The following is a 51,152-nucleotide window of genomic DNA, read 5'->3' as shown; positions in this document are numbered from 1 at the left end:
CCGTGGGTTATACCCTAAGAGCAAACCACCCTTTTTAAGGGTGGTTCTGATTTGGAGCGCCTCCGCATACGGAAACTACGTCCCGGATTTGGCGCTCAGAACGGGATGTGCTTTCCTTTTTGGGCCTCTAGCGGAAAGCGTGTCCCGGAATTTGGCTCCAGAGTGGGATGCACTTTCCGGTTGGAGCTTCAAACGGAAAGTGCATCCCGGAATCCGCGCCTGGAATGGGACGCACTTTCCGGAACAGCCCTCAACCGGAAACTGCGTCCCAGAATTTCGCTTCAGAGTGGGATGCCGTTTCCGGCTGAACCCTCTGGCGGAAAGTTCATCCCAGAATTGACGCTCGGAGTGGGACACAGTTTCCGGATGGAACCTCAGCGGAAATTGCGTCCCAGTTTGAGCGTCTATTCCGGGATGCAGTTTCCGCTGGGCGCTTCAGCCGGAAAGCGTGTCCCGTTCTGGGCCTTGATTCCGGGACACGGTTTCCGCTAGGTATGCCATATGGAAGGCGCATCCCATTCTGAGCACTCAATCTGAGATATGGTTTCCGCGGTGCCGCCAACTGGAAAGTGTGCCCCAGTTTGATGGGCAGGCGGGCATAAGCTCAACAGCTCCTACAGGTCCACCTCGTTGAGCCATGTCGGCAGCGCGGTCTGCCGGATGCCTGCCGTCTGCAGCTTTTTGGCGAGCATTCCTGCCGAGCGGACCTCGTTCATGGTAAAGCGCAACAGAGGATGACCGTAGAGTGATAGGTGCGCCTCGCGCTGTCGTTCGGCAACGAGCGCCTCGGCGGCGGTGCGTCCGGCCAGCATGGTCTGGTCGGTATATTTGATGAGCCCGTCGAGCTCGCCCAGCGTGAGTTCCCGCGCCTGGCGCTCCCAGGCAAAGTCCGTTCGTATGGGCTTGGCCGAATCGAAGGGGTCCGTCAGCTCGTATTGAAGCCAGTCGGGCGCAAAGCCCGTCTCGATCATGATGGCTCGGGCGACCGATTCCCCGCCGCTCTCGGCGCGGGCGTCGGCATATCGAAGCGTTGTGAGGGCGGTGCGAATCGCGCGACCATTGCGGGCAGTCGCTCGTTGCTCAACGGCCTCCATCAGCTGTTCCGGCGCAAGGCCGAGCTTTGAGATCGCCGAATCGGCAATGGGCATGCCGTCGGTAAAACCAGTTTGCAGCAGGCAATCTGTGGCCGTTTGGATGGGCGGCGTTACCGATATGCCGGCTCTGCGTATTGCTCCGGCCGGCTCAATCTGGTGTCGCTGAATATGTGCGCCCGGACGAGCCGACGGCTTTGTCGAGCTGCAAACATGCACGACGTTCAGGTGTCGCCACGAGATCTCGAGCCCCAGCAGGCAAGCTGCCGAAAACGAGCAGAACGTCCAATCGGGATGGATGATCGCAAGGGCGCGGATAATCTCGCAATGGCGTTGCGCTCGGTTGAGTTCATCCCAGCGCGTTTTTCGCGCAAACAACCCCGGCATGGGCGAGACAACCGTGCCGCCGGCGCGCCGAAGGAGCGCTTTTCGGATCGCCGTGCTCGGGGGAATCAGGCAGCGCCCCTCTTGTCCGGCTTGAGTGAGCAGTTGGTCGATGAGCTGGTCATTGCAATGGGTCATGAGCTACCGCCTCCTTTTGGGTAGCAAAAACGTATCAGCTGGAACTTGCCGCTCAGCTGACCAAAAGCTGACCAAAATCTAACCATGCAGGTAGATGACCTGCTTTTGGCGACATATTTCTTGTTTGAATCGGTGGGCGGTAATCGGCGACCGTGAACGGTAACTGGATATGAAGTCTTGGTAAGTTTCGGGACGTGTACTTTTTGAAAAAGAGCATTCTATCTGCTGTTTTGTGTTTCTGGATCGCATATTTGAAGGCATGTGATAAGGCCGGCGGACTGTCGCCTTGTATCTGCGGAAACTGTGACCCGGAATTGCCACTCGGAATGGGACGTGCTTTCCGGATCGCCCTTCAAGCGGAAACTACATCCCAGATTTCGGCCTCAGAGTGGGATGCCGTTTCCAGATCGGGCCTCAAACGGAAATTGCATCCCGGAACGAGCCTTCAGAGCGGGATGAACTTTCCCAACGGGCCGCATGCGGAAACTGTGTCCCGGAATTGCCACTCAGAACGGGACACGCTTTCCGGATGGGATGCTTGGCGGAAACTATGGCCCAGTTTTTGGCTCCAGAACGGGATGCATTTTCCGGAACGGTCCACGTGCGGTGGTGTACCGCCCCTTTCGTGTGCGCCGCTTGTCGAATTACGTTATAGCTAGCTATATTATAGGAAGGTATAATATAGCTAGCTATAACGTAAAGGAAGGATGGTCTATGTTTGTCGGAAGAACAGCGGAAATGTCCGAGCTCAATCGACTGTATGGCACGGACTCCTTTGAGATGCCTGTGATTTACGGCCGCCGTCGTGTGGGTAAAACGCGCCTTATCACAGAGTTCATCCAAGGCAAGAAGGCTATTTACTTTCAAGCTCGTCGTACCAATGCGGAGGCAAACCTGCACGGCTTTAGCCAGGCGATACTTGCAGGCTCGGTTGGTGCTGCAGGCGTGTCGTTTCGTAGTTTTGACGAAGCGTTCGATGCATTGGCCACCATGGCTCGCACGGAACGTTTGGTTGTCGTGATTGACGAGTATCCCTATCTCGCCCAATCGAATCCCGAAATCAGCTCGTTGCTGCAAGACAAGATCGACCACTTATACAAAGAGACCAGGCTAATGCTGATCCTGTGCGGGTCGTCGCTTTCGTTTATGGAAGAGCAGGTGTTGGGCTACGAGAGCCCACTATACGGTAGGCGTACGGCCCAGTTTAAGATCATGCCGCTAGATTTTACGACGACCCTCGGCCTGTGGCAGAGCATGGGTCGCGAAGACGCAGCGGTTTGCTATGGCATGACGGGCGGCATTCCTGCATATATCGAGAAAGTCGATCCTACCGTATCGCTCAAGGGCAACATCAAGCGTCTTTTTCTTACCCCTACGGGTTATCTCTTTGAAGAGCCGAGTAACCTGCTATTGCAAGAGTGCCGCAATCCCGAGCAATATGATGCGATCGTGCAAGCAATTGCTCAGGGGCGCTCGAAGATCTCGGAGATTGCGAGCTCTACGGGAATCCCTGCGAGCAACGTAAAGAGCTATGTGGATAAGCTGGCGTCGCTTGGGATTGTCGAGCGCGAGCTGCCCCTAAACGAGACGAGCAATAAGCGAGCCGTGTATCTGCTGAGCGACCAGATGTTTAGGTTCTGGTACAAGTTTGTTCCGCAGAACATCGGGCTGATTCAAAACGATATGGCCGAGATGGCGTATAAGCGCATTGAGCCGCACGTATCGGATTACATGGGTACGGTCTTTGAGCTCATATGCAGACAATATGTGTACGAACTCGCGCGCGCGGGCCAGCTCGATGTGGTTCCGGCGAGCGTCGGGCGCTGGTGGGGGACGGATAATCGCACGCATACGCAGGAAGAAATCGACTTGATTGTTGACGATGGCGAGGGCACTGCTCTGTTTGCGGAGTGCAAATGGCGCAATGAACCGGTGGGCGAAGACGTGCTGCAAAAGCTCGTGCACCGAAGCGAGCTCTTTAGACGGCAAAATAAAAGCTATGCGCTTTTCTCAAAAAGCGGCTTTACGCAGGGATGTCGGGATGCAGCGGAGAGTAGGGGAGATACCAAGCTGATTTCGTTTGCCGAGATGTGAGGGCGGGGATAATGAAGCGCGTTCTGATTTGATGCTGGGAATGGGATGTGCTTTCCGGATCGCCCTTCAAGCGGAAGCTCATATGTTCAAGAAATGGGAGGCAGCTCATCGCGAGCCGGGGCCTTTTGTTTGGAGCGGAGGCAGCATCCCGGAATTCAGGCAATCCGGTGGTCAGGGGTTGAGCGAGCGTTGCGCTAAGGATGCCAAGCGTAAAACCTTCAATGAAAATAGCGTAAAAACTGCATCTGTCATGGCGTAAAAACTACATTGAATGTAGCGTAAAATCAGCATTGAGAATGGCGTAATTTCGCATATCGCGTGATAGAGAGGGACGGCCGTCTGTGGATGCACCAAAGAGATTGACCCAAAAGGGATATAGACCCCGGCTCATAGAGGAGCGCCTCGACACTCTTATGCGGGCGTTTGGCTGTGTGGAGATCAACGGCCCCAAATGGTGCGGCAAGACCTGGACGGCGCTCTCTCGCTCGGCGAGCGTCTCCAGGCTCGATGAGCCTGCGCAGCGCGCGGCGGCAGAGGTCGACCCAAGCCTGGCGCTCATCGGCGATGCGCCACACCTGGTCGATGAATGGCAGGAGGTGCCCGAGGTTTGGGATGCCGCCCGGCGCTTCGTGGACGCGAGCGGCAACGAACGCGGGACACTTTTGCTCACGGGATCGACCGCGCTCAAAAGCGAGGAGCGCAGCCATGTTCGTCATTCCGGCACGGGTAGGATCGCCCGTCTGTCAATGCGCCCCATGGCCCTGTGTGAGTCGGGCGACGGCGAGCCGCTCGTGTCACTGGCAAGCCTCTTTAAGGGCGAGGGTTTTGCCCCTCAGCGTTGCGAGAGTACGGTGGATGACGTCGCACGCTGGTGCTGCAGGGGCGGTTGGCCTGCAAACCTTGGGCTTTCGGAAGAGCTTGCGCGAGAGACGGCAAGCCAGTACGTGCACTCGGTGCTCGACGTCAACGTGCTGGATGAGGGCATGTCGCCCGAGCTTGCACACGGCCTTTTGCGAGCTCTTGCCATGAACGAGAGCCAGGCTGTCACGTACAAGACGCTCGTAAAGGACGCCTCGTACGGTGAGGCGGGCCCCGACGAGAGGACCATCGCTGCGTACTTGGACCTCTTCAACAGGCTCAAGCTGACCGAGGACCTGTGCGGATGGGAGCCGCCCATGCGCTCGAAGGCCCGCGTTCGCGTGCGCCCCAAGCGCTACTTCTGTGACCCGTCACTTGCGGCGGCGTTGCTGGGGGCTACCCCCGAGCGGCTGCTTGGCGATATGCAAACGCTGGGGATGCTCTTTGAGAACCTCGTTCTGCGCGACGTGCGCGTGTTCCTTTCCACCTACGGCGGTGTTGACAACAGTGTCCATTATTTCCGAGATGAGAAGGGCCTTGAGGTTGATCTGATCGTTGAGCACGACGGGCGCTGGGGAGCCATCGAGGTCAAGCTGAGTGATGCGAAAGCAGACGATGGAGCGAGAAATCTCAAGGCGCTGGAGAGGAAAGTGCTCTCCAATCCTGCCGCCCAGAATGCCGCGCCGGCGTTTTTGGCGGTCGTGGTTGGAAAGGGGAGCATTGCCTACACACGCGACGACGGCGTGGCGGTGATCCCCGTGGCGGCACTTGGGGCGTAGTGGTTTTGCGGGGCGTGCCGTGCTTCCTTTACCGAAAATCCATTTGGTAAACCAGATGCTCGCGGATAGAATAAAGTCGACGGCAGCCCAAGTAGTGAAGAGCTGGGCAGCGCCGTTGCTTGGTCAAGAGGTCAGTGCCTTAATGGCAGCGACTTGTTATGCTTCGAATGCTGCTTGAGTGCCTCGGAAAGTTCGATAAGCGCCGTGAAGAGCAAGACCAAAGCAACCAAGAGCTCTACGAGCTCTGATGGGCCCGGGATGACCTCTGATTCAAGTCACCGGGCCTCAATCTTTTTCATTCATTTGAATAGAGTGGGCGGCGCTCTCGGGGCCGTCTGCATGGCGTGTGCCTGGCGCATGGTATTGCGCCCCGCTTTCATGTCCGCACGGGCGCCTATCCTTACGGCAATGTAGCCGCCTATGTAGCAAGCGGCAGGCAACGGAGAAAGGCCCTAACCGTGTCAGCTGAAAAGACGCCGTGCATCTCGGCTATCGATACGACGAACTTTGCGCGCCAGATTGTGCTGGACTTTGAGTTTGCGCCGGTGCCAAAGCAGCGCCAGCGCCGTGGACTGCGCAACGAGATTATCGAGGTCGGCGCCGTCAAGCTCGATTACCACGGCAACGTTATGGGCGAGTTCTCGCAGTTTGTGCAGACGGAATTTACCGAAGGCGTTGCGTTCCCCGTCCGCGAGCTTACGGGGATATCGGCCATGGACGCCGCGATGGCCGATCCGCTCTACATGGTGATCAAAAGGCTCAGCGATTGGATCGGTCGCTACTCCGCCCAGGTGGTCTGCTGGAGCGGGGCGGACCGTCGACAGCTTTTGGCCGAGTGCCAGGCGAAGCACATCGATCTTTCCGCATTTCCTGCGGACTGGGCCGACCTGCAGGCGTTTTATACCTCGATCATGGACGTGGGCAGCCACGGGTGCGTCTCTTTGGGTGACGCGGCAACGTGGTTTGGCATCGAATTTGACGAGTCGACGGGCCACGCTCACAGCGCCTTAGCCGATGCGCGCGTGACCGCCAAGCTGCTCAAGCAGGTGATGGACGGGGACTACCGCGTTAGTCCGCGCGCCCAGGAAGTCCGCCAGCGGTGGGGGATGGGCGAGCGAGCTCAGACGCGCCTTTCCAGCAAGTGCCCCGAGCTGGGTGACCTGCTGCTGAAGCTGAAGGCGGAGGGAAGGTAGGGGTGCTTATTTAGCGACAAGCAGAAGGAACGGTTACGCGAGGGATTCCGGAATCAGCATCAGAGGGCTGTGCTTGAGATGCTATTCAAGGACACACTGACATCCGCTGAGACTAAGCAGGTCAAGAGCGTGGACATCGAGAAGGCATCTATTATCGAAGAACGACATGCAAACATGATTTGCTGGATGGACAGGCATAGACCCGTGACGCTGCACGCGTTATCGTGCACAATGAGGCATACGGGCTGCCAGGGGTGAGCTATCCCGACGAGGTTATGGGCAACTGTATCAGCGAGATTATCGAGTACTTCTACGAGAGGGATTTGGCGGCGTAGAGCAATCTGATTTTACGCGTTTGAAGGAGGAAGTCGGTATGGCAGACGAACTTGTTTTTAGTGGCGGCGAGATAGTTTACACCATGTCTCAACTGCCCAAAGTTACATCTGTGCCGCTGAACGGTAGCGCTGTGCTGGTTGGTTTTAAGGACGTTCCCGATGGGGAGGAGGTCCTCTTTGATTTTGACCCTCGGGCTGAAAAGGCTACGAAGCTCGACTATGAACTTGCAGCCGTTAGCGGACTCCTCACGGGCGCGTTGAATATCCTGTGGCAGAAAGACTTCAACCTAGAGGGTGCCAAAGCCTGGGGCGATGAGAAAGTTGGCAATTTCGTTCTTACGGTTGCCAAGTCTGCGGGGATGACAAAGGCGGATGCAACCCTGGAAGATGCTATTCGCTTTTTGGAGAAAGAGTTTCCTTTTGCAGCGGACAAGCTGACCGTCGAGTTTGGCGGCGGGCTCCAACATCATCTGCGGGATTTTTCGCACCACCCGAGTTTGGTTGGCCTTGCGTGTTCGATCCTCTCGCAATTCACGGGCAAAGGCTATGGTACCGATACTGCCGGCCGGTTTGTCGCCTTTGACCTGCCTGCCGCCGCCTTCGATCCCGACTGCCCTCTTATAGGCAGGAACGTTCCAGAGAAGATTGCGTTCGGTACTTTGCTCTGGGCGATGCATCTCATGAGCGACATGGCGGGGTCTAGTTCAAACCCCGGTAAGGGGACGGGTATTCCCGGCGTCGTGTTATCCCTGCTAAAGGAGCTCTCCTCCCTGCCTGTTTTTCAAGACATGCAGATTGCCTATAAGGGCGAGGATATTCGCATTCAGCAATGGATCTCAAAGCTGTTTAACGGAACGGCGTTCAAAACCGAGGACGGTAAGCCCATTCGCTTCGACCTTCGGACGGAAGTCGGTCTTCTCGATCAGGCTTTAAGCCAGGTGCCAGCAGTCGTGGCCAACGAGGTTATCGTTCGTTGTCTCTACATGCTTTCAAGGCTCAAGGCCGAGCTAGAGCGTTGTGAAGTGAGCAAGGTCTCCGACTTGAACAAACTCAAGGCTTCGCATTTTATGCCCTATAACAGTAGGGCCCTCACTCGCATGGTCACGGTTTCGAGCACTTCGTTTGTTTTGGCGAATCTGGCGACGGTGGCGGTCAGGGCGGGTATCGAATGCGAGGGGAACAAAGTCGTTTTCGCCCAGAAGTTCTTCTTGCGTATAAACTACGTCGGAGTTGGACGCCTTGCGTTTGCACTCCATGCCGACTGGGACTATATGGCAGAGGAAATGTCCGAGGCTTGGGCTGAGCGCGCCAGGCACCGCCAGGATATTTTCGATGGATTCCACTTTTATAGCCTAGATAGAGAAACGACGAGGATTGCCTTCTCGCTGAAGCTTGCCGCCATCAACTACGACTGCGAGAACGAGAAGAACGAAGTGCGCAAAGGGCAAAAGAGGAGCTGGGCCCGCGCGTGGCAGGATTCGGTCGCGGATGGCCTAGGCATTGATGCAGACGGCTACTTTTTGAGCGAGGAAGATGCATACGGAGCCCTTGAGGCTATTTCGCGGCAGCGAGGCGGTAAGGTGCGCGCCCTGCTGGTTGCACAGGAGCTGGTTGAGTTTTGCCCCTATTCGCAGTTAGGAGATGAAGAGAAGAAGGAATACAAAGGTTTGAAGGAGAATGGGTCTTGGGTTAGAGATGAATTTCCCAAGAGACAAGACGCGGCTGATTTGGACGCCATACGTTCCCTCGAGAAGCGATGTAAGGCGCGCATTCGCGGGCTTTCAGGCGCGTTGCCAAAGTTTTTGGTGGGCGGAGCCATCACCGCGGTGGTGGCCGTGGGCACTGGAGGAGCTGCCGCGGTGGTCGCTCCAAATATCGCTGTCGGTATCTTTGGAGGCTCGTTTGTTGGCCTCCACGGAGCTGCGCTTGTCAATGCGAGTCTTGCCGCTGCTGGCGGCGGCGCCTTGGCCGCCGGCGGCATGGGCATGGCTGGCGGCACCGCTTTAATTGCTGGCGGCGGCGCTGCGCTTGGCCTTTTGGGTTCTGGCGGCGTTGCCCTGGCGGCGTCGATGGGGGAGGACTATGCTCAGTTCGTGCTCGTTGAATGCTCAAGGCTTCTCGCATTTCTTGATGTGGCAACTGACCGCTGCCCGCATGAGGGGGCCATTTTGGTGCGGAAAGCAGCCGAGGCCGTGCAGCGCGGCATCGCTGGCATTGAAGAAGATGTCGAGAAGGAGAACGGAAAGGGAAATCGCAAGGATGGCAAGTTACTTAAGCAACTGAAGAAGGGTCTTGGGTATTTGACTTCGACCCTTAAGCAGATCGAGAAGATGCAGAGGCGCCTTGGCACCGACGGTGAGAGCGAGCCGCTCAACAGCTTGCCGGCATCAGATGATGAATAAGTACACTGCATATTGATGACCCGGGATGACCACTGATTCAAGTCACCGGGGCTCATTTTGTTTTAACGCAGACTCTATGCCGGTAAGCCTGCGTACGATGCCGCTTGTCGAGGCCAAGTATGGGGCGCTTGATATCACACGAATAATTACACTTGTTTAGTTGAGCTCTACACCAACTTTTTTGACACTACCCTCCTTGCGGGCACAATGGACTCTATCAGCGCACGCGGACAGAAATTAAGCGCCGCCTGCGAAATGACGTGCAAGCGACGCTTGATTACGCGGCAATTATTCGGCCTAAATCCGGAAAAGTGTCGAAATCGGCACCTCAAAAGTACGGAAAAGTGTCGAATCTGACGGTCTCAACATCCGGAAAAGTGTAATCGGATGACAAAACAGCACGTAAAAGCTGGTGCTACATGCGGACGCTTCAGCTGCCCCCAGCCCTCGCTACTCGTCGTCCTCGTCGTTGGGGTCGCCCTTGAGGGTGTTGATGTCCAGGTACTCGTCATCGTTCTCTTTTTGCTGGGTCTCCGACTCCGCTTGGGTGGGGCCGGAGAACAGCCGGAATCCCTCAAACGCAATGACGCCGAGCAGGGCAATGACAATGGCGATAAAGGCAACCTTGACTGCTTGCGGAAATTCCGAGAAACGCAGCGCCTTTTCCTCGGCGTAATAATCGGCGAAGCGCTCTTCGCCCGTGCTTTTGGTATACGCCGGCGCGGACGCGGCCTCCGGGTCATATTCCGGTGCAGGTGTGGCAGCGTACGGATCGTTGAGATAATCGCTCGATGCGGTGCCATAATCCTCGGTCTCGATGCGACCGGTGCCATCATAGCCATCGGAATATGCCGCACCGCCCTCATAGTCCGCGGCGCTCGTGTTGGCGGCAAAAAGCGGGTTAACTGGAACGTCGAGCGCCGGCATGCCGGTAGAGGTCTCATCCAGATCGGTTGCAGCCCACGAATCGTAGGCAACCTGACGGGCAACGGGCTCATCGAGCCTTGCGACCGGAGGCTTGCGTGCCGCAGGAACAGGCAACTGCTGGGCGCTGTACATAACAGTGCTGTCGGCCGATTTACCCTGCGTCGCTGCAGCGAGAAATGCCGCCGTCTCGGACGGGTCGCTTGCGGGGCGGGGAGCGGGCGTAGGCGCCGAAGTGGGTGCGGGCGTAGGCGCGGGCGTCGAAACAGGCGACTGCGCAGGAGTCGGCGCAGGTGCGGACTTAGACGCAAGTGCGGGATTGGGGCTTGACGGGCGAGCCCCGCCGCCCATGAGTTCGTCGGCGGTCCACGGGCGATCATCCATCACATCGTCAAGGCTCAGCGAAAACAGGTCGTCTTCACCCTCATCGAACATGCGGTGCACATGTCCACCAATTGCCGGAATCAATCCGCGACCGGTGCATGATGCCTTGCTCAACGCCATTCTGTTCCATCCTTTCGAAATACTAATGACATCGATTATATGGAACTTCCCAAGCGGCTCGGTCTTGGATTCGTGCTTTCCAGAACTCGCGCCCAAAAGGGGAGGGCAATCCAGGCGAGTGCCTACTTGTCGCCGGCCGCCGCCTTGGCCTCATTGAGGTAGCTATAGAAGCTGTATTTGGAGATGCCAAAGAACTCACAGGCGCGCTCGCTCGACTTGGAAATGAGGAAGGCGCCACGACGGTCGAGGTAGCCAATGGCACGAATGCGCTCGTCTTTGGTCATGAGCGCCGCGGGCTTGCCCACAAACTGCTCGCACTCGTGCAGCAGGTCCTCGAGCAGGTCGCCGATGTTCTTGGTAATGGGCTCGGGCTCGGTATAGCCCGTGCCGCCGGTGCCGGTAAAGGCGTCGAGCGAACGCTCAAAAGCCTTCATGAGCGTAATGTCAAAGTTGATGCCCAGAATGCCGACGGGCTTGCCCTCGTCGTTGCGGATAAAGATCGTCGACGATTTGAGCAGCTTACCGTCGGTGGTTTTAGTGAGGTACGGCTCGCGGTCGTGTACATCGGTGGCGCCCTCGTGCATGGACTCAAACACGATATGGCTGGGACCGTCACCCAGTTTGCGCCCGCTGACGTGGCCGTTTTCGATCACCACGATGGAGTGGTCCACGTCCTCGGTCTCCAGGTCGTGGACGACGACTTCGCAGTTGGGGCCAAATTGGAGCGCCAGGCCGTGTGCAAGGCGCTTATAAAACTCAATCTGTGACGGGGTCATGGGTGCCTTCCTAAAAATTAGTTTGGGCTCACTGTGCCATAAACCACACTTGACCGCAAACAAATCCATCAACAAGGCAATTCATGACCGTTCGGGGGCGAAAAAGTACCGATTACGGCAACAAACAATTCGTTAGGTATGCCAATCAAAAAGTGTGATAGAACATTACTAACAAACTTTTTGTTTGGCATCCACATAAAAGTTCAGCCGTGTGAATGGGATCGGGCTGAAACGCGTATGCGGGGGCCGGCAAGAGAGGACTTAAGGAGTTCACCGTATGGCCGATAAGATCCAGTGGGCGGGCAACACGATGCCCAAGAGCGATGACAAGCACTTGGGAATCATGAGCCTCGACCACGTGAAGAAGGCCCGCGCCTTCCACCAGTCGTTCCCCCAGTACACCGTCACTCCGCTTGCCCGCCTGGACGGCCAGGCTGCGCGCCTGGGCCTGTCCAACCTGTGCGTTAAGGACGAGAGCTATCGCTTTGGCCTCAACGCCTTTAAGGTCCTGGGCGGTTCGTTTGCCATGGCCAACTACATTGCCGACGAGACCGGCAAGGACGTTGCCGACTGCACCTTCGACTACCTGACCTCCGATCAGCTTGCCAAGGACTTTGGCCAGGCAACCTTCTTTACCGCCACCGACGGCAACCATGGCCGCGGCGTGGCATGGGCTGCCAACAAGCTGGGCCAGAAGGCTGTCGTGCACATGCCTAAGGGTTCCACCAAGCCCCGCTTTGATAACATCGCCGCCGAGGGCGCCACGGTGACCATCGAAGAGGTCAACTACGACGAGTGCGTGCGCATGGCCGCCGCCGAGGCCGACGCTTGCGAGCGCGGCGTTATCGTTCAGGACACCGCCTGGGAGGGCTACGAGAAGATCCCGTCCTGGATCATGGAGGGCTACGGCACCATGGCTTCCGAGGCTGCCGAGCAGCTGCGCGAGATGGCCATCAACCGCCCGACGCACGTCTTTGTCCAGGCTGGCGTGGGCTCGCTCGCCGGCGCCGTGGTGGGCTACTTCACCAACCTGTATCCCGATAACCCGCCTACCTTCGTTGTGGTCGAGTGCGCGCCTGCTGCCTGCCTGTACAAGGGCGCTGCCGCCGGCGATGGCGATCCGCGCATCGTGGACGGCGACATGCCCTCCATCATGGCCGGCCTGTGCTGCGGCGAGCCCAACATCCTGGGCTGGGATATCCTGCGCAACCACACCACCGCCTTCGTGTCCTGCCCCGACTGGGTCACCGCTCGCGGCATGCGCACCCTGGGCGCTCCCGAGAAGGGCGACCCGCGCGTCATCTCCGGCGAGTCCGGCGCTGTGACCACCGGCCTGGTCGAGACCCTCATGCTCGATCCCGAGTACGCCGAGCTCAAGGAACTCATCGGCCTGGACAAGACGAGCTCTGTGCTCTGCTTCTCCACCGAGGGCGATACGGATCCCGACCAGTATCGCCGCATTGTTTGGGAAGGCGAATATCCCACTTGCTAATCGTTGGGGCGGAGTAAATAGGTATCGCTCCGCCACCTCACAGGTAGATTCCTTCGTTTGAAAGGTTATGAACAATGGCTAAAGAACTCGATTTCGACGCTATCAAGGCTGCTGCTGAGTCTCATCGTGCTGATATGACTCGCTTCCTGCGCGCTATGATCTCCCATCCCTCTGAGTCCTGCGAGGAGGGTGAGGTTGTTGCCTGCATCAAGGCCGAGATGGAGAACCTTGGCTATGACGAGGTCAAGGTCGACGGCCTGGGCAACGTCATGGGCTTTATGGGAGAGGGCGACAAGATCATCGCCATCGACTCTCACATCGACACCGTCGGCATCGGCAACATCGAGAACTGGGACGCCGATCCCTATGAGGGCTACGAGACCGACGAGATCATCTACGGCCGCGGCGGCTCCGACCAGGAGGGTGGCATGGCTTCTGCTACCTACGCTGCCAAGATGATGAAGGACATGGGCCTCATCCCCGAGGGCTACAAGATCATGGTCGTCGGCACCGTCCAGGAAGAGGACTGCGACGGCATGTGCTGGCAGTACATCTACAACAAGGACGGCATTAAGCCCGAGTTCGTCATTTCCACCGAGCCCACCGACGGCGGCATCTATCGCGGTCACCGCGGCCGCATGGAGATCCGCGTCGACGTTCACGGCACCTCCTGCCACGGCTCCGCGCCCGACCGCGGCGACAACGCCATCTACAAGATGGCCGACATCATCGCCGACGTCCGCGCCCTCAACAACAACGGCTGCGACGAGTCGACCGACATCAAGGGTCTCGTCAAGATGCTCGACCCCAAGTACAATCCCGAGCACTTCGAGGATGCCCGCTTCCTGGGCCGCGGCACCTGCACCGTCAGCCAGATCTTCTACACCAGCCCCAGCCGCTGCGCTGTCGCTGACTCCTGCGCCATCTCCATTGACCGTCGCATGACCGCCGGCGAGACCTGGGAGTCCTGCCTGGACGAGATCCGTAACCTGCCGGCCGCCAAGAAGTACGGCGACGACGTGAAGGTCTCCATGTACATGTACGACCGTCCGTCCTGGACCGGCGAGGTCTACGAGACCGAGGCTTACTTCCCCACGTGGATCAACAAGGAGACCGCTCCGCACGTCAAGGCCCTCGTCGACGCCCACAAGGCCATGTTCGGTGACGAGCGCATCGGCTGCGAACCCAGCATGGACAAGCGCACCGGTCGTCCGCTGTGCGACAAGTGGACCTTCTCCACGAACTGCGTTTCCATCCAGGGCCGCTATGGCATCCCCTGCGTGGGCTTTGGCCCGGGTGCCGAGTCTCAGGCTCACGCTCCCAACGAGGTCACCTACAAGGACGACCTGGTCACCGCTGCCGCCATGTACGTGGCTGCCCTGAACCTCTACGATCCGAGCCAGGCCGATGGCGACGCCACCGTGTTCCGCGCCGGTCTGACCAACAACAAGATCGATTAGTCCCATTCCTCGATTTTGTTGAGCCGGGGGCCGCTCGTGTCCCCGGCACCCCCTGTTGACTCGGGGCCCGCGGTCGTTATCTCCCATGCTTCCTCAACGGTGGCGGGTCCTCGTCATAGTGCTCTGCATGTTCTAGCCACACGCGCATGCCGGAGCACGTCTACTCATTGCGATCGTTTCATCTTTTGAAAGGACATTTCCATGGACGCCAAGTTTACCGAGCTCGTCGAGCAGCTGAACGGCCTCGATTTTAAGGGTATGTACGGCAGCGACTTCCTGCACACCTGGGACAAGACCACCGATGAGCTCAAGGCGCTCTACATCGTCGCCGACGCCCTGCGCGAGCTGCGCGAGAACAACGTTTCGTCCAAGATTTTCGACTCGGGCTTGGCCGTCTCCCTGTTCCGCGACAACTCTACCCGTACGCGTTTCTCCTTCTCTAAGGCCGCCAACCTGCTCGGCCTTGAGCTGCAGGACCTGGACGAGAAGAAGTCCCAGATCGCTCACGGCGAGACCGTCCGCGAGACCGCTACCATGATCTCCTTCATGGCCGACGTCATCGGCATCCGCGACGACATGTACATCGGCAAGGGCGACGCCTACATGGCCGAGGTCTCCGAGTCCGTGCAGCAGGCCTACGAGGACGGCGTTCTTGATCACCGTCCCACGCTCATCTCCCTGCAGTCCGATTCCGACCACCCCACGCAGTCCTCTGCCGACATGCTCTACCTCATCAACGAGTTTGGTGGTCTTGAGAACCTCAAGGGCAAGAAGGTTGCTGTCACCTGGGCCTATTCGCCCTCTTACGGCAAGCCGCTGTCCTGCCCGCAGTCGCTGATCAGCCTGCTGCCCCGCTTTGGCATGGACGTCACCCTGGCTCACCCCGAGGGCTACGACCTCATGCCCGAGGTCGTCGAGCGCGCCAAGGGCTATGCCGCCGAGTCCGGCACCACCTTTAAGCAGGTCAACACCATGGCCGAGGCCTTCGAGAGCGCCGACATCGTGATCCCCAAGAGCTGGGCTCCGTTTGCCGCCATGGAGAAGCGCACCAACCTGTACGCCGAGGGCGACGATGCCGGCATCGCCGCGCTCGAGAAGGAGCTGCTCGCCCAGAACGCTACGCATCAGGACTGGTGCTCCACGACCGAGCTCATGGAGAAGACTGCCAACGGCCAGGACACCATCTTTATGCATCCGCTGCCCGCCGACATCTCCGGTGTCTCCTGCGAGCACGGCGAGGTCAACGCCGACGTCTTCGACATGCACCGCGTGGGCATGTACAAGGAGGCCAGCTACAAGCCGTACGCCATCGCAGCCATGATGTTCCTGCAGAAGGTTGCCGATCCCGCCGCTACCCTCAAGGCCCTCGACGAGCGCAACACCGCCCGTTGGTTCCAGGCCTAAAGCTGGGTTGAGGTAAGCCATGTAAAGGGGGCGCTCTGCCAACCGGCGGGGTGCCCCTTTTTGCATCGTGGGCGTGCGGGATAAGCGCTTTCGATGTAGATGCCCCGCGACGCGAGTTATGGGTACGATGGTTTCAGGGGAGGTATCGCCATGAAACTTGGTTGCGTCATTATGGCTTCGGGCGAGGGCAAGCGATTTGGCTCTAACAAGATGCTCGCTGATATCTATGGCGAGCCGCTGATTGCCCGGACCATTGATTCGGTTCCCCGGGGCTTTGACGTTGTGGTTTCGACGCGTTGGCCCGAGGTCGCTAAGATTTGCGAGGACAAGCATTGCCCGTGCGTGCTGCACGATGGCGAGCTGCGCAGCGAAAGCGTCCGTGCGGGCCTTTCGTGGGGAGTCGAACGCAACTGGAAAGGTTGCCTCTTTTTGCCGGGCGACCAGCCGCTCGTGAGTTCGGATTCTTTTGAGGCTATGGTTCGTGCATTTGACGAGCGTGGCCGCAAGCATCCGGTGCGTCTTGCGTGCAACGGTGAGCCTTCGAGCCCGGTGCTCTTTCCGGCGGAACTGTTCGATGCACTTATGTGTCTTGAGGGCAAGGACGGCGGCGGTTCGATTCTCAAAGGCCGCGTCGACGTTGCGCTGGTTGAAGCGCGCGCCTATGAGCTGTGGGATGTCGATACCGCCGAGGGGCAGCGACGCATAACGGAGCATATCGCGGCCTGCTCGTATTTTGATCGCGTGGCCAACTGTATTAATCAATAAGGAGCAACATGATCATCATCAAAAACGGCGCGCTTGTGACGCCCCAGGGGCTTCGCCGCGCCGATCTTGCCATGGAGGGCAACAAGATTGTGCGGATTGCCGCGGCAATCGGGCCGGGCGAGGGCGATACCGTCCAGGACGCCACGGACTGTTGGGTGTTCCCCGGCTTTATCGATGCCCATACGCACATGCAGTGCTGGACTGGTATGGATTGGACGGCCGATAGCTTTGAGACCGGTACGCGTGCGGCTGCCTGCGGCGGCACCACGACCATCGTGGACTATGCGACGGCCGATCGCGGCGTGACCATGCCCGATGCCCTTGCCGAGTGGCATCATCGCGCCGACGGCACCTGCACGGCAAACTACGCTTTTCATATGGCACTCGCCGAGTGGAATGAGCGCAACCGCGCCGATCTTTCGGCCATGCGCGAGGCGGGCGTATCGTCGTTCAAGACCTACTTTGCCTATGACCACCTGCGCTTGGACGATGCCGAGACGCTCGAGGTGCTGGAGGAGCTCAAGCGCGTGGGCGGTATCCTGTGCGTGCATTGCGAGAACGGCACGCTCGTGAACGAGCTGCAGAAGCGCGTGTACGAGCAGGGGATTCATGGGCCCGAGGGACATGCGCTCAGCCGTCCGGATGTGTGCGAGGCCGAGGCCGTGAGCCGTCTGCTGTATCTGGCGCACTTAGCCGGGGACGCTCCAGTCAATGTGGTGCACCTTTCGACCAAGCTGGGGCTCGAGGCCATTCGCGCTGCCAAAGCGCGCGGGCAGAAGAACATCTATGTCGAGACCTGCCCTCAGTATCTGATGCTCGACGATACTTGCTACTTGGAGCAGGGCGAGAACGGCTTTGCGGGTGCCAAGTATGTGATGAGCCCGCCACTGCGCCATGCCAGCGACCGTGCCGCGCTGCGCGAGGCGCTTGTGGCCGGCGAGATCGATACTATTGCGACCGATCATTGCAGCTTTAACCTGCACGGGCAAAAGGACCGCGGACGCGATGATTTCCGCGCGATTCCCAACGGCGGGCCCGGCGTGGAGCATCGTCCCGTCGCGATTGCCACGAGCTTTGAGGGACAGCTGGGACCCGAGGATCTGTGCCGCTTGATGAGCGAGAACCCGGCGCGCGTCTTTGGCATGTATCCGCGCAAGGGCTGTCTTGCCGAGGGTGCCGATGCCGACGTGTGCGTGTGGGATCCAAAGGCGCGCTGGACCATTAGCGCGGCGACGCAGCATCAGGCCGTGGACTACACGCCGCTCGAGGGCTTTGAGGCGCATGGTCGCGCCAAGGCTGTGTTTGTGAACGGCGTGCTGGTGGCGCGCGATGGCGAGCCCACCGGAGCTCAGCCCGGCCGCTACGTCCCCCGCTAGCAGAAAGGGCGCCCTCCGCAGTTGCGGTGAAATACGGACTGTTTGGCCGCCTGGCGGCCGTAAGCAGTCCGTATTTCACCGCAACTGCGGAGGCTGGGGCCGGCTATCGGAGGCTGCTGGTGACGACGGGGCGGCCGAGGGCTGCCCCGAAGCGGTCAGCCATCGTGGGGTCGCTGAGCGTGTCGACTTGGTTGAGCATGACGCGTGCGGTGCTGAGTCCCAGCGCCTGCATCTCGGAATTGAGCACCTGGGCGACGCGCTCGGGCGTGGCGATGTCGGTGAGCTCGCAGCCGCAACGCTCGCAAAAGAGCTCGGGGCGGTGGACGGCTTCGTTGATGGGCTTGCCGAGCCCCGAGGCGCCGACGAGCCAGATGACGTTGGCCGTGCCGGCGGGAACGACCGGCTCCCACGGGGCGTGGGCCTTGAGCGGGAGCCGCTTGCTGCCGTCCGCCTCGGCCAGGACGTAGTCAAAGCGCTGCGCCAGCTGGTCGAGCGGCTCGGCAGGGGAGGAGAGCTTGCCCGTCTCCGGGTCCAAAACACCCGCCTGGCAGATACTTCCGCGGCTCATGCCCGCGCATGCCTCGCAGGTGCAACCGGGGGCATGCGAGGCGCCCGGCTTCCAAGGCGCGGCGTCCAGGCGACGGCTCGACCCGTCCCACGGCACGCCGGCGACGGGGAACATATGCGTGGTGGTGCAGAGGAGCGCGCGGCCGCCAGCGCGCATGAGCTCGAGACCCAGCGTCTTCAGCAACGTCGACTTGCCACCGCTGCCGATAATCGCGGTAATGCCCGGCTTGATCCTGAGCGCCGAGGCAAGATTGCCGCTAACCGTTTCCATCTGTTCACCGCCGTATAATACTGTGATAATAAATAATCATCAGAGTAGCGGTCGAACCGCATTTGCTCTGCTCAAACCGTAGCACAGGGAGGTGTCCCGGGAATGCTCGTTTATATTCGCGGCGCCGGCGATATCGCCACGGGCGTCGCCGCTCGCTTGGTGCGCGCCGGCGTGTCGGTCGTTATGGCCGATATCGCGGTTCCCACGTGCATCCGCCGCACAATCAGTTTTTGCGAGGCTATTCGCTTGGGCGAGGTCGAGGTCGAGGGCATTCGCGCTCGCTTGGCACAGACGCCGGCAGAGGCGCTTGCAATTACCGAGGCTGGAGACGTCGCCGTTGTGGTGGACCCCCAGGCCAAGATGCTCGGCGAGCTGAAACCCGCGGCTGTGGTCGACGCGATTCTGGCTAAGCGCAACCTGGGTACCACGCGCGACATGGCGCCTGCCGTCATCGCCGTGGGGCCGGGCTTTACCGCGCCGGTTGACTGCGACGCCGTGGTCGAAACCATGCGCGGGCATTTCCTGGGCCGTGTCATTACCCAGGGTTCGCCCCAACCCAACACGGGCGTGCCGGGCATGATCGCTGGCTATGGCAGAGAGCGCGTTATCCACAGCCCCGCCGCCGGCGTGTTTTGGTCCGACCGCGCGATCGGCGACATCGTGAGCGCCGGAGACGTGATTGGCTACGCGGGCGATACGCCCATGTACACGCAGATCGATGGCTGTCTGCGCGGGCTTTTGGCGAACGGTGTGCAGGTGATTGAGGGCTTTAAATGCGCCGACGTCGACCCGCGCGGCGATGCCAGCTATATCAACTACATTTCGGACAAGGCGACGTCGGTCGGCGGCGGCGTGCTCGAGGCGCTCGCCATGCTCACCGGTGTATTCCAGGGATAGGAAATTGCAATGGAAAAGCTCGATGTGGTGAATGCTGCGCTTGGCGCTCTGAAGGCTGGTAAGACGTGCGAGCTCGTGGTCGTGGCCGGCACGGCGGGGTCGTCGCCGCGCGGCGTGGGCGCCTGGATGGCCGTCTTTGCCGACGGTGGCCAGGCGGGCACTATCGGCGGCGGCAAGATTGAGCTCTTTGCGCTGGATGAGGCGCGCGAACTCCTGAGCGCGGGACAGTCGCGTCTGGTCCGCTACACCATGGGCGGCGAGAACTCCGATACCGGCATGATCTGCGGCGGAGCCATCTGCCTGTGCTATCTGCACCTGGACGCGACCAAGGTACCGTTGCTCCAGTCGGTTGCCGACGTCTTGGCCTATCGGCGCATCGGCGACTTCGTCATCGACTTTGAACCGTTTATCGCGAGCGCGCTCGAGGGCGATACGGCCGAGTACCATGGCGAGGAATCGCGCCGCACCATTGCGGGCTGCCCCGGGCTTTCGCTGGTGGAGGAGGGGAGTAAGGTCACCTACACCAACGCGGCCTCCGAGATTCCCGCGGCACACATCGAGACGCTCTGTCCCGAGGGCCTGACCTACATCTTTGGCTGCGGACACGTGGGCGCCGCGACGGCGCGCGTGCTCACCGCGGCGGGCTTTGCCGTCGTGGCGTGCGACGACCGCCCCGGCACGCTGACCCCCGATTGGGTGCCCGGTGTCTACGACCGTCGTCTGGTCGACTACATGAGCCTGAGCAAGCAGTGCCCCATCGGCCCGCGCGACCTGGTGGTCGTCGCCACGGCGGGTCACAAGTCCGATATCGACGTGGTGATTCAGGCCATGCGTGCCAAACCCGCCTATCTGGGCTGCTTGGGCTCGCGTCGCAAGACGGCCTTTGTGCGGGCTCGCTTGGAGCAGGAGGGCTTCACGCAGGACCAGATCGACGGGCTGCACTTGCCGATCGGCGTTGCCATCGAGGCCGAGGATCCCGAGGAGATCGCTATCTCCATCGCCGCCGAGATGATTCACCTGCGCCGCACCAAGCTCGTCCCCCGCAAGCGCTAATCGCATCCCCACCAATAAGTTGCGGTGAAATACGGATTGTTTAAGCCTGTTAGGCCGCCCAACAGTCCCTATTTCACCGCAATTGCTTGTTGGGACCCATTTGTGCGGGGGAGTTGTGGAGTTGTGCAGGCAGACGAGGTTTTTCTGGAAATACGCTCCCGATGCGCGTATAGTACCGATTGTTTTGTCGGCTCCTGCTGCGTCGAGTCCAAACCGCGAAATGCCATGAGCGGCGCGGATGCAGCCAGGAGGCACGAGGACAACCCATCGTGGCCACGCCCCGTGCTTAAAACCCCAAGAAGGAGTGAACAATGGCAGAAGAGAAGTATGTGCCGCGTCTGAAGACCAAGTACAACAACGAGGTCAAGCAGCAGCTTCAGGACAAGTTCCAGTACGAGAACGTCATGATGATCCCCAAGTTTGAGAAGATCGTCGTGAACATGGGTGTCGGCGAGGCCGCTACCGATTCCAAGGCCATCGACGGTGCCGTGCGCGACCTGCGCGCCATCACCGGCCAGCAGCCGATGATCACCCGTGCCCGCAAGTCCATCGCTACCTTCCGCCTGCGCGCCGGTATGCCGATCGGCTGCAAGGTTACCCTGCGTGGCGACCGTATGTGGGAGTTCTTCGATCGTCTGACCTCCGTCGCGATCCCCCGTATCCGCGACTTCCGCGGCATCTCCGCCAAGAGCTTCGACGGCCGTGGTAACTTCTCCATGGGCGTCACCGAGCAGCTCATCTTCCCCGAGATCGACTTCGACTCCGTCGATCACCAGCGTGGTATGGACATCACTTTCGTGACCACCGCCAACACCGATGAGGAGGCCAAGGCCCTTCTGGACGCCTTCGGTTTCCCGTTCAAGAAATAGGTTCACCTGCCCTATAAGCGCCGTTCCCACAAGGGGGCGGCGCTTGGGGCGAACAATACTCTATGTGAGGAGGATATAAGTGGCTAAGACATCGATGATCGTCAAGTGCAATCGCAAGCAGAAGTTCTCTACTCGTGAGTACACGCGCTGCCAGCGCTGCGGCCGTCCGCACTCTGTGTACCGCAAGTTCGGCCTGTGCCGTGTCTGCTTCCGCGAGCTTGCACTCAAGGGCGAGCTTCCCGGCGTTAAGAAGGCCAGCTGGTAAGTCACTACCAGCGTTTCAAGCATCAGTTTGGAACAGGGAAAACGCGCTAAAAAGGCTTTGCCGTTAAGGGCGGCGAAGAACCAAGAGCACGTGTTCATCAAGAACGAAGGAGAATCTGTATGAACCTTACAGACCCGATCGCAGATATGCTTACGCGCATCCGTAACGCTAACTCTGTGAACAAGGCCACGGTCTCCATGCCGAGCAGCAAGAAACTCGTCGAGATCGCTCGTGTTCTGCACGAGGAGGGCTACATCGAGGGCTACGATGTCGAGGACACCGTTCCCCAGAAGACTCTGCACATCACGCTTAAGTATGGTCCCAAGAAGGCTAAGGTCATCAACGGCATCCGCCGCATTTCCAAGCCGGGCCTGCGTAAGTACACCGGCGTTGCCGACATGCCCCGCGTCCGCGGTGGCCTTGGTACCGCCATTATTTCCACCAGCCATGGCGTTATGACCGACCGCGATGCTCGCAAGCACAACGTCGGCGGCGAGATCATCGCTTACGTCTGGTAATTCGCTCGGTAGGTAGAAGGAAAGGAGATCACCGTGTCTCGTATCGGTAATAAGCCTGTCCAGATTCCCGCCGGAGTCGAAGTGGCAGTCAACGGCAACAACGTTGTCGTCAAGGGCCCCAAGGGCCAGCTCGAGCTCGATGTCTTTGAGAAGCTCGCTATCAACGTCGAGGACAACGTCCTCACCGTTTCCCGTCCCGACGACGAGCGTGAGACCCGTGCCCGCCACGGCCTCACCCGCGCCCTCATCCACAACATGGTTGTTGGCGTTTCCGAGGGCTTCGAGAAGAAGCTCGAGCTCGCCGGCGTCGGTTACCGCGTGCAGCAGAAGGGCAAGAACCTCGAGTTCTCCCTGGGCTTCTCGCACCCCGTGATCGTCGAGGCTCCCGAGGGCATCACCTTCGAGGTTCCCGACAACACCCACGTGAACGTCAAGGGTATCAACAAGCAGCAGGTCGGTCAGATCGCCGCTGAGATCCGCGGCCATCGTCCTCCCGAGCCTTACAAGGGCAAGGGTATCCACTACGTTGGCGAGCACATCCGCCGCAAGCTGGGTAAGGCCGCCAAGTAGTCGTAACCGACTCACTCGCATAAGACCAGCACCCCGTCAGGTGCTGGCAAGATCAACCTTTTTAGGAGTTTACGTATGAACAAGCATAAGGCGAAGCTGGAAGGCCTCAAGCGTCGTCAGCGTCGTGTTCGCGGCAAGGTCTCGGGTACCTCCGAGCGTCCGCGTCTTCGCGTGACCCGTACTAACGCCAACATCTATGCCCAGATCATCGACGACAGCAAGGGCTCCAGCCTGACGCTCGTCTCTGCCTCGACCCTCGAGGCCGAGTTCAAGGGCACCCACACCTCGAACAAGGAGGCTGCGGAGAAGGTCGGTCAGCTCGTTGGCAAGCGCGCCATCGAGGCCGGCATCACCAAGGTCGCCTTCGATCGCGGTGGCCGTATCTACCATGGCCGCGTCAAGGCCCTCGCCGACGGTGCTCGTGCCGCCGGTCTCGAGTTCTAGGAGGTATGTAGCACATGGCTCGTAATCAGAAGCAGCAGCGCGAGGCCTCCGAGTTCGAGGAGCGCGTCGTTTACATCAACCGCGTGTCGAAGACCGTCAAGGGTGGTCGTCGCATGAGCCTCGTCGCTCTCGTCGTCGTTGGCGACGGCAAGGGCAACGTCGGCGTTGGCATGGGCAAGTCCGCTGAGGTGCCCATGGCCATCTCCAAGGCATCTCTCGATGCCAAGAAGAACATGTTCCACGTGCCGGTGACCGAGCAGGGCACCATCCCGCACGAGGTTCTCGGCCACTTTGGTGCCGGCCGCATCATCATTAAGCCCGCTGTCGAGGGTACCGGCGTTATCGCCGGCGGCGCTGTGCGTCCCCTCTTTGAGCTTGCTGGCATCAAGAACGTCCTGTCCAAGTCCCTCGGTACCGACAACGGCCTCAACATCATCAAGGCTGCCGTCGAGGGCCTCAAGGAGCTCTCCAGCCCTGAGGACGTCGCGGCTCGCCGTGGCCTGACGGTCTCCGAGATGTTCGTCGGTAAGGAGAACTAAGCATGGCTGACACCATCAAGATCAAGCAGGTCCGCAGCACCAATGGTTGCAAGCAGGACCAGGTCCGTACTGTCCGTGCCCTCGGTCTCCACAGGATCCGCGAGGTTCGCGAGATTGCTGACAACGAGTCCGTCCGCGGCATGATCTTCAAGGTCAAGCACCTTGTCGAGATTGTAGAGGAGTAGCAAATGCAGCTTCACGATCTTACTCCCGCGCCCGGTTCCACCAAGAACCGCAAGCGCGTCGGCCGTGGCAATTCTTCGGGTCACGGCACCACTTCTGGCCGCGGTCAGAAGGGCCAGGGTTCCCGCTCTGGCGGCACCAAGGGTGCCGGCTTCGAGGGTGGCCAGACTCCGCTGGCTATGCGCCTGCCCAAGCTTCCGGGCTTCCGCAACCCCCGTCGTATCGAGTACACCGCTGTTAACGTTGAGCGTCTCGAGCGTAAGTTCGAGGATGGCGCTGTGATCGACGGTGCCGCTCTTAAGGCCGCTCGCATCACCAAGAGCGAGTTCGAGCCCGTCAAGGTGCTCGGCAATGGTGAGCTCACCAAGAAGTTCACGGTCAAGGTCGACAAGGTCAGCGCTTCTGCGCAGGCCAAGATCGAGGCCGCCGGCGGAAAGGTCGAGCTGCCGTGCTAAATGGTCTTAAGAATGCTTTCCGCATCAAAGAATTGCGCGAAAAGATTCTTTTTACCATAGCTATGCTCGTCGTGTACCGCATTGGTGCGCACGTTCCTGTGCCCGGCATTCCCTTCCAGGGGATGCTGGGCCTTTTCTCGACCGATAACAATTCGGTCGCCGCAGGTGCTATGGCCCTCCTGAATCTTTTCTCTGGCGGCGCGTTGAGCTATGTGTCGGTGTTTTCGCTGGGCATCATGCCTTACATCACCAGCTCAATCATCCTCCAGATGCTCCAGGCCGTTGTGCCTTCCCTGCATGAGCTTGCCCGCGAGGGCGAGGTCGGTCAGACCAAGATTACGCAGTATTCGCGTTACCTCACCCTGGCTCTGGCAATCCTCAACTCCGTGGGTTACCTCTTCCTCTTTAAGAGCTTCGGCATCAGCTTTAATGGCGCCGGCGCTCCCGAGATCATCTTCGACCTCATGATCGTCGGCACGCTCACTGCGGGCGCTATGCTGATCATGTGGATTGGTGAGCTCATCACCCAGCGCGGTATCGGTAATGGCATGTCGCTGATCATCTTTGCGAACATCATGGCCGGCCTGCCGCAGGCGATCTTCTCCAGCACCGAGGGCAATGCCGGTGGCATCATCACCATGGTGATCATCTGCGCCATCATCCTGCTGGTTATCCCGCTGATCGTTTTCCTTGAGCGCGGCCAGCGCCGCATCCCGGTCTCCTACGCCAAACGCGTCGTGGGCCGTCGCATGATGGGTGGCCAGACCACCTACCTGCCCATCAAGGTCAACACTGCGGGTGTCGTGCCGATCATCTTCGCTTCGGCGCTGCTGTACTTCCCGGCTCAGATTGCCGTGTTCTTCCCCGGCATCGGCTGGATTCAGGCAGTTGCCTCTGCGCTTTCGACCGGTTGGCTCAACTGGGTGCTTAACGTTGTCCTCATCGTGTTCTTCGCGTACTTCTACACCTCCATGGTGTTCAACCCCGATGACACGGCCGACAACCTTAAGAAGCAGGGCGGCTTTATTCCGGGCGTGCGTCCGGGTAGGGCTACCGCGGCCTACATCAAGAACGCGCTCAACAAGATTACGCTTCCCAGCGCTGTCTTTTTGGCGCTCATTGCCATCGTGCCTTCGATCATCTTCTCCTTCACGGGTAACCATCTGATCCAGGCATTTGGCGGCACGTCCATCCTCATCATGGTCGGCGTCGTGCTCGACACGGTCGATAAGCTCGAAGGCCAGATCAAGATGTATGATTACGATGGATTCTTTAAATAGGCTAGAGGAGGATTGCTCATGAACCTCGTATTGCTCGGAGCTCCGGGTGCCGGCAAGGGCACCGTCGCACAGGAGCTCGTCGCCGAGTTTGGCGTCGCTCACATTTCCACGGGCGACCTGCTGCGTGCTGCCGTCAAGGGTGGCACCGAGCTTGGTATTCAGGCTAAGAAGTACATGGACGCTGGCGAGCTCGTTACCGACCAGCTCGTGATCGACCTTGTCAAGGAGCGCCTTGCCGCCGATGACGCCCAGCAGGGCTTCATCCTCGACGGCTTCCCGCGCAACACCGCCCAGGCCGTGACGCTCGATTCCGAGCTCTCCGCCATGGGTCGCGAGATCGACTGCGCCCTTCTAGTCGATGTGGCCCCCGAGGTCATTATCGATCGTCTGTCTTCGCGTCGCACCTGCCGCGCCTGCGGTTACACCGGCACCGCTGCCGATGCTACCTGCCCCAAGTGCGCAGGCGAGATGTATCAGCGCGATGACGACAAGCCCGAGACCATCAAGAACCGTCTCGACGTCTACGAGAAGTCCACGAGCCCGCTCGTTGACTACTATCGTGGCCAGGGTCTGCTCAAGTCGGTCAACGGTGACCAGGCTCGCGAGACCGTGTACGGGGATGTCAAAGAGGTACTCGGTCTATGATCAAGATTAAGTCTGCAACGCAAATCGAGCAGATGAAGAAGGCAGGAGCGCTATCTAAGATGGCGCTCCGCCACGTTGGAGCCATGGTGCGCCCCGGCGTTTCGACTTTTGAGCTCGATCAGCTCGCGGAGCAGATTATCCGCATGCATGGCGGCACCCCGGCCTTTAAGGGTTACGGCGGATTCCCGGGGACCATTTGCGCATCGATCAACGATGCCGTGGTCCACGGTATTCCCAACCCCGACATGATCCTGCGCGATGGCGATATCATCTCCATCGATACGGGAGCCGTTGTCGACGGTTGGGTCGGCGATAACGCTTGGACGTTTTTCGTCGGCACCCCCACGCCCGAAGCCAAGGCTTTGTGCGAGGTCACGCGCGATTGCCTTAAGGCTGCCATCGAGCAGGCTGTTCCCGGTAACCATATCGGGGACGTCGGTTATGCCGTTCAGTCCCTCGCCGAGTCTCACGGTTACGGCGTGCTTCGTGATTATGTGGGCCATGGCATTGGTCGCGTGATGCACGAGGACCCCAACGTTCCTAACTATGGAAAGAAGGGGAGGGGCGTTCGCCTCCAGGCCGGCATGGTCATTGCCATTGAGCCGATGGTTACGATGGGTTCCAACCATGTGAGCACGGGCTCCGACGGTTGGATCGTTACGACCAACGACCACCTGCCCGCCGCGCACTACGAGAACACCGTCGCCATTACCAATGACGGTCCGGTGATTCTCACCACGGATGCCCAAGGTGCTTGGTGTTCGCTCCAAGGCGGAGAAATGTAACAAGTTCCACTTAGTTGTGGAGCCATTACGAAGTTATTACGATGCGTGCATACGTGTTGTAGAATACTCAATCGCTGTCGTTTTCTAGAGAAAGATGATTGCTTGTGAAGAAGGAAGACGCAATTGAGCTCGAGGGTACGGTAAAGGAACCGCTGCCCAATGCCATGTTTAAGGTCGAGCTCGAGAACGGTCATTCGGTTCTGTGCAACATTTCTGGCAAGATCCGAATGAATTACATCCGCATTCTCCCCGGTGACAGGGTTGTCGTGGAGCTTTCCCCGTACGACCTGACCCGCGGCCGCATCACCTATCGCTACAAATAGCGGCACGCATACACGCACTCCATTTCCGACTGCAGGCTTAGCTCAACCTACGGTCGGATTGTGTGTGAAGACCAGCCATAGTTTTAAACGCCTGCGGCTGGGCGAGTAGATAGTAGGGAAGTAGTTTGAGCGCTACCGAAAGGAAGAACGATGAAGGTACGTCCTTCGGTCAAGAAGATGTGCGATAAGTGCAAAATCATTAGGCGCCATGGCAAGGTCCTCGTCATTTGCGAGAACCCCCGTCATAAGCAGCGTCAGGGTTAAGAGAGGAGACTACGTTGGCCCGTATTAATGGTGTCGACCTCCCGCGTGAGAAGCGCGTTGAGATCGGTCTGACCTACATTTACGGCATCGGCCGCACCACTGCGACGAAGATTTGCGTCGAGTGCAACGTTAACGTGGACACGCGCGTTAAGGACCTCACCGAGGATGAGGTTAACGCCATCCGCGATTATATCGATAAGAATCAGATTATGGTTGAGGGCGACCTCCGCCGTGAGCGCAACCAGAACGTCAAGCGCCTTATGGACATCGGCTGCAACCGCGGCCTTCGTCACCGCAAGGGCCTCCCGGTCCGCGGCCAGCGCACCCACACTAACGCTCGTACCCGCAAGGGTCCGAAGCGTCAGATCGGTGCTAAGAAGAAGAAATAAGGAGCGCTAGATAGATGGCTACTGCTAAGAAGAACGTTCGCGCTGCCCGTCTGAAGCGCGCGGACCGTAAGAACATTTCCGTGGGCCAGGCTCACATTCGTTCTACGTTCAACAACACGATCGTTTCGATCACCGATCCCCAGGGCAACGTCATTTCCTGGAAGTCGGCTGGCCAGGTGGGCTTCAAGGGCTCCCGTAAGTCCACGCCGTTCGCTGCCCAGATGGCTGCCGAGGCTGCTGCCAAGCAGGCCATGGAGCACGGTATGAAGAAGGTTTCCGTCTTCGTCAAGGGCCCCGGCTCCGGTCGTGAGACCGCCATCCGCTCCCTCCAGGCTGCTGGCCTCGAGGTCTCGAGCATCCAGGACAAGACCCCCATTCCGCACAACGGCTGCCGCCCCAAGAAGCGTCGCCGCGTGTAACTGAAAGGATCGTATCAATATGGCAATCGACAGGACTCCTGTTCTTAAGCGCTGCCGTCAGCTCGGGATCGATCCCGCTGAGCTCGGTTACAGCAGCAAGAAGGAATCTATCCGTCAGCCCAAGCGCCGTCGCAAGGAATCTGAGTACGGCATGCAGCTGCGCGAGAAGCAGAAGGTCAAGTTCATCTATGGCGTTCTGGAGAAGCAGTTCCACGGCTACTTCAATAAGGCCCGTAAGATGAACGGCGTCACCGGTGAGAACCTCATGATCATCCTTGAGTCTCGCCTCGACAACGTCGTTTTCCGTCTTGGCTTCGCCCGCACCCGCAAAGAGGCTCGTCAGTCCGTCCGTCACGGTCACTTCACCGTGAACGGCAAGCGCGTGGACATCCCGTCCTACCGCGTCAAGGCCGGCGACGTCGTCGCTGTCGGCGAGAAGTTCCGTGACCTCCTCCCCATCAAGGAGGCCCTGATTTCCTCCGAGCGCTTTGAGGTCCCTGGCTGGCTCGAGGTCGATATCGAGAAGCTGTCTGGTAACGTGCTCGCTCTGCCGACGCGTGAGCAGATCAGCGGTGATATCAACGAGCAGCTCATCGTCGAGCTCTACTCTAAGTAGTCCATCCGGGCTGCTGAGGCTGGAGGTAATACATGTCAGAATTCATTAGGCCTCAGGTTCAGGTCGAAGAGATCAACGAGACGTCAGCTCGTGTCTCCGTCGAGCCGCTCGAGCGTGGCTACGGCGATACGCTGGGTAACTCCCTTCGTCGCGTTCTTCTGTCCTCGCTCGAGGGTGCCGCCGTCGAGGCTATTCAGATCGATGGTGCGCAGCACGAGTTCATGACCATCCCTAACATGGTCGAGGATGTCACCGACATCGTCCTGAATGTCAAGGGTCTTGTCTTCAGGGCTCTCGGCACGACCGACGAGGCGACCGCCACCATTTCGGTTGACGGCCCCTGCGAGGTCACCGGTGCGGACTTCTTTGTTCCGTCCGAGTTTGAGCTGGTCAACCCCGAGCAGCACATTGCTACGCTCACCGAGGGTGGCCATCTCACCATGAGCATGCGCATCGGCTATGGCCGCGGCTATGTTTCTGGCGAGGCCAACAAGCGCGACAACGATCCCATCGGTGTGATCCACGTCGACTCGCTGTACTCGCCGGTTTCCCGTTGCGCCAAGCTCGTTGAGGCTTGCCGTGTCGGTCAGCACACCGACTACGACCGCCTTGTCCTCGAGATCGAGACCAACGGCTCCATCGCCCCGCGCGACGCCGTGGTCCAGGCTGCCAATATCATCAACCAGCATATGGCCGCCTTTATGAACCTTGCCGAGACCCCCGAGGTCGAGGAGGAGGCTTCGATCTTCGCTCCCGAGGTCACTAACGACAACGCCGAGCTGGACAAGCAGATCGAGGATCTGGACCTTTCCGTCCGTTCCTACAACTGCCTTAAGCGCGCCAGCATTCACTCGGTCCGTCAGCTCGTTGAGTTCTCGGAGAACGATCTGCTCAACATCCGTAACTTCGGTGTTAAGTCGATCGAGGAAGTGAAGGACAAGCTTGAGTCCATGGGCCTGAGCCTGAAGGCTTAATGCTTCGCATATTTGAGGAGAAACTAGACCATGCGTCACAACGTTAAGAAGGGCCTGAAGCTCGGCACCGATGCGAGCCACACCAAGGCCATGAAGAAGAGCCTTGCTAAGGCCCTCTTCGAGAACGACCGCATCAAGACCACCGAGACCCGCGCTAAGGCGCTGCGTTCGGTCGTCGACCCGATCATCACCTGGGCCAAGAAGGGCGACCTGCACTCTCGTCGTCTGGCTATCGCCAAGCTCGGCGATAAGCAGCTCGTTGCCGAGATCTTCGACAAGGCTGCCCAGGGCATGTGGCAGGACCGCAACGGCGGTTACACCCGCATCATGAAGCTCGGCAACCGCAAGGGCGACAACGCTCCCATCGTTATCATGGAGCTCGTCACCGAGCCTTGCACGCCTAAGGCCAAGAAGGCTGCTCCGGCCCCCAAGAAGGCCGCTGCTCCCAAGAAGGTCGAGGCTGTCGAGGAGACTGCTGCCGAGGAGACCGCTGAGTAGACATTCCGTCTGCATAGGCTATATTCGAGGGGTACGTTCGCGTACCCCTCTTTTTTTGTCGCGATACCGTTGCTTGTTTGTTGGGAGCGCCCATGACTGCGCCGTCTGATTTCAATTCGATTTCCGAGCTTGACGCCACGCTCGTATTTCGCGTGGCCTATGATGGCTCGTCGTATAGCGGATTTGCCGAGCAGCCGGGACAGACGACGGTTGCGGGTGAGCTACGTCGAGCCATCGAGACGCTGCTTCGCCGTCCGATCGATCTGACGTGCGCGGGTCGTACCGATGCCGGCGTGCATGCGGTGGCCCAATACATCAGCGTGCCCGTAACGGACGCTGAGCTCGCTTGTACGCGCCGTAGGTGGCTGCGGGCTATGGATGCCCTGCTGCCCAAAGATATCGCCATCAACGAGGTCTACAAGGCTCGTAAGGGCTTTTCTGCGCGCTTTGACGCGCGCTCTCGCACTTACACCTATCGCATTGCCGATCGTGATGCGCGGCCCGTGCTGTCACGCGGTGCTGTGTGGTGGCATCGCTATCCCCTCGACGTCGATGCGATGGCGGCCGCCTGCCCTGCGCTTTTGGGCGAGCAGGACTTTAAAAGCTTTTGCAAGGTTGCCTCTGCCGTGGGCAAACCTACGCACCGCTGCGTAATGCGCGCCGAGTTTGGCCATGAGGTTGCGTTTGGCGAGGACATCCTGACGTTCACCATCGAGGGCAATGCGTTTCTGCATTCGATGGTCCGCACGATCGTGGGCACGCTTGTCGAGATTGGCATGCATCGCCGTGAACCCGAGTGGATGCGCGAGGTCATCGATGCTTGCGACCGTACCGCTGCGGGCCCCACGGCTCCTGCCTGCGGCCTTACGTTTATGGGCGTGGATTACGATCCCGCCGAGCTTGTCGTGCTCGACTAGGGGAGGGTTCGACGCGTCGTGCGTCGACACCTGTCGTCTGTGGTCTGCGCGTGTGCAACATCTGTTCTTGGCGTGCAATACAACCGGTGTCTCATTGCTTTTATTGCCGGGGTGTACCATGAACCACGGTTTGATTTATTGCTGTCGAGAGGACGGATAATTTGGTTCGACGTGGCTCGCATCCGCGACTTTCGGTGATCCTTGTGGTAGGAGGTTCGCCCAGCTATGCGATGCGTGCGCTCGAGAGTATCCAGAACCAAGACCTCTACGATTTGCAGATTGTCGTTGTCTGCCGCGATACTGCGCCCGGTGTGCGCCATTCGCTTCAAGTTGCTGCCGACAGGGACATCCATATTGATTTGATTGACGTCGAGGACGCGAAGCGCGGCGCTTGTCTTCGTGCCGGTCTTGCTGCCTCGCGTGGCTCTCAAATCATCGCTATGAACGCCGATGAGTGGTTTGCTCCGCAGTCCCTTTCCAAGATGGTCGATATCGCGTGCGATACTGCGGCAGACATAGTGTTCCCTACGGTGTCGCTCGACCGCTATGATGCGCATCGAGAGCGCCATTCGCGCGTCTTGGATGCTGCCTCTATTGTCATTGAAGACAAGTCTTCGATGGTGACCGGGCTGCCCCAGCTGATTTTAGGCGGCCGAGTCGTTCAGACCTCTGGCGTGATGTATAGCCGTCTGCTGTTTGAGGCATGCCTGTCACACGGCAAGGCGTACCGTACGGTTGAGTTTATGGCATATGCGCTCTCGCAGGCGCAGCGCGTCTCCGGCTGCGGCGACGCTTGTTTCCACGCGGTGGCGCCTAAGCTTACAGATGCCTTTGATCCCACCATGTATGCTAGGGTAGCCGATGACACCCGAGCGCTCGACGAGCTTGCGGACTCACTCTCGGAAGCAGATAGCGGTGGTCGGCTCAAGCTGGCAAGCCAAAAGTTCTACTTTGCCGGACTGGTCGCCTGCATTGAGAATTTGTGTCTGAGCCCGCATGGGGTGTCGTCAATCGAGCGTTCCGCCCGCATGCGTGATATGCTCGAGGCGCCTCGAACCCGTCAGATGGTCGCCGCGCTCAAGGATAACCATCGGGGGCTCGGTCTGTTGTTTGGGCCGATCGCCAGCGCCAAGCCCGCGCGCTGCGTGATGTGTACGCATCTGGCAGCTTTTCTTAACCGGACGGGCGCAAAAACCGCCTAAACGGCTCATTACGAAACAAACTTGCATAGAATTGTTTCGAAATGCGTTCTTATACACAAAAGCCTTCAAATAGCGTTAAACTATTCAATCACTGATTGATTGTCTCCGCCATCTTTTGGAGTGAGGGTTTGTATGGCTAAAAAACGCAATGGGCGCCAGGATGCCATTAGAGATATTGTGCGCAATAAGGACGTCCGCACACAGCGCGTGCTGGTCGATGAGCTCCGTGCTATGGGCTTTGATTGCACGCAGGCGACTGTCTCTCGCGATATTGCCGACATGGGGCTGCGTAAGCTCCCTGAGGGCATCTATGTTCTGGCAGAGGACCTGCACCTGCAGCGTATGGTTTCCGAGCTCGTAACGGGCGTTCTGCGTACCGATAATCTGGTTATGATCAAGGCTCAGCCTGGCACGGCTTCCGGTATCGCCGCCGCCGTTGATGCGGCAGAGTTGCCCGATGTGCTTGGCTCGCTTGCCGGCAACGATACGATTTTGGTTATTGCCCAGACGGCCGAGGACGGCGAGCGCCTCGAGGCGCTGATCAATAAGCTGAGCAATTCTCGCAAGTAGGCGTGCGGGTCGTGCGCTTGGCACTGTGCGCGCTGACATCGTGGCTTGTAAGGGGTATCGACGTTGGTCGGTACCCCTTTTTGTGTGCCGGTATAAAGACCGCCCACCAGGTCGCTTCAAACTAAAAGGTTCCGAGCAGTTCAATAAGCTGCTCGGGGCCTTGTTGGCTTTAGTCGCGTACTTCTTAGCCGACCGTATCGTCAGGCGTGGGCGAGGGGTCGGGAGTGGGCGTAGGCGTAGGCGTGCCGCCATCGCCGCCGGTCGAACCACCAGTGGAACCGCCCGTCGAGCCACCCGTCGAGCCACCCGTCGAGCCACCGGTCGTGCCGGTGCTGCCGGTGGTGTCGCCGCCCGTGGTCTCGGTTGTCGTCGTCGTGGTGGTAGTCGTTGTGGTGGCGGTTTCCTCTTCGTCCTCGTTCTCGTCCTTGTCGTCGTTCTCCGTCTTCTTGGTGTTGTTGGTGCCGTAGAACTTCCAGACGCTGTTGTTCTTGTAGGTGGGAGCCGTTCCGGTCGCAAACTCCTCGCGCTCGGTACCGGTCAGAACGGTGTTCATAAACCGCTTAAAGACAGGCAGGTTGGTGCTGTCGCCCAGCAGGTCTGTGCCGTATTTTTGGATGGGGATCTCGCCCGCGGAATAGCCGGTCCACAGGGCGCACGCCAGCTGCGGGGTATAGCCGCAGAACCACAGGTTGGTGGTGTTGTCGGTGGTGCCCGTCTTGCCGGCATAGGGCTGGTTGACGCTCAGGGCGCCGGCAGCACCCGTACCGCCGCCCTGCATGACGCCGGACAGAACATCGGTGACCGCGGCGGCCTCGCCCTCGGTAAGCACCTGTGAGGGATTGTCGGTGTGCTGGTACAGCACCGAGCCGGTGCGAGAGTCAATCTCGGTGATGGCGATCGGCTGGCGATAGTAGCCACCGTTGGCAAACGTCGCGTAGGCGGCGGCCATCTCGAGCGGCGAGATCGAGCCGGTGCCGAGCGTCATGACGGGAACGTCCTCGATGTTGTCCTTGGCGGGATCGATGCCGAGCTTTTTGACGAGCGAGATGATCTTGCTGTTGCCGACGGCTTCCGCCACCTGGATGTAGCCGGTGTTGGAGGAGTATGCCGTCGCCTGCTTGAGCGAGATGTTGCCATAGCTATGGTTGGCGTAGTTTTGGACCTCGGTCGTGGTGCCCTTGGCCTTGAGCGGCGAGTTGCAGTTGAGGGTGACGTTGGGGTTCATGCCGTTTTGGATGGCAGTTGCCAGCGTAAAGGCCTTAAAGGTGGAGCCGACGGGACGCTTGGCCGTGGCATGGTTTACGTGGTTCTCGTCGGCGTTGTAGTCGTAGCCACCCACCATGCACTTGATGTAGCCGGTCTTGGGGTCGACGACGACCATGCCCATGTCCAGGCCGTCGAGCGAGAGCGTGTCGAGCTGCTCGCGGACGGCATTCTCTGCCACCTGCTGCATCGTGGGGTCGATGGTGGACTTGACGGTCAGACCGCCCTTAAAGAGCACGTCGGTCGAGAACTCCTGCTCCAGCAGCTGCTTAACATAGGCGACAAAGTAGGGCTGCGAGTATACGTCGACGCCGCTGCCCGAAATCTCGGTCACGTTGAGGGTGATGGGCTCGGCCTGTGCGGCATCGTGTTCCTCCTGCGTGATGTGGCCCAGGCGCAACATGTTGTCGAGGACCTTGTTGCGACGGGACAGCGCCAGGTCGGGGTTGACCGTGGGGTCGTACTGCGAGGGCGAGTTGGGAAGGCCGATGAGCAGCGCGGCCTCGCTCAGGGTGAGGTCGGCGGCGCTCTTGGACAGATAGGTCTCGGCTGCGGCCTCGATGCCGTAGGCGCCGTGGCCGTAATAGATGGTGTTGAGGTACATCATGAGGATCTCGTCTTTGGAGTACATGTCCTCCATCTTGATGGCGATGTAGGCCTCGCGCACCTTACGCTCGATGGTCGAGTCGAACTGCTCCTCCTGCAGGATGGTGTTGCGCACCAGCTGCTGGGTGATAGTCGAGGCGCCTTCGTGCCCGCCGCCGAGGGTTGCCACCGCAGCACGCGCGATACCCCACAGGTCGATACCGCCGTGCTCGTAGAAGCGCTCGTCCTCGACGTCAACGGTGCCTTGCAGCACGTAGGGGGAGACCTCGTCCTTGGTGATGGACTTGCGGTTTTGCGTGTAGAAGCTCGCGATTTTGTTGCCGTTGCAGTCGACGATCTCGGTGGGCTCGCTCACCAGATACGCGTTGGCGTCGGTGTAGTCGGGCAGATCGGACAGCCAGCGGTTGACGTTGCCGACCATGCCGATGCCAAATGCCACGCCCGCGATAAGCAAAAAGCCCAAAAACGAGAGCAGGATTATGGGCAGAACATGCGTCTTTGAACGGCTGCGTCCCTGTCGTTGGCGAGGACCCATATATTGACCTCCAGGTATGTCGTGCCGGACGGTGGATGTGCCGTCGGGGCAGGATGGACATAAGTTATTACACGATAAACCAAACGGGGAGCGCGAGGCCTCGTGTATGCTGGAAGACGGCATTTTTCAGAGTGAATGCATACCTTGGTAAGGAGTTTGTCGATGGCGATTCGGACGATGGGGCCGAGCGGACAATACGAGACTGGATTGGATGCTGTCGGTGCGGCGCTGCCCGAGCTGCTGGCGCCGGCGGGTGGGCTCGACCAGATGCTTGCGGCCATCGCCGCGGGCGCCGATGCCATCTATGCGGGGTTGGGCGGCTTTAACGCCCGTGTGAGTGCGCACGGTTTTACCGACGACGAGTTTGCGCGCGGCTGCGCCGTGGCGCATGCCCATGACGTGCGTGTGTACGTGACGCTCAACGTGTTCGTGTTTGACGATGAGTTGTCCGACGCGGTGGCGTTGGGAGCTCATGCACTGGAGCTGGGCGCCGATGCTCTGATTGTCGCCGATGCCGGGTTGGTCTGCGCGCTGCGCGCGGCGATTCCCGGGGTCGAGATTCACCTGTCCACGCAGGCGGGCGTTCATAGCGAAGGTGCCGTGAGGCTGGCGGCCGATGAGCTGGGGGTCGAGCGCGTGACGACGGCACGCGAGCTGACGGTCGACGAGATTGCGGCGCTATGTGCCACGGGCGTGCCCATCGAGGTATTCTGCCACGGTGCGATTTGCATCGGCTATTCGGGGGCGTGCGAGTTCTCGGCCCTGCGGCGTGGGCGCTCGGCGATGCGCGGCGACTGTACGCAGCCGTGCCGTCTGGCGTACGACCTGGTGGACGAGGCGGGACAGAGCGTTGTCGCCGTCGAGGGAGATCGCCTGCTGTGTCCGCGCGACTATCTGGGTATTGCGCATCTGCCCGAGCTTGTAGATGCCGGCGTGGCGTCGCTCAAGATCGAGGGGCGCATGAAGAACCCCGATTACGTATTCAACGTGGTGCGGGTGTGGCGCCGGGCGCTCGATGTGCTGTGCGACGGCGCGTGGGACCCCGGTGCTGTGGAAGAGCTTGAGCGCGAGCTGGGAAGGTCGTTCAACCGCGGGTTTACCGACGCGTATCTGCGGGGGCGTTCGGGCGCCGAGCTTATGAGCTTTGAGCGTGCGATCAACCAAGGTGTGCGCGTGGGACGCCTGGTGGCCGTTGGCCACGAGGAAGTGACCGTCGAGCTCGATGCCGCCGTGGCGGCGGGTGACACGCTCGAGATTCGGTTCTATCCGGGTGCCGACGCGCGTCCCGATGTGCCTAAGCGCTGGCCGCAGGTGCCCTGCCCGGTGGATGCCGCAGCGGGGAAGCGCGTCGTCGTGCATTGCAAGCGTAAGGTGGACGCGGGCTGCGAGGTATACCTGATTCGCAGCGCCGGCGTGTTGGATCAGACGGCGGCGGTGTTGGAGCGCATGCGGGCCGAGGCGGATGCGATTGCGCCCGTTGCACGTGCCGTTGAGGCACTGCCCTTTGAGGACGTTGCGGTGGATGGCGGTGCGTCGACGGAGTTGGTGGAGTGCGCGGTTCCCACTCGCATGGTTTTTGCTTGGCAGCTGATGGATGCCGACCCGCGCGGAGAACTCGATTTGTCCGACGCCGTTGTGGTGCTTGACGAGGTGTGCCGCACGGGTGACGCTGACCGGACCTGCTCACTGATGCAGCGTGCCGGGCGCGTCGTCTGCCGCAACCTAGGACAGGTGGTGATCGCTCGCGAGCTGGGCGTGACGTTTGACGTGGCGGCGCCGGTGTTCTGCGCGAATCGGGCCACGCTTGCCTGGCTGCGCGAACTCGGTGCGGGGCGAGTGCACTTGCCGGCCGAGTTGCTCGGCAATGATGCGGAGCGTGTTGCCGAGCTTGCCGCTTGTCCCGGTGTCTTGGGGCCTGTCGATGCCGACCGTCCCGAGCTCATGGTGTGCGAGCACTGTTTGCTGACTGCCGAGGGCGCCTGCGCCACGGATGCAACGGGGCAGGTTTGTTGCCGTGACTGCTCGCGCCGTCAGCAGGCACGCTTTTTGGTCGAACGTGACGGCACGCGTTTGCCGGTCGTTATCGACGCGTGCGGCAGGACGAGGATTTTCCTGTCGTAGGTGTTCGGCCGCGCCGTTTTGGTTATCATAAGAGAGTTTATGGACTTCCAGCACCGCCGTATCCGGTGAGGGTGCTATAGCAAAAGGAGGATACCCAATGCTGTCTGTTGACGAGCAAATGCGTATCATCACCTCGGGCGCCGCGCAGATCGTTCCCGAGGCCGACCTTCGCAAGAAGCTTGAGAAGGGCGAGCCCCTCAACATCAAGCTCGGCGTCGACCCCACCAGCCCCGACCTGCACCTGGGCCATGCCGTGCCGCTGCGCAAGATGCGCCAGTTCCAGGACCTGGGCCACAACGTCACCCTTATCATCGGCAACGGCACCGCGCTGATCGGCGATCCCTCGGGCAAGAACTCCACGCGTCCGCAGCTTTCGCAGGAGCAGATCGAGGCCAACGCCGAGACCTACGTGAGCCAGGCCATGAAGATCCTGGACCCCGAGAAGACCACCATCGTGCACAACGGCGATTGGATCCTTTCGATGGATCTGGCCGGCCTGCTGCAGGTGTGCTCCAAGTTCACCGTTGCCCGCATCCTTGAGCGCGACGACTTTACCAAGCGCTACCAGTCTCAGACGCCGATCGCCCTGCATGAGTTCCTGTATCCCGTGATGCAGGCCTTCGACTCTGTGCAGATCAAGGCCGACGTGGAGATGGGCGGCACCGATCAGCTCTTCAACCTGCTCGCCGGCCGCGAGCTCATGGAGAAGATGGGCATGGAGCCCCAGATCGCGCTCACCATGCCGCTGCTCGAGGGCACCGATGGCGTGCGCAAGATGTCCAAGTCCTATGGCAACTACATCGGCCTGACCGATGCCCCCAAGGATATGTTCGGCAAGACCATGTCCATCCCCGACGAGATGATCGGCAAGTACTACCGCCTGGCGAGCTCGCTCACCCCGGCCGAGGTCGACAAGATCGACGCTGCTCTGGCCGACGGCTCCGCCGATCCCTATGAGCTCAAGCGCGCTCTGGGCCGCGACCTGTGCGACACCTACCACGGCGCCGGTGCCGGCGACGAGGCTCAGGCCGAGTTCGACCGCGTGTTCAAGGAGGGCCAGCTCGCCGACTTCCCCGAGAAGCATGTTGAGCTGACTGTTAACGACGAGGGCCAGATCTACCTCGCCGGCCTGCTCAAGGACCTGGGCCTTTCGGCCAGCGCCGGCCAGGCCCGTCGCGACATCGACGGCGGCGGCGTCAAGATCAACGGCAAGGCCGTGGCTCCCAAGAGCTACAACATCGACCCCAGCGTCCTCAAGCTGGGCGACACCCTCTCCGTGGGCAAGCGCAAGGGCTTCAAGCTGGTTTAGTTCCGCCGTTCTACCGAACGGCGGACCGGCCGACGCTGCGCGGGCCGCATTTGGACAATCTGACGTTCAACTTCAAGGGCGCGACCAGAAGGTCAGCGCCCTTTCGTTTCACGTCACCTTGTCTCAAATGCGGCCCGCTCGCTGGCGCTGCCAAAACATCGGCGTCGCTTTGGTCGCAAGTAGTCATTACTCATTGGGGACAGACTTAAACGAGTGCCTGCAGAATGAGAGTGGATAATCTCCCGTTTTTGCCTGTCTGCGGGCTCAAAGTGGGAGATTGTCCACTCTCGTCATTTGCAGGGGGTGTATTCCTGGCCCTCCTTTTGGGCATACAATGGCTATTGGCTTGCTGCGGTGAAGGTCTGTCCGCTCCGCAGCTGTTTTCTACGGTTAAAGGAGTATGTATGTCCGTTGAGGTCATGAGGTCTGTGATCGACGCTGCCGAGGGTCGCGTGCCCGTTGACACGTTGTTTGCCAATGCGCAGATTGTCGATGTGTATGGCCAGCGTGTGGCGCCCGGTAGCGTTGCCGTCAAGGACGGCGTGATTGTCGGCGTGCTGTACGACGGTCGCGATGGCGCTGCTGGTACCTACGAGGCGGCTGAAGTCATCGACTGCCAGGGCCGCTATCTTGCCCCCGGCTTTATCGACGGGCACTTGCATATCGAATCTTCGAACATCCGCCCTGCTGAGTATGCGCGCATGGCGGCGACGCGCGGTACCACCACCGCCATTGCCGACAGCCACGAGATCGCCAACGTGGCGGGGCTCGACGGCCTGCGCTTTATGATCGAGGACGGCCGTCGCGCGCCCATTTCCATCAAGTACATGATGCCCTCGTGCGTGCCCGCGCTGCCCGATGAGCAGGCCGGTGCCGTCATTACCGCCGCCGATATGCAGGCGTTTTTTGCCGAGTATCCGGGCGATGTCTTCGGTCTGGGTGAGATGATGAACCTGCCGGGTGTCTTTATGGCCGATCCCGAGACCTGCGCTCGTATCGATGCTGCCAACCAGACGTCGTCCAAGCAGGTCGACGGCCACGCGCCGCTCGTTGCCGGAAAGGACCTCAACGCCTATGCCGCGGCGGGCATTATCGCCGACCACGAGTCGACGATTCCCGAGGAGGCACTCGACAAGCTATCCCGCGGCATGTATGTGATGCTGCGCGAGGGTACGTGCAGCCATGACCTGGCCAACTTGTCGCCGATGCTGCTGGAAAACCCCGCCCGTGCCCGCCGCTGCTGCTTTGCGACCGACGACCGTGCTCCCTCCGACGCGCTTTCGACCGGTATGATCGACAACGCCTGCCGTGTAGCTATCGAGGCCGGCATTGACCCCGTGGTTGCCATCTCTATGGCGTCCCTCTCCACGGCCGAGGCGTTTGGCCTGGATCACGGCTGCCGCGACCCGCACGAGCTACGCGGTGCGATTGCCCCGGGCAAGCGTGCCGACCTGCTGGTGCTCAATGATCTGACGTTTGCCACGGCTCCGCATCGCGTATATGCCGCCGGTGCCCTGGTGGCGCAGGACGGCACCTTTGTGGGCGAGAATGCACCCGAGATGGCCGAGGTTGCGGCCCTTGCCGATGAGCTTCGCGCCTCCGTTAAGCTGCCGAATCTTTCGCTCGACGTATTCGACTATGCCTTTAAGCCGGGCGAGGCCGTGATTGACGTGGTGCCGGGCAAGGCCATCACGGGCATGGTTCGTCCCGAGACTGACGAGGACTTGCGTCGCATTATGCTGATTGAGCGCCATGGCCGCGGCGCGTCGCTGCAGGCCGAGGGCGCCGACGGCGACGGCCCCGCTGGCCTGGGCCTGATCGGCAAGCATATCGGTCGCGGCTGGGTGCGCGGTTTCACCATCACGGGCGGTGCCATCGCCTCGACGATCGGCCACGACTCGCACAACGTGTGCGTGGTGGGCGACAATGCGGCGGATATGATGGCTGCCGTTGAGGCCGTGGGCCAGGGCGGCCACGTGCTGGTGCGCAACGGCGAGGTCGTGGCGCGCATTCCGCTGGCGCTCGGTGGCCTTATGAGCGAGGGTACGGCCGAGGACGTTGCCGCGCAGCACGACGACTTTATGGTCAAGGCGCGCGCCATGGGTATTGAGCCGCCGCTCGACCCCATCATGGGCATCATTTTCCTGCCCCTGCCGGTGATCCCGACGCTCCGCATCCGCCCCGAGGGCATGTTCGACGTTACAACCTTCACCTACGCCGACTAGTCATCGGGGACGTTCTTAAACGACTAGTCGTTGGGGACACTCTTTGGCGGGCTGCCTGACGCCGCGACCGTAGGACCTCTGGCATGTGTGAGCTATTTGCCAGGTCCTTGTAACGTTTACGCCCGCGGAGTCTTATTTGAGCTCCCTTTGGGTACGTTGGAATCGGATACGCGTTCGATTCCAACAAGCCCGAAGGGAGCTTTTCTATGTTTAAACTGATTGCATCCGATATGGACGGCACACTGCTTGACGAAAACGGCCAGGTGCCTCCCGAGACCTACGAACTGATTCTGGCGCTACACGAGCATGGTGTGCATTTCGCTGCATCGTCAGGTCGTCGCTACGATCGCCTGTGCGAGTTCTTTGCGCCCGTTCGCGACAAGATGGACTTTGTCGCCGCTAACGGCGCCCAGGTCTACGCCGACGGTAAGATGGTAGACCGTGAGGTGTATTCCCACCTGGCGATTCGAAGGCTCGCCCAAGCCGTCAGGACGTTTCCCAATCTGCATCTTGCGCTCTTTGACCGAACCAAGTCCTTCCTGCTCGATGACGAGTGCAAGTTCGTGCGCGAGGTCGATAAGGACCTTCCCAATGCCGAGCGCATTTGGGAGCTGCCCGATCCCAGCGTAAATATCATCAAAGCGAGTATCTTTTGCGACGACAGTGCGGTTATGGACAGTGCGTACGTGCTACAGCGCGAACTTGGTCAGCTCTTTACTTTTGCGCCTTCGGGCAACGCGTGGATCGATGCCATGCAGCCTGGTGTGTCGAAGGCTTCGGGCATCGCACAGCTCGCGGAGCATTACGGCATTGGGCGCGATGAGGTTATGGCGTTTGGCGACTCTATGAACGACTACGAGATCATTCGCTTTGTCGGCACGGGTTGCGCGATGGAAAACGCGCGCCCCGCGCTCAAGGCGGTGGCCGATCGCGTGGTGGGTCGTAACCGCGACCACGCCGTCCAGCAAGAACTCCGCCGTGTTCTGGAGAGCCTCGCCTAATCCGGCAGTTGGGGACGTTCCTTTTCTGCCGGCAGTGGGGGACAGTCCTTGCAGCTTTTTCGCGAAGAGCGTCCCCAACGACTAGTCGTTTAAGAGCGTCCCCAATGACTAGGCGAGGGCAGCCATGATGGTGCGGGCGACGCCGTCGTGGTCGTTGTCGTATTCGGTGATGGCGTCGGCGGCCTCGCGGTCTTCGGGTTCGCCGTTGATCATGGCCATGCCGTGGCCCGCTGCCTGCAGCATGGGGATGTCGTTGATGTTGTCGCCGAACGCCCAGGCGTCGGCGAGACGCTCGCCCAGGTGCTCACATAGCCACGTGAGGGCTGTTCCCTTGGTGGCGCCCTCGCCCATGACCTCGATATTCATGGCGTACGAACGCGTGACCTCAATGCCTCCGAGCGTGTCGAGCTCAGCCGCGATGGCGTCGCGATCGGCCGGGTCGTGCCAGTACATGGCGATGCGTTCGAGCACCTCGACTTCGTCGATTTTGCTGTCGATATCCATGTCGATCGGCGTTCGCGTGCGCTTGAGCGAAGCCGCGATGTGAGGATCGCCGCCACAGAATTCGTCCAGGCGCGTGTAGAGCGAGCGGGGGAGGAAACACTGCCCATCGGCGAAAATGTCGAAGGTCACATCGTGGCAAGCGGCGATGCGATGGATGCGATGGGCGATACCGCGGTCGAGCGGACGGCTCAAAATGCGCGTAGCACGTGAGGCATCGGTGGGCGTACCGTCGTCGAGCTGCCAGACGCTGGCACCGTTGGCGCAGACCGCGTAGTGTACGGCGGGGTGAGCGAGGATGGGCTCAAAGATGCCCGACAGCGGGCGCCCCGTGCAGGGCACAAACTCAATGCCGCGACGTGCGAGCTCGTCGAGCATCGCCCAGGTGGCGTCGCTCATCTGCTTGTCACTCGTCAACAGCGTTCCATCCATATCGGAAAAAACAATCATTCGATGCAGCCCTTTCTACTGGCATAAAAAGCGTGGCCGAGGGCGGTGATGCCCTGGCCACGCTCGAGTTCTATAACGGTCCGCGTCCTAGCGGTCGGCGAGCGGCTTGTATTCCAGCGGCTCGATCACCGGACGGTATGCGGGACGGATGATGCGGTGCGCGCAGAAGAGCTCTTCCATGCGGTGCGCCGACCAGCCGGCCATGCGGGCGACGGCGAACAGCGGCGTAAAGAGCGTCTCGGGCACGCCGAGCATCTTGTAGATAAAGCCCGTGTACAGGTCGATGTTGGCGCAGATGGGCTTGGTCATGCCGTGGTCGCGCATCACCTGCGGTGCCAGGCGCTCGATGCGCTCGATGAGCGCGAACTCATCGCCCAGGTCCTTCTTGGCGGCAAGCGTGCGCGCGTAATGGCGGCACACCTCGGCGCGCGGGTCGCTCAGCGTGTAGACGGCGTGGCCCATACCGTAGATGAGACCCGTGCCGTCGAAGGCCTGCTTGTCGAGAATCTTGCCCAGGTAGGCTGCGACCTCGTCCTCGTCCTCCCAATTGGAGACATGCGCACGGATGTCCTCGTGCATGGATACGACCTTGGCGTTGGCGCCACCGTGGCGCGGACCCTTGAGCGAGCCGATGGCCGCGGCGTAGGCGGAATACGGGTCGGTGGCCGAGGAGGACAGCACGCGGCAGGCAAACGTGGAGTTGTTGCCGCCGCCGTGCTCGGCATGCAGCATGAGCATCACGTCGAGCAGCATGGCTTCGTCGCGTGTGAATGCCATGCCGCCGCGCAGCACCTGCAGGATGGTCTCGGCGGTGGAGAGGCCGGGTGTGGGGTGCGGTACATGAACCTCGGAGCCGCGGCGCTTGGCGACCGAGGCCATATGCGCGAAGGCGGCGATGCGGGGGAGACGGGCGAGCATGGAGATGGCGACGTCGATTTCGTGCTCGGGTGTAATGACGTCGGGCTCGGCGTCGAAGGCGTAGAGCAGCAGCACGGCGCGCTGAAGCACATTCATGATGCTCGACGACACCGTGGTCATGGGGAACTCTTTGACGTATTCGTCGCTCAGGTGCCTAAAAGCGCCCAGACGTCCGCAAAAACCGTCGAGCTCTTCTTTGTTGGGCAGCGAGCCCGTGATGAGCAGGTAGGCGACCTCTTCGTAGCCATAGCGATTCTCGGCCTGGGCGTTGTTGACAAGGTCCTCGATGCTGTAGCCACGTAGCGTGAGCTTGCCCTGGTCGGGCACGACTTTGCCGTCGACCTTGTTGTAGCCGTGCACATCCGAGATGCGAGTGAGGCCCGCGACCACGCCCGAGCCGTCGGCGTTGCGCAGGCCGCGCTTGACGTTATGCTCTACGAACAGGCCCTCGTCGTACGGGGCGGTCGGCAGGCCGTGGTAGAGGTTTTCGCTTTCGGGCGAAATCTGACGGCTCGCCTCGTAATCCAGAACCAGGCGGCTCAGGTGATCGTCGAAGCGGTAGTAGATTTTCTTGGCGTCGTAGGCCATGCGCGCTCCTCTCCGGTCCGCTTTGGGGCCGCGCGCTTGGACGATATGACGTCAAGCTGCCCCGAGCGGCTTGTTCGCTACAGGCGGTACATAAAGTTAAAGACGTCCTCGCGCTGGATGGACACGTTGACGCCCGAAAGTTCGCCGGCCTCGGCCAACGCCTTCTGCAGCTCGGCGAAGTCGAGCTTGGACTCGGCGGTGTCGGCCAGCATGGTCATGGTGAAGATGTCCTCGATAATGGACTGCGTAATGTCGCGGATGTCGACGTTGGCCTCGCCCAGAACGCGGGTGACGCCGGCGACGATGCCGGGGCGGTTCTTGCCAAGGACGGTGATGACGATACGGGAGGACGAGATCTCGGCCATGGGAAACCCTTTCGCGTGGTTGCGGCGCGCGAGGGCGCTCCGCTACGGTACAGTGTTCATCATTGTACCTGTCTGGCGCAAAAAAGGCGCGCTCGCTGCGGCGTTACATGCCTGCAACATGAGCGTAAGGGGGAAGGCCGTACGGGGAAGAGCCGTCTGGCGCGTGTCCGGCTCGTGTTGGGTTGATTTCCGATCTCAGCCGAACACATTGAGCGGACAGGCCGTTCCCGCAGTCAGCCGAACGCCTCCGACGGCTGATTCCGAACTGGAAGCGGAGGGCATCCCCGCCCTTCGGTAGGGGATACCGCTCCGCGGCGCATGCCGCGGGCGGCGCCCCTATCGGACCACCGTGACCTCAGTTGGGATGGGCCCAGCACTGCCGCGTACTCGGTGAGCTAGAGCCAACTGTTCGTCTTCACGTCGCGTATGGCGATATTTCGGTCGTCCGGCTCGGTGATGCCGTAGCCGAACGCCTGGAGCGTCTCGATGGACTCCTGGATCCTCTGTTGGAACATGGGACCCGGATCGACCCTCGGCCCGAGGTGCCCGCGCCAAAGGCACGGCGTGGCGCGCAGCATGTTATGGATTTTGGAGATGGGCTCGATATCGGCGTAGACGTTGAGCGTCGCCATGGCGTCCTTGTGGCCGAGGATCGATTGGAGCGCCTTGATATCGCCGCCTTGGCGGATCCACTGCGTTGCGAACGTGTGGCGAAGGCCGTGGAACGTGATCAGCTCGTCGTTGGTGCCCATGAGGCCGTTGGTCTCCGAGAACGTCTTGAACGCCCTGCGGATATAGCTTGTCGTCGCGAAGGTCGCGCCCGGCTCCGACAGGATGTAGCAGTCCCCGATCTCGACCGCCCCGGTAAGGCCGCGCAAGCGCAGCTTTCCGCAGTCGATCTCGTGGGTCTCCTTCAGGAAGGGGAGTAGGCCGACCGGGTCGATGGGGATACCCCTGGCGTCATGGGTCTTGGTGTCCTTGATGAACGAACCCATTCCCTTCGCGTACGCCACCGAGTGTCTGATCGAGATCAGGCCCGTCTCGAAATCCACATCGCACCACCGAAGGCCGCAGACCTCGCCGATTCGCATCCCCGTGTGCAGGGCGAGTACGACCGCCCTCTAATCCTCGGCGGACCAATCGAGTCCGAACTCCTTTCGGGCATCCTCTTCGCTCATGACTTCGAGAAGGTCTCCGGGTTGGCAACGAAGGGCGAGGCATAGCTGCTCGAGTGTGTTGAAGCGAATGCCGCGAATATGCCCTTTTTTAATACGGGACAGGTTCACGGGCGTGGTTCCAATCCTTTCGGCAAGTTCGTTCGAGGAAATCTTTCGCTCGGCCATGATCTTGTCGAGGCGAACAATTACGGGCATGGCGTTTCCTTACGCAATCTCGTCGGAGTCGAGGTACAGCTCTCGGGCGTACAAGAAGAGCTGGGAAAGCATGAACAGGACGATGCCGAGAACCAGAGAGGTCCAATCGAATGATGAAGCTATCTCTTGGGCGCCGACGGCCCCCTCGCCGCCAAACATCGAAACGGAGGTTTTGAGTGAGCCGGCGTAGAGGCTGGTGGCAGCTTGAACAACGAAGAGAATGCCGAGCACCTTCAAGCATGTCGCAGACCCTTTCTTGAAGGGGTCTGCGCTCTTGATCGTCCACACGAGAACGGCGCTGAGGATGGTCGTAGCGATACCGATGACGGCAGGGACCAATGTCGAGATCGCAAGGGCTGGATACGCGGGGGAGTCTGCAATTACAGGGTTGTCGAGCACTTCGATTGCTGGCTTTAAGGAGAACGCCACTTGTGCGATGGCGGTGGCGCAAAGGGCCGCAGAGGCTATCGCACATGCGATGCGGAAGGAATGAAGCCGGGGAGTGCGATTGTCGGAACTCATAATAACCTCCGAAGAATTTAAAAAACTCAGGTTACTTTTTAACAGTTTATGTTAAATTGACTTTGCCGGCAAGTAATCACAGTATGCTGCAACCGAAACCCCTCTAGATTGGAGAGGATTATGTTCAGTACTGTTAAGTCGTGTAAGCTCTTGGTTTTCCTCGGCCTCGCTCTTTGTCTGTTGCTGCCGGGAGCCCCCGCTTTTGCGGATACCCCGATGCCTCCTTCCCAGATTTGTCTATAGCACCTACTAGATGCGAGGAAGGGCCGAGCATTTTGTTCGGCCCCTCTGTTCCGACTGGATGAGGTTAAGGTTGGCGATGAATATGCTCAAAATCTCGAAGGCGATCTTTAGGTCGCTTCTCTCCTCCAGGTCGCTCTGTGTTGTCGTTGTTGCGTTGATGGTTCTTTGTGCTCTGCCCGTCTTCAGGAGCGCGGCTGGCATCGACGGACGGGTCGAATACCTCGAGTCGGGAATAACCCGTGTTGAGCAGGAATTGTCAGCATCCTATGCGGATGCGCTTGTGAATGCGGGGGAGGACGGTGTCTATACCTCTTCATCAAGCATGCCCGCGCTTCTGTACCCTCTTGCCGCGGGACGTCTTATCTTGGCACCGCTCTCTCCCCTACTTCCGTTTCTGCAGATATCGGATGGAGAGTACACCTATTATGACGGATCGAAGGAGTACTTGCTATGGGTCGCAACGGCCGTTGCCGTCTCGTTCCTTGCCGCGCGTCTTAACAAACGTGAAAAGCTCATCATCCAGGCACCGATGGGCGAGCTGGGTAGACTTGTTGCATCGAGCGTATGGGCGAGTGTTTTTGCAATGCTTGCCGTCCTCGCCATCAATCTTCCAGGGATAATCGCCGCGCTTGTGAAGAATGGCCCGGGCTCGCCGTTCTATCCGATAGGCTACATTCAATATGCGACTCCGGTTATCAAACCGGCTTGGCTGGTGTTCGCGCAGACGGCCATCTTGCAATTCTTGGTGGCAGCGTTCATCTCGCTTGTCGTTCACCTTGCCGTGAAGATTGCCAATAACCCTACGCTTGGAATCGTGTTCGTATGTGCCCTGATGGGGGTGACGATGGTTCCCGGGTATTACGGAAGATCCATCGCTTTACGTGAGTTCGCCCTGTTGAATCCCCTTACGTATGCGAACACTGAGTTGACCGTCGGCGCCTATAGCCCGTACCCGACAACGCAGATAGTGAATCTGCCTGGACTTTGCTTCGAGCGTGGCGCGATTGCCCCCGTATGCGCAATCGGGATCGAGGTGCTGGCAATTAGCCTGCTTTGCGTTGCTGGAAAGAGCGGCTGCGCGTGCCCGATATCCCCGATTTGTCTTGAGAGAGGTTCCTTCACTGCATCGAGAACGGCAACTCGTTCGAGCGCTTGTGCCTCCGCCGTTGCATACGTAAGAACGATGGGGAAACTGCTCCTGCGTTCTCCTACCCTCGCCGTATGCGCGATTGCAATGTCGACGACGATGCTGGCCCCGGCTCTGGTCGAGATGTTTCCTGACGCTGATAACGTTTCCGCTGTTCGGTATAGGGATAGGGAGCTCCGTTCAATAGATCGGTATCTAGAGCAGAACGCTGCGAATATGGACGTCGAGGGCAAAGCGGCCCTGGAAGACATGCGGGATGCTCTTTCGGGTTTCGTGTACGCGCCTATGCCTGCGGAGGGGTTTCGAAGCCTTGCGACGTACGAGCGCGCTCGAGGTGAGCTGGGCGCGGCAGATGCGACTCTCCTGCAATCGATCGGAATCGAGCCGGAGACTCCTTCTCGTGCGGAGGCGCGCGCCCTTCTGCTTGAGTCGATCGCGAGCTTGCCGGACCCCAAGGTTTACGAGTTAAGTACGAAGATGCCCCCATTAATCCTCCTTTCGTATCTCCAGGCAGCGCTTCCCTCCTTATTTTTGCTGTTGCCCGTGGTTGTCACATCGCTCGCGTGCACCCACCTGCAGTGTCGTTCTCTTCTGGTTCTCCAGATCCCCGCAACAGCGCATGTGCGTTTTCTGACGGCTGTTGCGCTGGCTCTCCTGCTTGGCTTGGTGCTGCTTTTGGTGTCGATGGTTCCCGCTGTCGTTGTGTCCGTGATTAAGAACGGTGCGGGTGGATCGGAGTATCCCGTCGCTCTCATTCGGGCGGGAGCTTCGACAACGTCCATGGTGGGGGAGGCGGTGTTGTGCAGTATTCCGTTGCTGGTCATGGCATACGGCGTGATTTCCGTCGTCGCTGCGTTGACAGCAGCGATTAGCCGCAACCCCGTTGTTACCGGAATGGTTTGCGCGGTTCTCTTGGTGTTGGGTTCGTTGAGCGCTCATGTTGAAAGCGTGGGCATGGGCGTCGCGCTGCTGGCTCCATTCGCCTCGTTTGATCCCGCTTCCCAGGTGGGGACGATTGGGTTCCTTGGGCGAGGGACGAACGCGATGCCTTTTGGAGAGGTCGTCGGCGCATCGGGCGCTCTGCTGGTGGTCTTGGGCGCCGTATCTCCGTTGATGGTGCGCCTGAGTGTTCCAAAGATCGAAAGGGGATGATCTCGATGATTGACCTTCAAACGCTGACGATCTCTTATGGAAAGAAGGTGCTCGTAGATTCGGTGAACGCTGAGTTTGCCCCGGGTACGGTCTACGGTCTCGTCGCTCCGAACGGGCATGGAAAGACGACGTTGCTGCGTGCGATGGCAGGTTTGCCGGGTCCTCGCGTGGACGGGAGCATCGTTCTGGATGAGGTGCAGGGTACGGGTGCGAGAGAGGTCCGTTCTATGATCTTCTATGCACCTGGTGAGGGGACGCTGCTGTATCCCGGATTGCGTGCGGAAGATCACCTCAAGATGGTTTGCGATATGTGGCCGCATGCTCGCGATATCGAAGAGATAGTGGAACAAACGCAGATAGGCGAGTTCGCGAAGATGAGGATCCGCACTCTGAGCCAGGGCATGAAGCAGCAGCTTACCCTGGCGATTGCGTATGCGACGGGCGCGCGGTACCTTCTATTAGATGAGCCCATGAACGCGCTCGACCCCAGCAGGGTGGACTTGCATTCCGAGATTCTCAGGAAGCTGGCCGATTCTGGTACGTGCATCATCATGTCATCCCACATCTTGGATTCGGTCGATAGGCTGTGCGATGAGATTCTGTTTTTGAAGGATGGGAGGCTCATTAGAAGCATTCCGCAAGATGATGCTGCGCCGAAGTCTCCTGGATCCCATTTCGCAAAGCCTGCCGGACGCGCCGAGGGTGCGCTAAGCACGTATCGGCGACTCTACGAAAAGGGCGGGTAGAAATGCAAGTTAAAAATCTATGTGGTCAATATAATACCGTTGAACCCGCATATCGATACCGCTCAGCCATTCGCCTCGCCCCCGTCGCACGCATCTTCATTCGGTCTGTCATTATTAATCTAACGACGCTTTGAGAAATGTAGGTGCTTCTAAATGTACTGTCGACTTCTTCTCAAACTAATCCTAAGAGACAGGGCCGTATGGATTTGTACGCTCGTTCTCGCTGCAGCCTTTTCCGTACCCATTGCGTTCAATTCACCCATCTACGGGCCCTTCTTTATGAAACAGGGCATGCAGGGCTTTGTCGACGCATTCAATCCGCGCGCGCCCCAGGCCAGCGGCACAGACCTATCTCCAGAGCAGCAAGCTGACGCGGAGCTTGCAAGATACGCGAACGCCGCCCTCGCCGCTCAAACCGACGCCGCCTTTCTCGATTCTGCCGAGAGCTACTACGCGCTCATGGACGAAGGCTTCCAATCCGGGTCCATCGTGGGAGACCGAGAGACCAATGACGCGGAGCTCGCATATTGCCGCGCCCTGAGCAGTTCCGGCATCACGGATATCCCGGCCTCCGCAAGCGACCTGCCATTCCTTTCCTT

The 51,152-nt window shown here is 59.8% G+C and carries 51 protein-coding genes; 40 read left to right on the top strand and 11 right to left on the bottom strand.

Annotated elements, in window-relative coordinates:
- Positions 1–614: 614 nt before the first annotated feature.
- Positions 615–1,613, bottom strand: a complete 999-nt coding sequence (locus DWY05_RS07975; RefSeq protein ID WP_117821218.1) for a hypothetical protein — start codon at positions 1,611–1,613, stop codon at positions 615–617.
- Between the two features lie 477 nt (positions 1,614–2,090).
- Between DWY05_RS07975 and DWY05_RS07970 the strand changes: the two genes are divergently transcribed.
- The 5 genes from DWY05_RS07970 (at position 2,091) to DWY05_RS10270 (ending at position 8,510) form a co-directional block, all read left to right on the top strand.
- The gene (locus tag DWY05_RS07970; RefSeq protein ID WP_370448091.1) at positions 2,091–3,707 is read left to right on the top strand and encodes an ATP-binding protein; all 1,617 of its coding nucleotides are present in this window, start codon (positions 2,091–2,093) and stop codon (positions 3,705–3,707) included.
- Between the two features lie 82 nt (positions 3,708–3,789).
- On the top strand, positions 3,790–3,966 hold the full coding sequence (locus DWY05_RS09965) for a hypothetical protein (protein WP_158558715.1): 177 nt from the start codon (positions 3,790–3,792) through the stop codon (positions 3,964–3,966).
- Positions 3,967–4,138: 172 nt separating this feature from the next.
- Entirely contained in the window at positions 4,139–5,344 is a 1,206-nt protein-coding gene (locus DWY05_RS07965) for an ATP-binding protein (protein ID WP_233504052.1), read from the top strand.
- Positions 5,345–5,802: 458 nt separating this feature from the next.
- Complete coding sequence (locus DWY05_RS07960) at positions 5,803–6,537, top strand: 3'-5' exonuclease (RefSeq protein ID WP_158558716.1); 735 nt, start codon at positions 5,803–5,805, stop codon at positions 6,535–6,537.
- A 1,868-nt stretch (positions 6,538–8,405) separates the two neighbouring features.
- Entirely contained in the window at positions 8,406–8,510 is a 105-nt protein-coding gene (locus tag DWY05_RS10270) for a hypothetical protein (RefSeq protein WP_117821224.1), read from the top strand.
- Between the two features lie 1,214 nt (positions 8,511–9,724).
- On the opposite strand, the gene DWY05_RS10225 is transcribed toward DWY05_RS10270, so the two are convergent.
- Complete coding sequence (locus DWY05_RS10225; RefSeq protein ID WP_158558717.1) at positions 9,725–10,702, bottom strand: hypothetical protein; 978 nt, start codon at positions 10,700–10,702, stop codon at positions 9,725–9,727.
- A gap of 122 nt (positions 10,703–10,824) precedes the next feature.
- Complete coding sequence (locus DWY05_RS07925; protein WP_233504054.1) at positions 10,825–11,478, bottom strand: transcriptional regulator; 654 nt, start codon at positions 11,476–11,478, stop codon at positions 10,825–10,827.
- A gap of 277 nt (positions 11,479–11,755) precedes the next feature.
- Here DWY05_RS07925 and dpaL point away from each other — a divergent pair, with 277 nt between their 5' ends.
- The 5 genes from dpaL (at position 11,756) to hydA (ending at position 17,975) form a co-directional block, all read left to right on the top strand.
- On the top strand, positions 11,756–12,970 hold the full coding sequence (gene dpaL, locus DWY05_RS07920) for a diaminopropionate ammonia-lyase (RefSeq protein WP_089573553.1): 1,215 nt from the start codon (positions 11,756–11,758) through the stop codon (positions 12,968–12,970).
- A gap of 74 nt (positions 12,971–13,044) precedes the next feature.
- Entirely contained in the window at positions 13,045–14,430 is a 1,386-nt protein-coding gene (locus DWY05_RS07915) for a YgeY family selenium metabolism-linked hydrolase (protein WP_117821229.1), read from the top strand.
- A 201-nt stretch (positions 14,431–14,631) separates the two neighbouring features.
- Positions 14,632–15,834, top strand: a complete 1,203-nt coding sequence (ygeW, locus tag DWY05_RS07910; protein WP_117821230.1) for a knotted carbamoyltransferase YgeW — start codon at positions 14,632–14,634, stop codon at positions 15,832–15,834.
- 150 nt (positions 15,835–15,984) lie between these two features.
- Positions 15,985–16,599: a nucleotidyltransferase family protein gene (locus tag DWY05_RS07905; protein WP_158558718.1), complete on the top strand. Its 615-nt coding sequence runs from the start codon at positions 15,985–15,987 to the stop codon at positions 16,597–16,599.
- 8 nt (positions 16,600–16,607) lie between these two features.
- Positions 16,608–17,975: a dihydropyrimidinase gene (hydA, locus tag DWY05_RS07900; protein ID WP_117821232.1), complete on the top strand. Its 1,368-nt coding sequence runs from the start codon at positions 16,608–16,610 to the stop codon at positions 17,973–17,975.
- Positions 17,976–18,078: 103 nt separating this feature from the next.
- On the opposite strand, the gene yqeC is transcribed toward hydA, so the two are convergent.
- Complete coding sequence (yqeC, locus tag DWY05_RS07895) at positions 18,079–18,813, bottom strand: selenium cofactor biosynthesis protein YqeC (protein ID WP_117821233.1); 735 nt, start codon at positions 18,811–18,813, stop codon at positions 18,079–18,081.
- Positions 18,814–18,915: 102 nt separating this feature from the next.
- Here yqeC and yqeB point away from each other — a divergent pair, with 102 nt between their 5' ends.
- The 23 genes from yqeB (at position 18,916) to DWY05_RS07780 (ending at position 33,488) form a co-directional block, all read left to right on the top strand.
- Positions 18,916–19,710, top strand: coding sequence for a selenium-dependent molybdenum cofactor biosynthesis protein YqeB (gene yqeB / locus DWY05_RS07890; RefSeq protein ID WP_117821234.1), 795 nt, complete (start codon positions 18,916–18,918; stop codon positions 19,708–19,710).
- A 9-nt stretch (positions 19,711–19,719) separates the two neighbouring features.
- Positions 19,720–20,763, top strand: a complete 1,044-nt coding sequence (locus tag DWY05_RS07885) for an XdhC family protein (RefSeq protein WP_117821235.1) — start codon at positions 19,720–19,722, stop codon at positions 20,761–20,763.
- Between the two features lie 311 nt (positions 20,764–21,074).
- The gene (rplE, locus tag DWY05_RS07880; RefSeq protein WP_006235260.1) at positions 21,075–21,632 is read left to right on the top strand and encodes a 50S ribosomal protein L5; all 558 of its coding nucleotides are present in this window, start codon (positions 21,075–21,077) and stop codon (positions 21,630–21,632) included.
- Between the two features lie 79 nt (positions 21,633–21,711).
- Positions 21,712–21,897 (top strand): type Z 30S ribosomal protein S14, encoded by a 186-nt coding sequence (locus DWY05_RS07875; RefSeq protein ID WP_022094280.1) that lies wholly within the window; start codon positions 21,712–21,714, stop codon positions 21,895–21,897.
- Positions 21,898–22,016: 119 nt separating this feature from the next.
- The gene (gene rpsH, locus DWY05_RS07870) at positions 22,017–22,415 is read left to right on the top strand and encodes a 30S ribosomal protein S8 (RefSeq protein WP_006235262.1); all 399 of its coding nucleotides are present in this window, start codon (positions 22,017–22,019) and stop codon (positions 22,413–22,415) included.
- A 33-nt stretch (positions 22,416–22,448) separates the two neighbouring features.
- Positions 22,449–22,985, top strand: a complete 537-nt coding sequence (gene rplF, locus DWY05_RS07865; protein ID WP_006235263.1) for a 50S ribosomal protein L6 — start codon at positions 22,449–22,451, stop codon at positions 22,983–22,985.
- 75 nt (positions 22,986–23,060) lie between these two features.
- A complete protein-coding gene (gene rplR, locus DWY05_RS07860) occupies positions 23,061–23,429 on the top strand; it encodes a 50S ribosomal protein L18 (RefSeq protein WP_006235264.1) in 369 nt (122 codons plus the stop codon).
- A gap of 14 nt (positions 23,430–23,443) precedes the next feature.
- Positions 23,444–23,968 (top strand): 30S ribosomal protein S5, encoded by a 525-nt coding sequence (rpsE, locus tag DWY05_RS07855; RefSeq protein ID WP_006235265.1) that lies wholly within the window; start codon positions 23,444–23,446, stop codon positions 23,966–23,968.
- A gap of 2 nt (positions 23,969–23,970) precedes the next feature.
- Entirely contained in the window at positions 23,971–24,153 is a 183-nt protein-coding gene (gene rpmD, locus DWY05_RS07850; RefSeq protein ID WP_006235266.1) for a 50S ribosomal protein L30, read from the top strand.
- Positions 24,154–24,156: 3 nt separating this feature from the next.
- Positions 24,157–24,606 (top strand): 50S ribosomal protein L15, encoded by a 450-nt coding sequence (gene rplO, locus DWY05_RS07845; RefSeq protein WP_006235267.1) that lies wholly within the window; start codon positions 24,157–24,159, stop codon positions 24,604–24,606.
- Complete coding sequence (secY, locus tag DWY05_RS07840) at positions 24,600–25,886, top strand: preprotein translocase subunit SecY (protein ID WP_035137447.1); 1,287 nt, start codon at positions 24,600–24,602, stop codon at positions 25,884–25,886. The genes rplO and secY overlap by 7 nt, the downstream gene beginning before the upstream one ends.
- Positions 25,887–25,904: 18 nt before the next feature.
- Positions 25,905–26,531 carry an adenylate kinase gene (locus DWY05_RS07835; protein WP_117821236.1) on the top strand — a complete coding sequence of 209 codons (627 nt, stop codon included), beginning with the start codon at positions 25,905–25,907 and terminating at the stop codon, positions 26,529–26,531.
- Positions 26,528–27,316 (top strand): type I methionyl aminopeptidase, encoded by a 789-nt coding sequence (gene map, locus DWY05_RS07830; protein ID WP_006235270.1) that lies wholly within the window; start codon positions 26,528–26,530, stop codon positions 27,314–27,316. Before DWY05_RS07835 ends, map begins: the two co-directional genes overlap by 4 nt.
- A gap of 104 nt (positions 27,317–27,420) precedes the next feature.
- Positions 27,421–27,639 carry a translation initiation factor IF-1 gene (infA, locus tag DWY05_RS07825; RefSeq protein ID WP_035137443.1) on the top strand — a complete coding sequence of 73 codons (219 nt, stop codon included), beginning with the start codon at positions 27,421–27,423 and terminating at the stop codon, positions 27,637–27,639.
- Positions 27,640–27,789: 150 nt separating this feature from the next.
- Positions 27,790–27,903, top strand: a complete 114-nt coding sequence (gene rpmJ / locus DWY05_RS07820) for a 50S ribosomal protein L36 (protein ID WP_006363204.1) — start codon at positions 27,790–27,792, stop codon at positions 27,901–27,903.
- 14 nt (positions 27,904–27,917) lie between these two features.
- A complete protein-coding gene (gene rpsM / locus DWY05_RS07815) occupies positions 27,918–28,292 on the top strand; it encodes a 30S ribosomal protein S13 (protein ID WP_022094275.1) in 375 nt (124 codons plus the stop codon).
- Between the two features lie 14 nt (positions 28,293–28,306).
- Positions 28,307–28,711, top strand: a complete 405-nt coding sequence (rpsK, locus tag DWY05_RS07810; protein WP_006235274.1) for a 30S ribosomal protein S11 — start codon at positions 28,307–28,309, stop codon at positions 28,709–28,711.
- A 19-nt stretch (positions 28,712–28,730) separates the two neighbouring features.
- Positions 28,731–29,327, top strand: coding sequence for a 30S ribosomal protein S4 (gene rpsD / locus DWY05_RS07805; protein WP_006235275.1), 597 nt, complete (start codon positions 28,731–28,733; stop codon positions 29,325–29,327).
- A gap of 32 nt (positions 29,328–29,359) precedes the next feature.
- Positions 29,360–30,301 (top strand): DNA-directed RNA polymerase subunit alpha, encoded by a 942-nt coding sequence (locus DWY05_RS07800; RefSeq protein ID WP_117821237.1) that lies wholly within the window; start codon positions 29,360–29,362, stop codon positions 30,299–30,301.
- A gap of 30 nt (positions 30,302–30,331) precedes the next feature.
- Entirely contained in the window at positions 30,332–30,799 is a 468-nt protein-coding gene (gene rplQ / locus DWY05_RS07795) for a 50S ribosomal protein L17 (protein ID WP_055252240.1), read from the top strand.
- Positions 30,800–30,891: 92 nt separating this feature from the next.
- Positions 30,892–31,716 carry a tRNA pseudouridine(38-40) synthase TruA gene (gene truA / locus DWY05_RS07790; RefSeq protein WP_117821238.1) on the top strand — a complete coding sequence of 275 codons (825 nt, stop codon included), beginning with the start codon at positions 30,892–30,894 and terminating at the stop codon, positions 31,714–31,716.
- A 203-nt stretch (positions 31,717–31,919) separates the two neighbouring features.
- Positions 31,920–32,918, top strand: a complete 999-nt coding sequence (locus DWY05_RS07785) for a glycosyltransferase (protein ID WP_147335211.1) — start codon at positions 31,920–31,922, stop codon at positions 32,916–32,918.
- A gap of 132 nt (positions 32,919–33,050) precedes the next feature.
- Entirely contained in the window at positions 33,051–33,488 is a 438-nt protein-coding gene (locus DWY05_RS07780; protein ID WP_006235280.1) for an arginine repressor, read from the top strand.
- A gap of 184 nt (positions 33,489–33,672) precedes the next feature.
- Here DWY05_RS07780 and DWY05_RS07775 read toward each other — a convergent pair whose 3' ends face one another.
- The gene (locus tag DWY05_RS07775; protein ID WP_117821240.1) at positions 33,673–35,892 is read right to left on the bottom strand and encodes a transglycosylase domain-containing protein; all 2,220 of its coding nucleotides are present in this window, start codon (positions 35,890–35,892) and stop codon (positions 33,673–33,675) included.
- 162 nt (positions 35,893–36,054) lie between these two features.
- On the opposite strand from DWY05_RS07775, the gene DWY05_RS07770 reads away from it, so the two are divergent.
- The 4 genes from DWY05_RS07770 (at position 36,055) to DWY05_RS07755 (ending at position 42,548) form a co-directional block, all read left to right on the top strand.
- Positions 36,055–38,013 carry a U32 family peptidase gene (locus DWY05_RS07770; RefSeq protein ID WP_158558719.1) on the top strand — a complete coding sequence of 653 codons (1,959 nt, stop codon included), beginning with the start codon at positions 36,055–36,057 and terminating at the stop codon, positions 38,011–38,013.
- Between the two features lie 97 nt (positions 38,014–38,110).
- Positions 38,111–39,322: a tyrosine--tRNA ligase gene (tyrS, locus tag DWY05_RS07765; protein WP_199409603.1), complete on the top strand. Its 1,212-nt coding sequence runs from the start codon at positions 38,111–38,113 to the stop codon at positions 39,320–39,322.
- A 404-nt stretch (positions 39,323–39,726) separates the two neighbouring features.
- Positions 39,727–41,547 carry an adenine deaminase gene (locus DWY05_RS07760; protein ID WP_117821242.1) on the top strand — a complete coding sequence of 607 codons (1,821 nt, stop codon included), beginning with the start codon at positions 39,727–39,729 and terminating at the stop codon, positions 41,545–41,547.
- Between the two features lie 206 nt (positions 41,548–41,753).
- Complete coding sequence (locus DWY05_RS07755) at positions 41,754–42,548, top strand: Cof-type HAD-IIB family hydrolase (RefSeq protein WP_117821243.1); 795 nt, start codon at positions 41,754–41,756, stop codon at positions 42,546–42,548.
- A 108-nt stretch (positions 42,549–42,656) separates the two neighbouring features.
- Here DWY05_RS07755 and DWY05_RS07750 read toward each other — a convergent pair whose 3' ends face one another.
- The 6 genes from DWY05_RS07750 to DWY05_RS07725 all read right to left on the bottom strand — a co-directional run bounded on the left by DWY05_RS07750 (position 42,657) and on the right by DWY05_RS07725 (position 47,265).
- Positions 42,657–43,499, bottom strand: coding sequence for a Cof-type HAD-IIB family hydrolase (locus DWY05_RS07750; protein ID WP_117821244.1), 843 nt, complete (start codon positions 43,497–43,499; stop codon positions 42,657–42,659).
- A gap of 87 nt (positions 43,500–43,586) precedes the next feature.
- Positions 43,587–45,005 (bottom strand): citrate synthase, encoded by a 1,419-nt coding sequence (locus DWY05_RS07745; RefSeq protein ID WP_117821245.1) that lies wholly within the window; start codon positions 45,003–45,005, stop codon positions 43,587–43,589.
- A gap of 77 nt (positions 45,006–45,082) precedes the next feature.
- Entirely contained in the window at positions 45,083–45,370 is a 288-nt protein-coding gene (locus DWY05_RS07740) for an ACT domain-containing protein (protein WP_006235289.1), read from the bottom strand.
- Between the two features lie 395 nt (positions 45,371–45,765).
- Positions 45,766–46,473, bottom strand: coding sequence for a site-specific integrase (locus tag DWY05_RS07735; RefSeq protein ID WP_255360342.1), 708 nt, complete (start codon positions 46,471–46,473; stop codon positions 45,766–45,768).
- Positions 46,474–46,491: 18 nt separating this feature from the next.
- A complete protein-coding gene (locus DWY05_RS07730; protein WP_006235292.1) occupies positions 46,492–46,743 on the bottom strand; it encodes a helix-turn-helix transcriptional regulator in 252 nt (83 codons plus the stop codon).
- A 9-nt stretch (positions 46,744–46,752) separates the two neighbouring features.
- Positions 46,753–47,265 carry a hypothetical protein gene (locus tag DWY05_RS07725; protein ID WP_117821246.1) on the bottom strand — a complete coding sequence of 171 codons (513 nt, stop codon included), beginning with the start codon at positions 47,263–47,265 and terminating at the stop codon, positions 46,753–46,755.
- 319 nt (positions 47,266–47,584) lie between these two features.
- On the opposite strand from DWY05_RS07725, the gene DWY05_RS07720 reads away from it, so the two are divergent.
- The 3 genes from DWY05_RS07720 to DWY05_RS07710 form a co-directional block, all read left to right on the top strand.
- Entirely contained in the window at positions 47,585–49,807 is a 2,223-nt protein-coding gene (locus DWY05_RS07720) for a hypothetical protein (protein WP_117821247.1), read from the top strand.
- Positions 49,808–49,812: 5 nt separating this feature from the next.
- Positions 49,813–50,553, top strand: coding sequence for an ATP-binding cassette domain-containing protein (locus DWY05_RS07715; RefSeq protein ID WP_117769450.1), 741 nt, complete (start codon positions 49,813–49,815; stop codon positions 50,551–50,553).
- A gap of 279 nt (positions 50,554–50,832) precedes the next feature.
- Positions 50,833–51,152, top strand: a 320-nt coding sequence (locus tag DWY05_RS07710) for a hypothetical protein (protein ID WP_147343287.1), incomplete at its 3' end; no start/stop codon positions are given.

It is taken from the genome of Collinsella sp. AF23-4AC (assembly GCF_003462685.1).
In the GTDB taxonomy this organism is placed as follows: domain Bacteria; phylum Actinomycetota; class Coriobacteriia; order Coriobacteriales; family Coriobacteriaceae; genus Collinsella.
This window is presented reverse-complemented; position numbering and strand designations above follow the sequence as displayed.

What these genes read in the sequence shown, in the direction of transcription:
- DWY05_RS07750 (WP_117821244.1), bottom strand. Translation starts at nt 43,499, where the DNA reads ATGATTGTTTTTTCCGATATGGATGGAACGCTGTTGACGAGTGACAAG.
- rpsD (WP_006235275.1), top strand. Translation starts at nt 28,731, where the DNA reads ATGGCAATCGACAGGACTCCTGTTCTTAAGCGCTGCCGTCAGCTCGGG.
- ygeW (WP_117821230.1), top strand. Translation starts at nt 14,632, where the DNA reads ATGGACGCCAAGTTTACCGAGCTCGTCGAGCAGCTGAACGGCCTCGAT.
- rplE (WP_006235260.1), top strand. Translation starts at nt 21,075, where the DNA reads ATGGCAGAAGAGAAGTATGTGCCGCGTCTGAAGACCAAGTACAACAAC.
- DWY05_RS07755 (WP_117821243.1), top strand. Translation starts at nt 41,754, where the DNA reads ATGTTTAAACTGATTGCATCCGATATGGACGGCACACTGCTTGACGAA.
- truA (WP_117821238.1), top strand. Translation starts at nt 30,892, where the DNA reads ATGACTGCGCCGTCTGATTTCAATTCGATTTCCGAGCTTGACGCCACG.
- yqeC (WP_117821233.1), bottom strand. Translation starts at nt 18,813, where the DNA reads ATGGAAACGGTTAGCGGCAATCTTGCCTCGGCGCTCAGGATCAAGCCG.
- hydA (WP_117821232.1), top strand. Translation starts at nt 16,608, where the DNA reads ATGATCATCATCAAAAACGGCGCGCTTGTGACGCCCCAGGGGCTTCGC.
- rplR (WP_006235264.1), top strand. Translation starts at nt 23,061, where the DNA reads ATGAACAAGCATAAGGCGAAGCTGGAAGGCCTCAAGCGTCGTCAGCGT.
- DWY05_RS07770 (WP_158558719.1), top strand. Translation starts at nt 36,055, where the DNA reads ATGGCGATTCGGACGATGGGGCCGAGCGGACAATACGAGACTGGATTG.
- rpsE (WP_006235265.1), top strand. Translation starts at nt 23,444, where the DNA reads ATGGCTCGTAATCAGAAGCAGCAGCGCGAGGCCTCCGAGTTCGAGGAG.
- DWY05_RS07905 (WP_158558718.1), top strand. Translation starts at nt 15,985, where the DNA reads ATGAAACTTGGTTGCGTCATTATGGCTTCGGGCGAGGGCAAGCGATTT.
- rpsH (WP_006235262.1), top strand. Translation starts at nt 22,017, where the DNA reads ATGAACCTTACAGACCCGATCGCAGATATGCTTACGCGCATCCGTAAC.
- DWY05_RS10225 (WP_158558717.1), bottom strand. Translation starts at nt 10,702, where the DNA reads ATGGCGTTGAGCAAGGCATCATGCACCGGTCGCGGATTGATTCCGGCA.
- DWY05_RS07720 (WP_117821247.1), top strand. Translation starts at nt 47,585, where the DNA reads ATGAATATGCTCAAAATCTCGAAGGCGATCTTTAGGTCGCTTCTCTCC.
- rpsK (WP_006235274.1), top strand. Translation starts at nt 28,307, where the DNA reads ATGGCTACTGCTAAGAAGAACGTTCGCGCTGCCCGTCTGAAGCGCGCG.
- DWY05_RS07725 (WP_117821246.1), bottom strand. Translation starts at nt 47,265, where the DNA reads ATGAGTTCCGACAATCGCACTCCCCGGCTTCATTCCTTCCGCATCGCA.
- DWY05_RS07715 (WP_117769450.1), top strand. Translation starts at nt 49,813, where the DNA reads ATGATTGACCTTCAAACGCTGACGATCTCTTATGGAAAGAAGGTGCTC.
- rpmJ (WP_006363204.1), top strand. Translation starts at nt 27,790, where the DNA reads ATGAAGGTACGTCCTTCGGTCAAGAAGATGTGCGATAAGTGCAAAATC.
- dpaL (WP_089573553.1), top strand. Translation starts at nt 11,756, where the DNA reads ATGGCCGATAAGATCCAGTGGGCGGGCAACACGATGCCCAAGAGCGAT.
- DWY05_RS07760 (WP_117821242.1), top strand. Translation starts at nt 39,727, where the DNA reads ATGTCCGTTGAGGTCATGAGGTCTGTGATCGACGCTGCCGAGGGTCGC.
- DWY05_RS09965 (WP_158558715.1), top strand. Translation starts at nt 3,790, where the DNA reads ATGTTCAAGAAATGGGAGGCAGCTCATCGCGAGCCGGGGCCTTTTGTT.
- tyrS (WP_199409603.1), top strand. Translation starts at nt 38,111, where the DNA reads ATGCTGTCTGTTGACGAGCAAATGCGTATCATCACCTCGGGCGCCGCG.
- DWY05_RS07835 (WP_117821236.1), top strand. Translation starts at nt 25,905, where the DNA reads ATGAACCTCGTATTGCTCGGAGCTCCGGGTGCCGGCAAGGGCACCGTC.
- DWY05_RS07800 (WP_117821237.1), top strand. Translation starts at nt 29,360, where the DNA reads ATGTCAGAATTCATTAGGCCTCAGGTTCAGGTCGAAGAGATCAACGAG.
- DWY05_RS07730 (WP_006235292.1), bottom strand. Translation starts at nt 46,743, where the DNA reads ATGCCCGTAATTGTTCGCCTCGACAAGATCATGGCCGAGCGAAAGATT.
- yqeB (WP_117821234.1), top strand. Translation starts at nt 18,916, where the DNA reads ATGCTCGTTTATATTCGCGGCGCCGGCGATATCGCCACGGGCGTCGCC.
- DWY05_RS07740 (WP_006235289.1), bottom strand. Translation starts at nt 45,370, where the DNA reads ATGGCCGAGATCTCGTCCTCCCGTATCGTCATCACCGTCCTTGGCAAG.
- DWY05_RS07780 (WP_006235280.1), top strand. Translation starts at nt 33,051, where the DNA reads ATGGCTAAAAAACGCAATGGGCGCCAGGATGCCATTAGAGATATTGTG.
- map (WP_006235270.1), top strand. Translation starts at nt 26,528, where the DNA reads ATGATCAAGATTAAGTCTGCAACGCAAATCGAGCAGATGAAGAAGGCA.
- rpmD (WP_006235266.1), top strand. Translation starts at nt 23,971, where the DNA reads ATGGCTGACACCATCAAGATCAAGCAGGTCCGCAGCACCAATGGTTGC.
- rplQ (WP_055252240.1), top strand. Translation starts at nt 30,332, where the DNA reads ATGCGTCACAACGTTAAGAAGGGCCTGAAGCTCGGCACCGATGCGAGC.
- DWY05_RS10270 (WP_117821224.1), top strand. Translation starts at nt 8,406, where the DNA reads ATGCATACGGAGCCCTTGAGGCTATTTCGCGGCAGCGAGGCGGTAAGG.
- DWY05_RS07915 (WP_117821229.1), top strand. Translation starts at nt 13,045, where the DNA reads ATGGCTAAAGAACTCGATTTCGACGCTATCAAGGCTGCTGCTGAGTCT.
- DWY05_RS07925 (WP_233504054.1), bottom strand. Translation starts at nt 11,478, where the DNA reads ATGACCCCGTCACAGATTGAGTTTTATAAGCGCCTTGCACACGGCCTG.
- DWY05_RS07975 (WP_117821218.1), bottom strand. Translation starts at nt 1,613, where the DNA reads ATGACCCATTGCAATGACCAGCTCATCGACCAACTGCTCACTCAAGCC.
- rplO (WP_006235267.1), top strand. Translation starts at nt 24,157, where the DNA reads ATGCAGCTTCACGATCTTACTCCCGCGCCCGGTTCCACCAAGAACCGC.
- DWY05_RS07775 (WP_117821240.1), bottom strand. Translation starts at nt 35,892, where the DNA reads ATGGGTCCTCGCCAACGACAGGGACGCAGCCGTTCAAAGACGCATGTT.
- DWY05_RS07745 (WP_117821245.1), bottom strand. Translation starts at nt 45,005, where the DNA reads ATGGCCTACGACGCCAAGAAAATCTACTACCGCTTCGACGATCACCTG.
- DWY05_RS07885 (WP_117821235.1), top strand. Translation starts at nt 19,720, where the DNA reads ATGGAAAAGCTCGATGTGGTGAATGCTGCGCTTGGCGCTCTGAAGGCT.
- DWY05_RS07970 (WP_370448091.1), top strand. Translation starts at nt 2,091, where the DNA reads ATGCGGAAACTGTGTCCCGGAATTGCCACTCAGAACGGGACACGCTTT.